Here is a 55,664-nt window from a genome sequence, read left to right as displayed (position 1 = left end):
AGTTCCGTGCCCTGGCCGAGCAAGCGCCGGCCGGCAAGCAGGTGATCGACCTGGTCGGCTTCATGAGCAAGCCCAGCTGCTCCACCAGCCGTACCGAAGGCATTTGCTGGTAATGCCTGATCGGGCAGCGGTGGCCTCCCCACCACCGCTGCCCACCTTTCCCGAATTTTCCACGGATGCTGAACATGCAAAGGCTCCAGACAGTGCTGTTGCAGTGCGCCGGGTGGCTGCTCTACATGAGCCTGCTCATGCTGATCGCCCTGGCCCTGCCAGCCGAAATCTTCGACTCGCAGTCCAAGCACTTCATCTTCCTGGTCGGCGCAGTCGGCATCTGGCGCTATTCCATGGGCGCCACTCACTTCATCCGCGGCATGATCTTCCTGTACGGCGTGTACCCCTACCTGCGCCGCAAGGTGCAGAAGATGGGCGATGCCGCTGCGCCATCGCACGTCTACCTGATGGTCACCAGCTTTCGTATCGAGGCACTGACCACCGCTCAGGTGTACAGCTCGGTGATTCGCGAAGCCATCGAATGCGGCTACCCCACCACCGTGGTGTGCTCGCTGGTGGAGATGTCCGATGAGCTTTTGGTCAAGAGCCTGTGGGCCAAATACAACCCCCCTTCCCATGTCACCCTGGATATCGTGCGCATCGCTGGCACCGGCAAGCGCGATGGCCTGGCTTATGGTTTTCGGGCGATTTCGCGGATGTTGCCCGACGAGAACGCCGTAGTGGCAGTCATCGACGGTGACACCGTGCTCGGCGAAGGCGTAGTTCGCAAGACCGTGCCGTGGTTCAAGCTGTACCCCAACGTCGGCGGCCTGACCACCAACGAGTTCTGCGAGGTGCGCGGCGGCTACATCATGAGCGAATGGCACAAGCTGCGCTTTGCCCAACGCCACATCAACATGTGCTCCATGGCCCTGTCCAAGCGCGTGCTGACCATGACCGGGCGCATGTCGATGTTCCGCGCCAGCGTGGTGACCAACCCCGAGTTCATCGCCGACGTCGAAAGCGACTCGCTGATGCACTGGCGCCTGGGCCGCTTCAAGTTCCTCACCGGTGACGACAAGTCCAGCTGGTTCAGCCTGATGCGCCTTGGCTACGACACCTTCTACGTGCCAGATGCGGCGATCAACACGGTCGAGCACCCGCCGGAAAAGAGCTTCCTCAAGGCCAGCCGCAAGCTGATGTACCGCTGGTATGGCAACAACCTGCGGCAGAACTCCCGGGCGCTGGGCCTTGGTCTGCGCCGCCTGGGGCTGTTCACCAGCATCGTGCTGTTCGACCAGCGGGTGTCGATGTGGACCAGCCTGCTCGGCCTGACCGTGGCGGTGATCGCCAGCCTCAAATTCGGCATGGCGTACCTGCTGGTCTACCTGCTGTGGATCGGCATCACTCGTCTGATCCTCACCATCATGTTGCTGTGCTCTGGGCACAACGTGGGCCCGGCCTACCCGCTGATTCTCTATTACAACCAGATCGTCGGCGCGTTGATGAAAATCTACGTGTTCTTCCGCCTCGACAAGCAGTCCTGGACCCGCCAACCGACTGCCCTCAAGCGTGACCTCGCCAGTTTTCAACAATGGTTCAACACCTGGTCCTCGCGGACCATGACCTTCTCGGCTGCCAGCATTTTCGTTGCTGTGCTGTTCATGGTCGTGTGAGCCCAACCCGGATCGGAATTAACAGGAACAAACCAAGATGAATACCGCCGTGAACGTCAACGTCGTGCATGAGTCCGAAGCCCAGCGCCAACACGCCCGGGTGCGCATCCCGGCCAAGTTGCGCTTTCTGGACAAAGACCGCCAGGCTCAGGATGTGAAGGTCGATGACCTGTCTGCCGGCGGCCTGAGTTTCCACAGCAAGCAGCCGCTGTCGGTCGGTGAAGTGCTGCGCGGTCGCCTGCAGTTCACGGTAGACAACCTGGGCCTGTCGATGGACATCGAGTTCCAGGTGCGCGCTTATGACAACGCCACCGGCCGCACCGGCGCGCAGTTCCAGAACCTCGAACCTCGCGATATCGCGACGCTGCGCCATATCATCACCAGTCACCTTTCCGGTGAGCTGATCACCGCAGGCGATGTGCTGAGCACCCTGCAGCGCGACAACTTCACCAAGGCACGCAAGCAAAAAGACAGTGGCTCAGGCCTGTCGGCCTTCGGCCGCCTCAAGGCCGTGACCGTGACCCTGGGGGTGTTCGTGGTAGGCGTGGCCGCTTTCGGCTTCGTCGCCAAATCGCTTTACGGCATGTACTTCGTCAGCCATGCCGAAGCCGGGGTGGTCGCCGTCCCAACTTCTACCGTAACCATGCCGCGTGACGGTACCGTCAACAGCCTGGCCGAAATCGGCGGGCAAATCGCCAAGGGTGCGCCGCTGGCCAGCTTCACCACCAGCATGTTGGACATGCTCAAAGGGAGCCTGGACGACTCGCAGCTGGAGCCTGCAAAAATCGAGGAACTGTTTGGCAAGCAGCTCTCCGGCACGCTCACCAGCCCATGCGATTGCGTCGTCGCCCGCCAACTGGTGGACGACGGCCAGTACGCCGCCAAGGGCCAGCCGATCTTCCAACTGATACCGCGCACCACCCAGCCGATGGTCGAAGCGCGCTTCAGCTATCGCCAGTTCGACGAGGTCAAGCCAGGCACCCGAGTCAACTTCCAGGTCGCCGGCGAAGACGAAGTGCGCACCGGCCAGATCGTCAGCAGCGCCAGCCTCAACAGCGACGACCTGGCCTCCGACATCCGTGTACAGATCAAACCCGACAGCGCCATGCCGGCTGAACTGGCCGGCCGCCCGGCCTCGGTCAACGCTGACCGCGGTCCATCGCTGAACGGGCTGATCGACAAAGCCTCGGCCCACGGCCTCTAAGAGGGAACGCCGATGACCAGCAGACTCCTCGAGCACCGTGGCCCCTGGCTTGGGCTTTGCGCCCTGGCCGCCGCGGTCAGTTTGGCCGGCTGTGCCGGCCTGCCCGACCAGCGCCTGGCCAACGAAGCCCTCAAGCGCGGTGACACGGCGCTTGCCGAACGCAATTACAAGGCCCTGGCAGACCTTGGCTACAGCGACGCGCAGGTGGGCCTTGCCGATATCAAGGTCGCCACGCGCGACCCGGCCAAGATTCAGGAAGCCGAGGCGACGTACCGTGCTGCCGCTGCCACTTCGCCGCGAGCTCAAGCACGCCTGGGCCGCCTGCTGGTGGCCAAGCCAAACAGCACCCAAAGCGAACGTGAAGAAGCAGAAACGCAGCTCATGCTCGCCGCCGAGCAAGGTCAGGGTAATACCCTGATCCCGCTGGCAATGTTGTACCTGAGTTACCCGCAAAGCTTCCCGAAGGTCAACGCCCAACAGCAGATCGACCAGTGGCGCGCCGCCGGCAACCCGGAAGCGGGCCTTGCCCAAGTACTGCTGTACCGTACCCAGGGCACCTACGAGCAGCACCTGACCGAAGTCGAGCGCATCTGCAAGGCAGCGCTCAGCGCCACCGACATCTGCTATGTGGAATTGGCCACGGTCTATCAGAAGCGTGCCCAGGCCGATCAGCAGGCTGCGTTGATCAGCCAGCTCAAGTCTGCGTACGCCCGTGGCGCCGTACCGGCCAGCCGGGTCGACAGTGTCGCCCGCGTGCTGGCTGACCGCAGCCTTGGCCAGACCGACGAGAAAACCGCCAAAGACCTGCTCGAACAGGTCGCCCCAGCCAACCCAGCGTCCTGGGTCAGCCTGGCGCAGCTGCTGTACGACTTCCCCGAACTGGGCGATACCGACCAGCTGGTGGCTTACATCGACAAAGGCCGAGAAGCCGAGCAGCCCCGCGCCGAACTGCTGCTGGGCCGCCTGTACTACGAAGGCAAAAGCCTGCCTGCGGACGCGCCAAAAGCCGAGCAGCACCTCAAAGCTGCCGCCGACGCAGGGGAAATCAGCGCCCATTACTACCTTGGCCAACTGTACCGCCGCGGCTATCTGGGCAGCGTCGAGCCGCAAAAGGCCGTCGATAACCTGCTCGCCGCGGCCCGTGGCGGCCAGAACAGCGCCGACTATGCGCTCGCCCAACTGTTCAGCGAAGGCCATGGCATTCGCCCGCAACCAGACAACGCTTGGGTATTCGCGCAATTGGCCCAGGCCAACCCGACGCCGCAGTCCAGCGAACTGCTGCAACAGCTCGACCAACAGCTCACGCCCGAGCAGCGCAGCCAGGCCCAGCGCGTGCTGGCCCAGGAACAGCAAGCCCGCGGCAGCATGGCGCAGGGTGCCAACAGCACCCTGGCACTCGAAGCCCTGCAGGACGACGACAAAGAAGTAGACGGTGAGGACTCGCTATGACGCTCAACCCTTTCGTGAAAGCCGGCATCGGCCTGAGCTTCGCTTTGCTGTGGTCCTGCCCGACCCTGGCGGAAATGACCGCTGACAAGAACTTCGGCCTGGACGTGAAAATCACCGGCCAATCCGAAGACGACCGTGACCTTGGCACTCGCTCAGGTGGCGACGTCAACGGCCTGGGCCTGGACTTGCGCCCTTGGGTGTACGGCGAGCGCGGTAACTGGAGCGCCTTCGCCATGGGCCAGGCGGTCACCGCCACCGACACCATCGAAACCGACACGTTGCGCCAGAACGACGACGGTACCACCACCGACACCGCCGCCGACGGGCGCAAGCAGGACAAGAGCTACCTGGCCATGCGCGAGTTCTGGGTTGGCTACAGCGGGCTTACGGCCTACCCAGGGGAGCAACTGCTCCTGGGCCGCCAGCGCCTGCGCAGCGACGATGGCATGTGGCGCGACACCAACATCGAAGCGCTGAACTGGACCTTCGATACCACCCTGCTCAAGGCTGACCTGGGCGTGGCTCAGCGCTTTAGCGAGTACCGTACCGACCTTACCGAGTTGGCCCCGCAAGACAAGGACCGTACCCACCTTTACGGCAACGTCGCCGCACAGTGGACACCGGGTCACTGGGTCGGCCTGCGCGCGCATCACACCCACGACAGTGGCAGCCTGAAAAACCCCGGCGAAACCGTCGATGCGCTGGACAAGACTCGCACCGGCGACCTGACCTGGCTGGGCCTCGAGGCCAACAGCGACGCCTACAACTGGCGCAACCAGCACACCGTCAACTACTGGGGCAGCGTCACGTGGCTGACCGGCGACCGTGACACCCTCAGCAGCCAGACTGTCGCTGACCAGACCGTCGCGACCGGCAAGCAGAGCGGCAACGTCAACGCGTGGGCCACCGACTTGGGCATCCGTCTGCGCCTGGACCCGCAATGGCAGGTTGGCGCCGCCTATGCCCGTGGCAGCGGCGGCGGTGGCGACGATGGCTCGGGCAACTTCGAGCAGACCGGACTTGAAAGTAACCGCTCCAACTACACCGGCACCCGCTCGCGGGTGCACCGCTTCGGTGAAGCGTTCCGTGGCGAGCTGGGCAACCTGCAGGCCGCCACGCTGTTCGCCTCCTGGCAGCTGCGCGATGACTACGACGCCAGCCTGATCTACCACAAGTTCTGGCGGGTCGACGGCAACCAGAACATCGGCTCCAGCGGCATCAATGCAGTGGTCAACGACAACGGCGTGAATCGCCAGCTGGTCGATGGCGAAAAAGACCTCGGCCAGGAAATGGACCTGGTCGTCACCAAATACTTCAAGCAAGGCCTGCTGCCGGCTTCGATGAGCCAGGCAATCGACGAGCCCTCTGCCCTGGTGCGCCTGCGCGCTGGTGTGTTCAAGCCGGGCGACGCCTACGGCAAGGAAGCGGACTCGTACATGCACCGCGCCTTCGTCGACGTGATCTGGCGCTTCTGAAGCCGGGAGAAACCTGATGAACCTTCACCCGCACTTGCGTCACAGCCTTCTGGCCAGCGCCCTGCTGCTGACCAGTGGCCTGGCTTTCGCCGCAGAACCACAGACGCTCGCCAAGGGCCTGCAGCAGGCCAAGACTTATACCGTGGCCAGCGCACCGATCGAGCCGCTGCAGATGGACCCGCCAAAACTGCCCGACCTCAGTGGCTACACCGCCCAAGCCGTGCAGAAGAAAATCGACCGCAGCCACAAGGGCAAAGTCAGCGTGCGCCGCATGTTCCAGGAGGACACCCTCAAGGAATTCATCGGCGGCGACAACAAAGCCGCCGAGTGGGTGCAGCGCCAGCACGGGATTCCTCAAGCGATCTTCGTCGATGACGGCCATGTCGACCTGGTGGAGCTGAGCAAGCAGGTACCCAAGCAGTACCTGCGCGAGGTAGAACCTGGCGTGTACCTGGCGCGCCTGCCGATCGTGGTCGGGCATAAGGGCATCCTCGAGATCGACCGTAAGGTCAAGCAACTGCGCCTGTCCCAGGAGGGCGGCGCGTTTGTGATCAACGATGGCAAGCTGTTCGTCACCGACACCCAGGTGACCGGCTGGCGCGAGAAGGACAACGGCCCGGCGACCTTCCGCTCGCCCAAGGAATTCCGCCCGTTCCTGCTCTCGTGGGGGGGCACCGAGACCTACATCGTCAACACCCAGATGGCCAGCTTTGGCTATTCCAAATCCAAGTCGTACGGTGTGAGCATTTCGCAATACACCCCCAACATGTCCAAGCGCATGGGCCGCGCCGAGCCTACCGGCTGGATCATCGGCTCGACCTTCAGCGACATGTGGTATGGCTTCTACTGCTACGAAACCCAGGACTTCGTGGTCAAGGACAACACCTACCGCGACAACATCGTCTATGGCATCGACCCGCACGACCGTTCGCACCGCCTGATCATTGCCGGCAACACCGTGTACGGCACCAAGAAAAAGCACGGGATCATCATTTCCCGTGAGGTCAACGACAGCTGGATCATCAATAACAAGAGCTACGACAACAAGCTCTCGGGCGTGGTGATCGACCGTAACAGCATCAACAACCTGGTGGCCTACAACGAGATCTATCGCAACCACACCGATGGCATCACCCTGTACGAAAGCGGCGACAACCTGATCTGGGGCAACAAGCTGATCAATAACCGTCGCCACGGCATCCGGGTGCGCAACAGCGTGAACATTCGCCTGTACGACAACATCGCCATGGCCAACGGGCTGGTCGGCGTGTACGGGCACATCAAGGACCTGTCCGATACCGACCGCGACATCGCCCTGGACCCCTTCGACACCAAGGTGTCGCTGATCGTGGTCGGGGGCGAGCTGGCGGCCAATGGCTCCGGCCCGCTGTCGATCGACTCACCGCTGTCGGTCGAGCTGTACAAGGTGTCCATGCTCGCCCCGCGCAAGGCTAGCGGGATCAGCCTCAACGGCGTGCTTGGCGAGCGTCAGGACGAAATCCTCGACCTGCTGGTGCGCCAGCAGAAGGCCGTGCTGATCGACCCGGTCGAGCGCCAGAGCGAAATGATCGATTAAGGAAGCCCAGACCATGACTCCACACCTGATGAAACTGCTGGGCCTGTCCGCTGCGCTTTTGGCCGTTAGCCAGGGCGTCCGCGCCGACCAGATAAAGGCCCCGACCTTCACCGCCGAGCCGTGCTGCCAATTGTGCCCCGAGGCACACGACGCCAGCCGCTACACCACCCGCTATCAGCAGAACTTCACCACGCTGGTGCAGGCGCAGGGCGACTGGTTGTTCCGTACCCGTGAAGACCTGCGTACCGAGTTCAACACCACGCCGGCCGGCTACAAACGCTTGCAGCAGGTGCACGACGCGTTCAAGAAGCGTGGCGTTGAGTTGGTGGTGGTCTACCAGCCGACCCGGGGCCTGGTGAACCGCAACATGCTCAACCCCAAAGAGAAAGCCGCCTTTGATTACCAGAAGGCGCTGGGCAACTACCAGGCGATGCTCAAGCGCTTCGCCAGCATGGGCTACAACGTGCCAGACCTGTCGCCACTGACCAACGAGCAGCTCGCCGCCGCCGACCAGGGCAAGGATTTCTACTTCCGCGGTGACCAGCACTGGACACCCTACGGTGCCCAGCGCGCGGCCAAGATCGTGGCCGACACGGTGCACCAGATGCCGGCCTTCGAAGGCATACCACGCAAGGAATTCGAAACTCACAAATCCGGGCGCATGGGCAAGACCGGCACCTTGCACAATGTCGCCGGCCAACTGTGCGGCACCAGCTATGCGGTGCAGTACATGGACCAGTTCGCCACCGAGCCGAAAGGCTCCAGCGGCGGCGACGACCTGTTCGGCGATGGCGGCAATGCCCAGATCACCCTCGTAGGCACTAGCCACAGCGGCAAGAACTACAACTTCGCCGGCTTCCTCGAACAATACATCGGCGCCGACGTGCTCAACGTCGCCTTCCCCGGTGGCGGTTTGGAAGGCTCGATGATCCAGTACCTGGGCAGCGAAGAGTTCCAGAAAAACCCACCAAAAATCCTTATCTGGGAATTCTCGCCGCTGTACCGCCTGGACCAGGAAACCATCTGGCGGCAGATCCTCGCCCTGCTCGACGACGGCTGCGACGACCGCCCAGCGCTGATGAGCGCCAGCACCACCCTCAAGCCCGGCAAGAATGAGCTGATGGTCAACGGCAAGGGCGGCGTGATCAAGAACCTGGTCAACCGCAACCTGCAGATGGATGTGAAGTTCGACGACCCATCGGTGAAGGTGCTGCAGGCCACCCTGTGGTATCTCAATGGCCGTCACGAGGACATCAAGCTGGAGAAGCCGGAAACCTCCGACACCGATGGCCGTTTCGTCTTCCAGATGCGCGAAGACGAGGACTGGGCCAACCAGAGCCTGCTGGCCTTCGAAGTCCAAGGGCCGCAAAGCGGCACCCAGAAAGTCCAGGCCAAACTCTGCAAACGCAACAACTTTGCCGGGCCCGCGCAGACCGCGCAGGCCGGCCAGTGAGGCGCCCATGACCCATTTAAAGCAGTTGTTCCGTCCTGCCCTGCTCGCCCTGGCCCTGTGCGGCGGCGCCGCGCATGCCGCGCTGGTACCCCCGCAGGGCTATTACGAGGGGATCGAGAAGCCCAAGACCGGCGACGGTAATTTCCGTTGTGAACCGGCACCCAAGCCGTATACCGGTGCGCTGCAGTTTCGCAGCAAATACGAGGGCTCGGACAAGGCCCGGGCAACGTTGAACCTGGCTTCGGAAAAGGCCTTTCGCAAGTCCACCGAAGACATCACCACGCTGGAAAAAGGCGTGAGCAAGATGGTTGGCCAATACATGCGCGACGGCCGCCCCGCACAGCTGGACTGCACCCTGACCTGGCTCGGCGCCTGGGCGCGCGCCGACGCGCTCATGTCCACCGATTACAACCATACCGGCAAATCCATGCGCAAATGGGCGCTGGGCAGCATGAGCGGGTCCTGGCTGCGGCTTAAGTTCTCCAACGCACGCCCGCTTGCCGCGCACCAGGCCCAGGCCGAACAGATCGAAAAGTGGTTTGCCCGCCTTGCCGAACAAACCGTTCGCGACTGGAGCAACCTGCCGCTGGAGAAAATCAACAACCACAGCTACTGGGCTGCCTGGTCGGTGATGGCCACGGCCGTGGCTACCGACCGCCGCGACCTGTTCGACTGGGCCGTGAAGGAATTCAAAATTGGCGCCAATCAGGTCGACGAGCAGGGCTTTTTGCCCAACGAAATCAAACGCCGGCAACGTGCCTTGGCCTATCACAACTACGCCTTGCCGCCGCTGGCGATGATTGCCAGCTTCGCCCAGGCCAATGGTGTGGACCTGCGCCGCGAAAACAACTTTGCCTTGCAACGCCTGGGCGAAGGCGTGCTGGCCGGTGCTCGCGATCCACGTCTGTTTGCCGCCCGTGCCGGTGAGAAGCAAGACATGAAGGACCTGGAGGTCGACAACAAATATTCCTGGCTCGAGCCCTGGTGCGCGCTTTACCACTGCGTGGGCGACACCCTCGAGCGCAAGCACGGCATGCAACCGTTCAACAGCTTCAGGCTGGGCGGTGATGTGACCCGGCTCTACGACCCGAACGCAGAATCGAAAAAGTAACGTAATCCCCTGTGTGGGCGGGTTCACCCGCTCCTCGGGTGGCTTGGTATCCCTCACCGTTTGCGTGGGGGGTTTGGGGGGCGCTGTGCCCCGGATGCTGTGAACAACTAGGAGAACCGGGATGGTCTTCTCGTCCAACGTGTTCCTGTTCCTGTTCTTGCCGGTCTTCCTCGGCCTGTACTACTTGAGCGGGCAACGCTATCGCAACCTGCTGCTGCTGGTCGCAAGCTACATCTTCTATGCCTGGTGGCGGGTCGACTTCCTTGCCCTGTTCGCTGGCGTAACCCTGTGGAACTACTGGATCGGCCTGCGCGTGGGTGCGTGCGGCGTGCGCACCAAGCCAGCCCAGCGCTGGCTGCTGCTGGGCGTGGGTGTAGACCTGGCGATCCTCGGCTACTTCAAATATGCCAACTTCGGTGTCGAGAGCCTCAACGCGATCATCACCTCGTTCGGTATGCAGCCGTTCATCCTCACCCACGTGCTGCTGCCTATCGGCATTTCGTTCTATATCTTCGAGTCGATCAGCTACATCATCGATGTGTATCGCGGTGACACCCCGGCCACACGCAACCTGATCGACTTCGCGGCGTTCGTGGCGATCTTCCCCCACCTGATCGCAGGCCCTGTGCTGCGCTTCAAGGATTTGGTAGACCAGTTCAACAACCGTACCCATACCCTGGACAAGTTCTCCGAAGGCTGCACCCGCTTCATGCAGGGCTTCATCAAGAAAGTGTTCATCGCCGATACCTTGGCCGTGGTAGCCGACCACTGTTTCGCCTTGCAGCACCCCACCACCGGTGACGCCTGGCTTGGCGCCTTGGCCTACACCGCGCAGCTGTACTTCGACTTCAGCGGCTACAGCGACATGGCCATCGGCCTGGGGCTGATGATGGGCTTTCGCTTCATGGAGAACTTCAAACAGCCCTACATCAGCCAGTCGATCACCGAGTTCTGGCGGCGCTGGCACATCAGCCTGTCCACCTGGCTGCGCGATTACCTGTACATCACCCTGGGCGGCAACCGCAAAGGCACTTTCAACACCTACCGCAACCTGTTCCTGACCATGCTGCTCGGTGGGCTTTGGCACGGTGCCAACTTCACCTACATCGTTTGGGGTGCCTGGCACGGCATGTGGCTGGCGATCGAGCGGGCGCTGGGTATCGACACCAACCCACAGCGTTTCAACCCGGTGAAATGGGCCGTCACCTTCCTGCTGGTGGTGGTCGGCTGGGTGATCTTCCGTGCCGAAAACCTCGACGTCGCCGCCCGCATGTATGGCGCCATGTTCAGCTTCGGCCAGTGGCAGCTGTCAGAGCTCAACCGCTCCCAGCTCACCGGCCTGCAGGTGGCGACCCTGGTGATCGCTTACCTCAGCCTGGCGTTCTTCGGCCTGCGTGATTTCTACCGCCACGCCACGCCAGCGGCAGCCATGCGCAGCCCGGCGCAGGTCAACGCCGATGGCTCGATCGGCCTGGACTGGGCCCGGGTGATGACGCGCGCGCTGATCCTGCTGCTGTTCGCAGCCTCGATCCTCAAGCTTTCGGCACAGAGCTACTCGCCGTTCCTGTACTTCCAGTTCTGAGGGGCATGCCATGAACCGGACATTACGCATCACTTACTCCCTGTCGTTCCTTGGCCTGCTGGTAGGCATGGGCGTGTGGTCCACAGGCGGTTTTGAAGGCTTTCACCGTACCCAGCAGATGACCCTGCTCAACGGCAAGCTGGCCAAGGCGGCGGAGACCCACTACGACGAGCAGTTCCCCATCAAGCGCCTGGGCACCAACCTTTGGGCTGCCCTGGACTTCAAACTGTTCAACGAAGGCCGCCCTGGTGTGGTCTTGGGCCGGGATCAGTGGCTGTTCACTGACGAAGAGTTCAAGCCTACTGCCAATGCCGAGCAGCAGATGCAGGAGAACCTTGCATTGATCCAAGGCGTGCGCGACACCCTGCGCAAGCACGGTAGCCACTTGGTGCTGGCGATCATCCCGGCCAAGGCGCGGGTGTATGCCGAATACATCGGCAAACAGCAACCGGCCAGCCTGCACGATCAGCTGTACAACCGCTTCCATGCCCAGGCGCGTCAGGCCAATGTGTTCGCCCCCGATCTGATGCCCGCACTGGAGCAGGCCAAAGCTCGCGGCCAAGTGTTCTTGCGTACCGACACCCATTGGACGCCGATGGGCGCGCAAGTCGCGGCCCAGACGCTGGCAGATGCGGTCAGCCGTCAGCGCCTACTCGACGGCGAGCCTCAGGCGTTCATCACCGACGCTGGCAGCACCGCTCCCTACAAGGGCGACCTGACCAACTTCCTGCCGCTGGACCCACTGTTCAGCGACCTGCTGCCGGCTCCGGACAATCTGCAACAACTCACCACTCGCCCGGCCGAAGCTGATGCTGCCGGCGGCGACGCGCTGTTCGCCGATACCCAGATCCCGGTGGCCCTGGTGGGCACCAGCTACAGCGCCAATGCGCACTGGAACTTCCTCGGCGCTTTGCAGCAGGCGCTGCACAGCGATGTCGCCAATTACGCCGAAGACGGCCACGGCCCATTGCTGCCGATGCTCAAGTACCTGCAAAGCGATGCCTTCAAAAACGCCCCGCCCCAGGTTGTGGTGTGGGAATTCCCCGAACGTTATCTGCCGATGACCAGCGACCTCAGCAGCTTCGACCCGCAGTGGGTCGCGCAGCTCAAGCACAACCGTAAATCCGAAGAAAACCTGGCCATGTCGTCCACCCGGACGCACCACTGATCGATAGAGAGGAAATGCACATGACTACCAAAACTTCCATTGCCAAAGCCCTCACCCTCGCGGCCGGCCTTTCCCTGGCGTCCATGCAGGCGTTCGCCGGAGCCGACGCCGCGCTGTATGGCCCAAGCGCGCCCAAGGGTTCGAGCTTCGTGCGTTTGTATAACGCGGCCAGCGCACCGGCTGCAGCCAGCGTGGGCAACACCCAGATCAAGCAGGTTGGCGCCCAGGCCAGCAGCGACTTCAGCTTCCTGCCCGGTGGCGACTACACCGCCCAGGTAGGCGGTAAGAGCGTGCCGGTGCAACTGGCCGCCGACAAGTACTACACCCTGGTCAACAGCAGCAGCGGCAACCCGCAGCTGATCGAAGAGCCGCCGTTCAAGAACAAGCAAAAGGCTTTGGTGCGGGTGCAGAACCTCAGCGACCAGGCCCTGACCCTGAAAACTGCCGACGGCAAGACCGAAGTGGTGCCATCGGTGGCCACCAAAGGCCGCGGCGAGCGGGAAATCAATCCGGTCAAGGTCAACCTGGCCTTGTTCGAGGGCAACAAGAAAGTCAGCGACCTCAAACCGGTCGCCCTGGAGCGTGGCGAAGCGGCCGTGCTGTACGTAACGGGTTCCGGCAGCAACTTGTCGCCGGTGTGGGTAACTCGCCCCGTGGCTAGCAACTGATCCCCCTGCCTCATAACGACTATTGGAGAAACACGATGATCCCGGTAATTCTTTCTGGTGGTAGCGGTTCGCGTCTGTGGCCTTTGTCGCGCAAGCAGTTCCCCAAACAGTTCCTGGCGCTGACCGGGGAAAACACCCTGTTCCAGCAAACCCTCGAGCGCTTGCGCTTCGAGGGCATGGACAGCCCGGTCGTGGTCTGCAACAAGGATCACAAGTTCATCGTTCAGGAGCAGCTCGCTGCCCTGAACCTGCAGACCCAAGGCATCCTGATGGAGCCGTTTGGCCGCAATACTGCGCCAGCGGTAGCTTTGGCAGCCATGAAACTGGTCAACGAGGGCCGCGACGAACTGATGCTGGTGCTGCCCGCCGACCATGTGATCGATGACCAAAAGGCCCTGCAACGCGCCTTGGCCTTGGCCACCGTGGCCGCCGAGCGCGGCGAGATGGTGCTGTTCGGGGTGCCGGCGACCAAGCCGGAAACCGGCTACGGCTACATCCGCTCCAGCCAGGATGCGCTGCTGCCTGAAGGCGTGGCCCGAGTTGCCCAGTTCGTCGAAAAACCCGATGAAAAGCGCGCTGCCGAGTTCGTCGCCGCGGGCGGCTACTTCTGGAACAGCGGCATGTTCCTGTTCCGCGCCAGCCGCTTCCTCGAAGAGCTGAAAAAACACGACCCGGACATTTATGACACCTGCGTACTGGCCCTTGAGCGCAGCAGCGAAGATGACGATGTGCTGAGCATCGACGAGGCCACCTTCGCCTGCTGCCCGGACAACTCGATCGACTACGCGGTGATGGAGAAGACCCAGCGTGCCTGCGTGGTGCCGATGTCGGCAGGCTGGAGCGATGTGGGCTGCTGGTCGTCGCTTTGGGAGGTGCACGACAAGGACGCCGACGGCAACGTCACCAAAGGCGACGTGGTGGTGCAGGACAGCCGCAACTGCATGATCCATGGCAACGGCAAGCTGGTATCGGTGATCGGCCTTGAGAACATCGTGGTGGTCGAGACCAAGGACGCGATGATGATCGCCCACAAGGACAAGGTCCAGGGCGTCAAGCAGATGGTCAAGACACTCGACGAGCAGGGCCGTAGCGAAACCCAGAACCACCTGGAAGTCTACCGCCCTTGGGGCTCGTACGACTCGGTGGACATGGGCGGGCGCTTCCAGGTCAAGCACATCACCGTCAAGCCCGGCGCCAGCTTGTCGCTGCAGATGCACCACCACCGTGCCGAGCACTGGATCGTGGTCTCCGGCACGGCCGAGGTGACCTGTGACGAGAATGTGTTCCTGCTCACCGAAAACCAGTCGACCTACATTCCGATCGCCTCGGTTCACCGCCTGCGCAACCCAGGCAAGATCCCTCTGGAGATCATTGAGGTGCAATCGGGCAGCTACCTGGGCGAGGACGACATCGAACGTTTCGAAGACGTGTATGGACGCACATCGACACCCGTCGAGCGGGGGGTGTCCGTCAAGACGATTGCCCAATAACCAACACGAGCAGGCACCGTTGCGGTGCCTGCTTGCTTTGAACGGGTCAAGGTGCGAGTTAGGACAGATCGACTTCCAACGTACCCGCCGCTTTATGTTGAACGTTAAGGAGCCAGGTCTCGAATTCGAAATCCAGTGTGAGCACGCCATTTTTCACAGCTGCTTTAACGTTCGGGCTTGTATCGATATGCGCCATAGAGCCCTTCACAATGAACGCGTTTACGGCTGTAGGTGCCTCGGCAGTACCGGTTATATAAAAAGCCACGCCCAATTCACCCTGAAAGCCCTTATCATCCGTAAAGTTCTGTACAGCTACCACGAACAGCGGGAATGTCTTTTGCGTGACGCGAATTTCATTGGTTGTGAACGTGTCTCTCGAAAGAATGGCCGGTTTAAACGTGCCCTCTGCTCGCCCCGGTAGATTAAGTTTTTTTTCAGCACTCAGTCCAAACTTGCTCATTTGCTGCTCAAGTTTAATTCCGGTCCCTTGTTCGCTGGAAGCCATCATGAGTTCCTCATCTACAAGATTAACGTTCGTAAAAAACTTTCAGGCTATGTCAGACGAAATCACACTATGACAGCCTCCCGAACGTCACAACTGGCAAAAATACCAGGCTCGCCCCCCTACTCGACGACTCTGAGCCGCTAAACTGCCGGCGCTTCCAGAACAACTCGCTTTATCGCTACCATGTGTTCAAGGCAATCAGGAGACCTCTTGGCCATGATCATCGGCGCACTGCTCGTTCTCACTTGGCTGGTGCTGCTGTTGCGCTACCCCGCCAAGGCCCTGCCGATCTCCCTGGCGGCCGTTTGTGGGCTGGGGCTGGTGGCACTGCTGGTGGCCTGGCAGGACAATCGCGAAACCGCGCAGCTGGCACGCCTTGACCTGCGCCTGAGCTACGCGCCGCAACAATGCCCTGCCGACCGAGCCCTGCTGGTACACATGAAAAACGGTAATCAGGTGCCACTGACCGAACTGCATTGGCGGGTGGCCGCGTATGCGCCGGGCGACACCGTTAACCTTGCAGAGGCTAGCTACAACGCACCGCGCTACCGCGGGCCAGGCGAGCTGCAGCCAGGCGCCGAGTGGACTGACTGCCTGCCTTTGCCACCGCTGCGCAGCGGGTATCGGCCACAAACCCTGGAATTTCGCGCAGAACACCTGCAAGGCTCATTCGCCAATTAATCGAAGGCTCTCCCTATGCCCAGCGTTTTGATCACCGGTTGTTCCAGCGGCATCGGCCGCGCCCTGGCCGATGCCTTTCGCGATGCCGGCCATGATGTGTGGGCCACGGCTCGCAAGCCTGAAGATGTCGAACAACTGTCCGCTGCCGGCTTCACCGCAAGGCAGCTGGACGTCAACGACGAACAAGCCCTCGCGCGCTTGGCCGATGAGCTGCAAACACAGCTTGGTGGCCTGGACGTCTTGATCAACAATGCCGGCTACGGCGCCATGGGCCCGCTGCTCGATGGCGGCGTCGATGCCCTGCGCCAGCAATTCGACACCAACGTGTTCGCGGTCGTCGGGGTCACCCGCGCACTGTTCCCACTGCTGCGTCGTGCGCGAGGGCTGGTGGTCAATATTGGTAGCGTCTCCGGGGTGCTGGTCACCCCATTCGCAGGCGCCTACTGTGCGTCCAAGGCTGCCGTGCATGCCCTGAGCGATGCGCTGCGCCTTGAGCTTGCGCCGTTCGGCATCCAAGTGATGCAAGTGCAGCCCGGAGCCATTGCCTCGCAATTTGCCAGCAATGCCCAGCGCCAGGCGGATCAGGTGCTGGCGGCGGACTCGGCATGGTGGCCGCTGCGCGAGCATGTGCAGGCCCGGGCACGCGCCTCGCAGGACAAACCTACGCCAGCGGCCGAATTTGCCAAGGGCGTGCTGGCAGCCGTCGGCAAAGCGCCTGTGCCGCCGTTGGTGCGCTTGGGCAACGGCAGCACGGCATTGCCGTTGATGGCCCGACTGCTGCCACGGCGGCTGCTGGACTGGGCCCTGCGCAAGCGCTTCGGCCTGCTGCGCCCGCTTTGAAATCGGCGTCGGCTTCTTCGAAGCAAATCAGGCGATGGAACGCAAGACTCCGCCATCGACTCGCAAGGCAGCTCCAGTGGTGGCACTGGCCTGCAGGGAGGCCAGATACACCACCATGTTCGCCACTTCCTCCACTGTCGCCAGCCGCTTGAGCAATGAAGTCGGCCGGTGCTCGGCCAGGAAACTGGCTTCCAGCTCATCGGTGGACACACCCTGCTCTTGCGCAAGCTTGGCAAAGAAATCGCCCACACCCTCCGAGCGGGTCGGCCCCGGCAGCACCGAATTCACCGTGACGCCCGTGCCGGCCAAGGTTTCGGCCAGCCCGCGGGACACCGCCAGCAGCGCGGTCTTGGTCATGCCGTAGTGAACCATTTCAGTGGGGATCTGCAGTGCCGACTCGCTGGACAGGAAAATCACTCGCCCCCACTTGCGCTCGGCCATACCTTGCGCGTAATGGCGCGACAAGCGCACTGCGCTGAGCACATTGACGTCGAAGAAGCGCTGCCAATCGGCATCATCGATCTCGAAGAATGGCTTGGGCTCGAAGATGCCAAGGTTGTTGACCAGAATATCGGTGTGCGGCACCTGGCCGAACAGCTGCTGTGCACCCTGCGCAGTGCCAAGGTCAGCGGCGATGCCGATGATGCGCGCGTGTGGCACCCGTTCGCGAACCGCCTTGAGGGCTGCGTCGACACGAACTTGAGTGCGTCCGTTGAGCACCACCTCTGCGCCTGCTTCGGCCAGCCCCATGGCGATGGCCAGGCCGATGCCTGCTGTGGAACCACTGACGATGGCCCGCTTACCGTTCAAGGAAATATGCATGTGTGCTGCTCCTCAACCATGAGAATGCTGGGGTTGTTCATCGAACGCCTGCCAGCCGCCGCCCAGGGCTTTGTACAAGCCGACCAGCGCCTGGGACACCGCGGCCGAACTGTCGATCCATTGCTCTTCGCTAGCCAGCAGGGCCCCCTGCACGCTCAGCACATTGAGAAAATCCACCGCCCCTTCGACGTACTGACGCTGGGCGGTTTCCAGGGCGATGCGGTTCTGTCGTACCGCCTCTGCCAAGTGATCGCGGCGTAATTGACTGGCGTTGTAAAGGCGTAGCACATCGTCGATTTCGTGCCAGGCATTGAGCACCACATTGCGATAGTTCAACGCCGCCTCCTGCTGCTGCGCCTCGCGCAGCTCCAAGGTGCCCTTGAGCCGGCCACCCTCGAAGATTGGCAGCGACAACTGGGGGCCGAAGGCGAAGCGACGCGAATCCCAGGCACCGAAATCCGCAAGTTGCATGGCCTGGAAACCGACATTGCCTGACAGCCGAATGCTCGGGTAGAAATCAGCCTTGGCCACTCCAATACTGGCGGTGGCTGCATGAAGGCGCGCCTGGGCCTTGCGGATGTCTGGGCGCCGCTCGGCCAGCTCGGACGGCAGACCAATGGCGAAGCTCTGCTGCGGTGCAGGCAACTGGGCAGCCGGCAGCAACTCGGCCTGCAAGCTGCGCGGCGGCTGGGCGGCGAGCAGGCTCAGGGCATTGATCAGGTCGTCACGCCTGGCCTCAAGGCTTGGCAGGCGTGCCTGGATGGACGCGACCTGAGCGCTGGCCTGGGCCACGTCCAAGCGCGTGGCGACGCCTTCGGCCTGGCGGTCCTGGGAGAGCTTGAGGCTATGTTCAGCAACCTTGAGGTTGTCGCGGGTGACTTCCAGGGTGTGTTGGACCGCGCGCAGCTGAATGTAGTTGCCGGCAGTTTCGGCCAGCAGCGCCAGCAGCACACTGCGCCGATCGTTCTCGGCCACCTGCACGGTAGCGTCGGCCGCTTCCACCTGGCGCCGCACCCGGCCCCACAGGTCCAGCTCCCAGCCAGCGACCAGGTCGCCCTGCCAAAGGTTGAAAGCTGAGTGACCGGCATTCCCGGAGGGATCGCTCAGGCCCTCGGCACTGTTGCGGGCGCGGCTGTAACTGGCGTTGGCAGCGACCGATGGCGTCTGATCCGCTGCCACGGTGTTACGCAGAGCGCGGCTTTGCAGCAAGCGCGCACTGGCCATCTGCAAGTCCAGGTTGTTATCGGCAACACGTTGGATCAGCGCGCTCAGGCGTGGGTCGTTAAAGGTCTCCCACCAGCGCAGTTGCAGCGGTTCGGCTTGCGGCTGGCTCGCAGCGGCTTCACCTTGCAACGCTGCCCAGTGCTGCGGCGCAGGGGTGTCGGGGCGCTGGAAGTCCGGGCCGAGGGTGCAGCCGGCCATCACCGCAGCCAGAAACAACGGGCTCAAGCGTAAGGCAGGCTTCATCGCGCCGTGACCTCTTGGCTCGCCAGGCTATCGCCTTCGGTATCGATGGTGGCCTCCACCGACATGCCCACCCGCAGGCGTTCAAACAGTGGCTGGCCATCATCGAAGACGATCTTCACCGGTATGCGTTGCACTACCTTGGTGAAGTTGCCGGTTGCGTTATCGGGTTTGACCGCAGCGAAGGTCACGCCGGTGGCCGGGGCGATACTCTGCACGCGACCCTTGAGGGTGGCACCGGAGAACGTATCCACACTGATGCTCACCGGTTGGCCGGGCTGGACGTGGGTCAACTGGGTTTCCTGGAAGTTGCCTACCACATAGGCTTGCTGCAGCGGCACCACCGACAGCAGGCGTGCGCCCGGGTTGACGAACGCCCCCACGCGCAGTGCGCGCTCCCCGACCATGCCATCGACCGGTGCAGTGATGCGGGTGTAAGACAGATCCAACTGGGCTTTCTCCAATCCGGCCTCGGCGCGCTTGAGCTGGCCATCGGCGCTGGCCACCTGGGCCGTGAGGATGTCCACCTGCTTACGGGTGGCCAGCAGCGCCGCCTGGGTGTTGGCCAGCCGGGCACGGGCCTGGTCGACCCTGCTGCGCGCCTGCTGAGCATTCTGCACGGTCCCCGCGCCCTGTTCAGCCAAGCGGCTGTAGCGGTGCACCTCGTGGTCAGCGAACGAGGCTTCGGCCTGGGCCGCCGTCACCGCCGCCTGCGCCTGGGCAATCAATGCGCCCTGGCGTTCGAGGGTGGCGCGGGCATCGGCGCTCTGCGCCTTGGCTACCAACAACTGAGCCTGAGCGGCATCCAGCGCAGCTTCATAGTCACGGGCATCGATGGTCGCCAGCAACTGACCGGCCTTGACCTGCTGGTTGTCCTCCACCAGCACCTGCTTGATAAAGCCCGACACCTTGGGCGCAACCACGGTGTAGTCGGCGATCACGTAGGCATCGTTGGTCCGCTGGCGGTGATCGCTGCCCAACAGCCATGGGCCGACCAGCGCGGCGAGTACGGCCACAGCGAGCACCGAGCCGATAACGAGAGTTTTGCGGTGATTGGTCATGTTCAGTGTCTCGAATTCATCCAGGGTTCAAGCCACCGCGCGCGGCGGATAGACCCGAGTAGGCACGAAAGGAATCAGGCAGATCAGGGCCACGGCCACGCCGGCCATGACCAGGTAAAGGTCGGCCGATGTGAGCACCAGGGCCTGCTCGTGCACGCGCTTGGCAAGGCCGGCTGCGTTGTCGTCGAGCAGCGGGGCATTACCCAGGCTGTCCACCAGGTGGTTGGAATGAAAGTGCCGACGCAGGGTGCCCAAGGCATCCAGCAAGCCCCCGGCAATCACGGCGGCCAAGCCTTTGACCGTGTTGAACCAACTGGAGGCGAACGGGCCCTCCTGTGGGCTCATGCCGTTGGTGGAGAGCATCAGCAAGGGCAGCACGGCCATCGGTTGGCCGAAGACCTGCAGCAGGTAGAACGGGTAGAAGTCGCCCCGTACCCATTGGCTGGTCAACAGGCTGCTGCCCATACAGGACGCCGCCAGCATGGCCAGGCCCACGGCCAGTACCCAGCGGCAGTCCACTGCGCGGATGTTGCACAGCGCTGCGGTCAACGGCAGCGCCAGCAACTGCGGCATGGCCACCAGCAGCATCAGCGGGCTGGTCTGCGCCGGCCGGTACCCCTGGATCTGCGCCAAGTACGCCGACGGGATGCTGCCCACACCGGACAATACGATCAACACCCCGGCCAGGGTCACCAGGGCAAAACTGAGGTTGCGCCGCTGCAGCATGCGCAGTTGGAAGAATGGCAACGGCTCCGACCATTCATTGAACAGAAACAGCGCCAGCAACAGCACGCCACCGCCCAGCAACCAGCAGATCAGAGTGGATTCTAACCAGCCCCAGCGGTCACCCAACGACAGGCCGAGCACGACGCAATTGATCGCCGGCAAGCCCAGCAGCACCCCACGCCAGTCGAACTGCCTGAAGCGCTCAAGGCGCAGAGGGTCCTGCGGTAAGCCCCAGCCGACGCAGAACATGGCCAAGGCCGAGGGTAGAATGATCTGCCAGAACGCCCACTGCCAACCGACGTACTCGGTCCACAGGCCCGCCAGCGGTGTGCCCAGGTTAGGCCCGAAGGTCGCGGTCAAGGCATAACACGCCAGGCCATAAACCTTGATGCCTGGCGGCAGAAAGCGCAGGGCCACACTCATCAGCATCGGCGGCAACGCGCCAGAAGCCAACCCCTGCAGCACGCGCAACAGCATCAGGCTGTGCAGGTTGGGCGCAAACGGCTGCAGCAAGCCCAGCACGGCGAACAGCCCAATGGCGCTCAGGGTAAAGCGGCGCAGGGAGAAGGTGGTGGCCAGCCACGGTGCGAAGGCCATGGCGCTAACCGATGCAGCGCTGTACACCGCTAGCAGCCACGCACCTTCGTCTGCACCGATACCCATGCCCCCCCGGATATCGGCAAGCGAAATCTTGGTCACCGACTCGTTAAGCCCAGCACACAAAACAGCGAGCAATACACCGAACAACCCAACCACTACCCGCAGGCCAAAAACTGCTGGCGCGGGGCCGGCAGTGGTTTGGGCAACTGGGGCGGACAAGGCATTCACGGTAGAAATCTCCAGCAACATAATTGCGACTGGAGTAAGTCTAAAAAGCTCGAATGCTGACGAAAACTGACTTCTCGGCAGTTCTACATTGCGCCAGACGCAATCGGGCTCAAGGGTCGACGCTGCAGCAGGCTTTCAGTGTCTGCCGTAACCAGCGATGGGCGGGGTCATTGTGCATGCGCGGATGCCAGGCTTGCAGAACGGTGACCCGCTCCAACGGCACCGGGATCTCGAACGAGCGTAACGGCAGCCCAAGCTTGTGAACGCTGTTAAGGATGTTTGCCGGCATCGGCAGAATCAGGTCGGAATCTGGCAGCGAGAACAACGCTGAGTGGAAGCTTGGGGTAATCAGCGCAACCCGTCGACGCACTTTGAAATTGGCGAGCTCCACGTCGATCGGGCCGTTGGCCCGGCCACGGCGGGAGACGCTGATCTGTGGGTAACTGGCAAAGCTTTGCGCAGTGATAGGTTGGTCGAAAATTGGGTGATCGCGCCGAGCCAGGCCAACGTAATAAGTCTGGAACAGGCTCTGCACCTTGATCTCGGGGCCAAGGTCGACGGTCGAGCTGATGATCAGGTCGGTGTGCCCAACCCGCAGCACGCTGTCGTCATCGCCACCTGGGCTTTCCGGGACGAAACGCAGTACCGTGCGCGGCGCCTGCTCATGCATGCGCCGTAGCAGTTGGGCGCCATACAAGGCGATGAACAGGTCATTGGTGCGAATGTTGAAAGCCCGGTCCAGGCGACGCAGGTCGACTTCATCGGCGCTGCGGAACACTTCCCCGGCCTGCTCCACCAATGCCGCCACCTGTTCGCGCAGGGCCAACGCCCGTGGCGTTGGCACCAGGCCACGGCCGGCCCGGACCAGAATCGGATCGCCCAAAGCATCGCGAATACGCCCCAAGGTACGGCTCATTGCCGCCGGGCTGAGATTCATGCGCTGTGCGGCGCCCACTACGCTGCCTTCATCGAGCAGTGCATCGAGGGCCACGAGCAGGTTCATGTCCGGGAGTTGCATGGCCGTTTTTTCCGTTAGCACTGTGTGAAAAGCGATGGTAGCAGGTTGGTGGATTGCACCAGATGCAATGCGCTAATGCGTAAAAGAGTGTTTATTCAGTAGGTGAAATGAGCGAAGAATCGGGTATGGCCTTTTCGCGGGTAGACCGGCGAGAGGCCAGTCGTTGCATAAAACCTGTTTCCAAGAGGAGCCCGTATGCCCAGCCCCGTTCTGATCGCCATCGACGCCTCCCCTGCCTGCGCGGCCCTGCTCACCCTCGCCAGCCGCTACTGCCGCCCCGGTGACCATGAGTTGCACGTACTGCTGGCCATCGACACGACCTTCACTGTGCACGACAAACCCGCGCCCTACACAGCCCAGGAGCTTGAAGAATACCCCGCTGCGTGCGAGGAACAGCGCCAGGGCGAGCGCGCTGTGGCCGAAGCCGTTCAGCACCTGCAGCAGGCCGGTTTCAGCAGCCAGGGCTACCTGGTTGCAAGGCAGCCGGTGGAGGCAATCGTCGCCAAGGCGCAAGCGCTGAACTGCGAACTGATCATCATGGGCCATCGCCATCTTTCCAGGCTGGGGCGGCTACTGGATCCGTCGATCAGTGCGAAGGTTATTGACCGAGTCGAGGTGCCGGTGTTGGTGGGGGCGGCGCTCGATCTCACCGACAACACATTGCTCAAGGCGAACTTGGCGTCACCACTACCGTACAGGTCGTCCCCGCCGCCAACAAAAACCCATCCGGCACTTCATCGATGTGAATGCGAACCGGCACCCGCTGCGCCAGGCGCACCCAGTTGAAGGTCGGGTTCACATCGGCGATCAGCTCACGGCTCTGTGGGTTGTCGCGGTCGTAAATGCCGCGGGCGATGCTCTGCACATGCCCCTTGAGGCGCTCGCCGCTCATCATCTGCAACTCGGCCTGATCGCCGACCTGCACATGGGGCAGCTTGGTCTCCTCGAAAAAGCCATACACCCAGAACGAATGCTCATCGACCACCGCCATCACCGCTTCACCGGTGCGGGCATAGTCCCCGTTGTGGATGTTCAGGTTGGTCACGTAACCGTCCACCGTGGCGACGATATGGGTGCGTTTGAGGTTCAATTCGGCTGCCGCCAGTTCGGCCAGGGCCTGCTGGTAATCGGCCTGCGCGGCATTGGCGATGTTGCTGGCGTCGTCGCGGTTTTCCTTGGAGATCACCAGGTTGTCCAGGTCGGCGCGGCGTTTGGCGTTGACCTTGCGCATTTCCCAGGTGGCCTTGCGCGAAGCGACCAGCGCCTTGGCTTGGTCGACCGCCAACTGGTAGTGCTCCGGGTCGATCTGGATCAACAGGTCGCCCTTCTTCACCCGCTGGTTGTCCTTGACTGGCACGTCTACTACATAACCGGGCACATCGGCGGCGACGTTGATGATATCGGCCCGGACACGGCCGTCACGGGTCCATGGCGTGGTCATGTAATGCAGCCACAACTGGCGACCGATCACCACGGCAGCGGTCAGTACCAGCAAGGTGGCGATCAGGCTGAAGAACTTTTTCATCGAAGGTTTCTCACCAGTAGAGCGACAGCGCCAAGGCGCCGAACAGGCAGACGAACAGGCTCAGGCGCAACAGCGCCGGGTGCCAGAAAAAGCGATAACCATCATGGCTGGCGATGAACCGGTCCAGGCCCCAGGCCAGGCCCAGGGCGAACAGGAATATCAGGGTCATGGTGGGCATATAAACGCCATGGAAGGCGATTTCACGGGGCATGAGGTGTTCCTTTGGCAGGTGCCAATGGCGACTGTGGGTCCAACAAAGAGGACCGGATGAAGTGCAGGTAGCTTTGCGCGCGGCGCAGCACCGAGGTGTCGAAATGCCGGGCGAACGGCTCGTCGGTGGCCTGCACGCGCGCAATGGCGTGGTCCACCGCGACCAATGCCCGCTCGTGGTTGCTGGCGTTGGGCTGCAAGAACAAGCGCGCCAAGGCACGGCCCATGACACGGATCGCCTGGCGCCAAGGCTGCGACTCGGCGTAGGCCGGGTGGATCGGCGCGAGGGCCTGCTCCTTGCGCAGTTCGATGATGGCATGGCCGATCTCGAGCACCGTGAACATCCAGCCCATCAATTGGCTCTGCACCTGCGGCTTGCCGGCCGCCAGGCCATACGCCTGGTGCAGCAAGTCGCGGGTGCGACTCTCGAAGGCCGAGCCTATGCCGCGCAGGCGCCCGCTGATGGCGAACAGCACCTGCTCGCGCAACGCCTGCTCCAGGCGACTCCACAACCAGCGGCTGTTGGGCGGCAGAATGATCGCACCCGCCGCGGCGCAAACGAACATGCCGATGACCATGCCTATGTAGTCATTGATGAAGCCGTAGGGGTCGAAAGCGGTCAGGTTGTTCGGCACAGAACCGATGGAGAAGAACACCAGCAGGCCGATGCCGTAACCTGCATACGCCGGCCGCGATGAGAGAAACGCACCCAATACGAAAACCGGCGCCAGCACCATGCATAGCAGGGGGAAGCCGTCGATCCAGGGGAACACGAAAAACGTTTCGAAAAAGCCGACGAAGGCACCGACCGCCGTACCACAGGCCATCTGGAACGACATGCGCTTGGGGTTCGGCGAAGCCGCCGACAGGCACACGGTCACAGTGGCCACCAGGGTCATCATGGCGCCGCTGGGCCAGTCGCTCAGCAGCCAGTAGCTGCCCAGCAGCAACAATACCGCCGAGGCCCGCACACCGGCAGCCAGCGATACCAGCCAACTGGTCTGCGCCACATAGGGCTCGTCCCACTGCTCGCGCTCGTGCCTGTGCGCGGCCAGCGAGGCATGGGTTTGGGCGTAGCTATACATCTCGTCGACAAAGCGATAAAGCAGCTCGAACGCCGTGTGGAAATCGAGCAGGTCGGCTTCGCTGGGGCCGGTTGCCAGGTAATCGGCGCGCAGGCTACGTACCTGTGCCTGCAGGCCTTCCTTGTAGGCTGCCAGCTCCAGCGTCAGGCGTAGCGCATCGGCATCGGTCAGGGCCCGGCCCACATACGGCTGTAGCAACTGCCCCAAGGTTTCCAGGCCCGGTTCGATGGCGCCGACGATCTGCAGCGGCCCACGGGCGCGCAAGCGTTCCAACAGGCGATGTAAAGCGTTGAAGCGCGTGGTGATGGCCATGAACTCGCTGTTCATGCGCACCAACCGGCCCGAGCGCCGACGCATGTGCGGGTCTTCGAAGGCGGTGACATTGCGCAGGCTCTCCAGCCCCACCGCTTCGGCGACGAAGCGCACGTTGCTGCTTTCGAACCACTCACGCTGGCTGTCGCCGCGCAAGGCTTGCACCACCACAGCGGCGAACACGCCAAAGCGCTGGTACAACGCGTTGCGCATGGCAGCGCTGGCCGATTGCGGCAAGATCGCAGCGCTAACCAAGGTCGACACCATAATGCCCAGGGCGATTTCCAACGCTCGCCAAACCGCCGCCATGAACGCCTGGTCCGGATGCTGTAGCACAGGCAGGCCGATCATCACTGCGGTGTAGCCGGCGAGCACGAAGCCATAGGCACGAAAGGTGCGGTAGCGCATGGCGCCAGCGGAGCACAACCCGACCCACACGGCCAGGCTCGGCAAGAAAAGCTCGGTGTTCTGCGGGAACAGGGCGATCAACGCGACCATCATCACTGACCCGGCCAGAGTCCCCAGTACCCGGTAGAAGCTTTTAGCGAACACATGGCCACTCTGTGGCTGCATGACGATGAATACGGTGATCATTGCCGTGCGTGGTTGCGGCAACTCCAGGCGCATCGCCAGCCACAAGGTGATGAAAGCCGCCGCCAGCACCTTGAAGATGTAGACCCAGGTGACCCCATCGGTGCGCACCCAGGCAAAAAAGCCCCGGCGCCACTCCAGGCGCTGCAGCCAGCGCATTGGCAGACTCAACATGCTCATTCGGCGTGGTCCGCCTGCGGGTCGAAAATCGCCAGGGTGGCCGGGGTTTTCGGCGCTATTTGGCGCTCTTGCGTGGGCACATCCTGGCCCGCCTGCAAACCGCCGCCCAGGGCGGTGACCAGGTCGGCATGGGCGATCAGGCGGGCGGCCTGCACCTGCTGCTGCACCTGCTGTTGGCGCAACAGCAAGGTCTGTGCATTGAGCACATTGAGGTAGTCGGTCAGGCCCCGCTGGAAGGCCACCATGGCGATGTCGTAGGTTTTTTGCGCAGCCGCCACCGACTCGGCGGCCAAATGGGCCTGCTGCTTCATCGACTCCCGGCGGATCAGCTGGTCAGAGATGTTCTTCAGTGCGCCGATCACTGTCTGGTTGTAGCGCGCCACGGCCACGTCATACCCCGCCGAGGCAACGCCCAGTTGCGAACGCAAGCGGCCACCATCGAAGACCGGCAGGCTGATCGCAGGGCCGACGCTGTAATTGAATTTGCGCCCGGTCAGAAACGCCAGCGGGCCACCCCCTGTGGCCATGAAGCCCAGGCTGCCCACCAGGTCGACGTTGGGGAAAAAAGCAGCGTGGGCGACATCGATGCCACGTGCCTGGGCCGCGACCTGCCAGCGGCTGGCGACTACATCCGGGCGCTGACCGACCAACTCGGCCGGCAGCTTAGAAGGCAGTTTCAGCGGTGCCGCGAGGGCCAAAGTGGGCCGCTGCAACTGCGCGCCCTCCCCTGGGCCTTTCCCGGCCAATGCCGCCAACTGGTTACGGGTCAGGGCGATCTCCTCGTCCAGGCTATCGAGCTGGCGATGGGTTTCGGGCAGCGGCGCTTGGGCCTGGCTGACTTCGAAATGGGTGCCAATGCCGCCGTCCAGGCGCCGCTCGGCCAAGGCCAGAATCTGCTCCTGTTGCTGCAGTTCAGCCTTGACGATATCGCGCCGGGCAAACTGCAGGCTCAATTGTATGTAGGCCTTCACGATGTTGTTCTGCAGTTCGAGCTGGGCCTGGCGGGCCTGCGCCACGCTCATGTGGGCCTGGTCCAAGGCCTGCTCGCTGGCATTGCGCTCACGGCCCCACAGGTCCAGGGCATAGCTCAACCCAATGGCGGCGTTGTTGTCCCAGGTGTTGGCACCCGACAGCGCGCCTGGGCCGTAGAACTGATCTTCGGGCCAGTTGTGGCGCTTGAGTGTGGCCTGGCCATTGGCCTGAAGCTTTTCTGCCGCTTCCACCACCCCAGCCATGGCCTTGGCTTCACGCACACGGGCCGCCGCCATGGCCAGGCTCGGGCTACCGGCCAGGGCGAGGTCGATCCAACGATCCAGCTGCGGGTCTGCGTAAGCCTGCCACCAGCGCTGCTCAGGCCAGTGCGCATCACTGGCAGCTTGGCCAATGGCGGCGTCTGTGGTCAGGGTATTGGCTTGTAGAGGCTTGCTGTGTGGGGCGATGCCCCCGGTTCCGATACAGCCGCTCAAGGTAATGCTAAGGGCACAGGCACTGAACACGTGGAGCGTTCTGATGATGCGACGCGGCACTGCTGCGATTTCCCGAGGAAGAGGTGAAGGGGCCGGGCAATTCTAGGGGCCGGCCGCACTGGCGATAAGCGCACATTCCTGCGAATCTTTGTTACCGAAAAAGCGATAATCCGGCTTTGGTCGAAAGCACATTTACGTTACTTCGTGACACAATTTTGCCCTCTATCTTGAGAGTGACCCATGGACACCCTGCAAAACATGCGTGCTTTCAGTTGCGTAGCCCAGTTGGGCAGCTTCACGGCTGCTGCGGCGCAACTGGATACGACCACCGCGAACGTGTCGCGGGCGGTCTCCAATCTGGAAGCCCATCTGCAAACCCGGCTGCTTAACCGCACCACGCGGCGCATCGCCCTGACCGAGGCGGGCAAGCGGTACCTGATGCGCTGCGAACAGATCCTCACCTACGTCGAAGAAGCCGAAGCCGAAGCCAGTGACGCCCATGCCCGGCCTGCCGGGCAACTGAAAGTGCATTCGATGACCGGTGTCGGTCAGCACTTCGTGGTCGATGCCATCGCCCGCTACCGTGAATCGCATCCGGACGTGACGTTCGACCTGACCATGGCCAACCGCGTGCCCGATCTGCTCGACGAGGGCTATGACGTGTCGATCGTGCTGGCCACCGAACTGCCGGACTCAGGCTTCGTTTCGCAGCGCCTGGGCATCACTTACAGCATCGTCTGCGCCTCACCCGACTACGTGGCCAAGCACGGCTTTGCGCACAAGCCGGCCGACCTGCTCAAGCACGCCTGCCTGCGCATGGTCAGCCCGGTGATCCCGCTGGAGAAATGGCTGTTCGACGGCCCGGAAGGCCAGGAACTGGTGAACATCACCAGCTCGCCGTTCCAGGTCAACTCGGCGGATGCGATGAAAACCGCGATCCGCAGCGGCATGGGCATGGGCGTGCTGCCGATCTACTCGGCAATCGACGGCCTGCGCGATGGCAGCCTGGTGCGGGTGATGCCTGAGTACCGTTTGCAAGAGCTGAACCTGTATGCCATCTACCCGTCGCGTCAGTACCTGGATGCCAAGATCAAGACATGGGTCGAATACCTGCGCAACTCGCTACCGGAAATTCTCGCAGCCCATGAAGCTGACCTGAAAACCCATGAACTGCTGATCGCCAACTAAAAAGCTGCTGCGCAGTGGCGGTGGACAATGGTAGGTTGCTAACCAATCAAGCCCAATCACCGCCCTGAGATGTCGCCCGATGAAAAAGACCGTCCTGGCCTTCAGCCGCATCACGCCCGCCATGGCCGAGCACCTGCAGCAAGACTTCAATGTGATCGTGCCCAACCCCAAGCTCGGTGACATCAGCGCCCAGTTCAACGAAGCCCTGCCCGAAGCCCACGGCCTGATCGGGGCCGGACGCAAGCTTGGCCGCGCGCAGCTCGAAGGCGCGGGCAAGCTTGAGGTGGTGTCCAGTGTCTCGGTCGGCTACGACAATTATGACCTCGACTATTTCAACGAGCGCGGCATCGCCTTGACCAACACCCCCGACGTGCTCACCGAGAGCACCGCCGACCTGGGTTTCTCGTTGATCATGGGCTGCGCCCGGCGCACCGCCGAGCTCGATGCCTGGACCAAGGCGGGCAATTGGCAGGCCACGGTTGCGCCGACCCACTTTGGTAGCGATGTGCATGGCAAGACCTTGGGTATCGTCGGCCTGGGCAACATCGGCGCCGCCATCGCCCGCCGCGGCCACTTCGGCTTCAACATGCCGATCCTCTATGCCGGCAACAGCCGCAAACCTGCCTTGGAACAAGCGCTGGGTGCCCAGTACCGCAGCCTCGACCAGTTGCTGGCCGAAGCCGACTTCGTCTGCCTGGTGGTACCGCTGTCCGATGCCACACGCAAGCTGATCGGCGCCCGCGAACTGAAGCTGATGAAGCCGAGCGCATTTCTGATCAACATCGCCCGAGGGCCGGTAGTAGACGAGGCGGCGCTGATCGAGGCACTGCAGAACGGCACCTTGCGTGGCGCTGGCCTGGATGTGTACGAAAAAGAACCACTGAGCGACTCACCGCTGTTCAAGCTGCCCAATGCGCTGACCTTGCCGCATATCGGTTCGGCGACAGCCGAAACCCGACAGGCCATGGCCAACCGAGCGATGGAAAACCTGCGTGCGGCGTTGCTCGGTGAGCGGCCGCGGGATCTGGTGAACCCGCAGGTGTGGAAGGGCTGACAACATCTACTGCCTGAACCGGACTGTTGCGGATAATGCCGATACTACAAAATTATGTAGAGAAAGTTTGATCCACAACAGTCCGTTGCAGCCGACACTCGATAGTACCGGCGCTTGAACAGCGCCCCATCACTACGCCTCTTAGCATTTCACCGGCGGCACAACCTAAACGCCAGGCTGCAGACCAGCCTTAGCGTATTTAACCTCGACAACCACCGCCTTACCTAAGACTGTGCAAACCGTAGCCATACAATGGCTATCCGCGTTAGTGTCTTCTAACAACTTTCTAACGGTTTCTGGGTCATCGGGGTTACAGCTTTTCGTTAGCTCAAGATCATCTCGAAGAACGCCTTGTCGATCCATCAGGCTGAAATTGGAATCGATTAAGTCTATTACCTCATATTCCTCCCTGATAACCTGAGGCACCCAGACCTGCTGATCCGAACCTAGCTCTAACGTCTCTTTTGATCCATCGAATATATCCACCCCTAACAGGTGGATGATTGTTGCCTCTGGTCGAGCTGATAGCTTGCGGTGTTTCAGCTCAACAATTCTACAAGGCCGCTCACCGATCATCACATACTCGTACCGGCTCAGCGCACTTGCGGGCACCGCGAACTTTCCCGACGGCAACGCTTCATTATTTTTCAGTACGTCATCATCGCCTTCCATCTTTGCGCTCCCAGTTCATAGCTTAAAAGTCAGCCGATATATTCAGGCACGACGCAGACATGGGAGCACACTCGATGAAAGCCAACTACTGTCAAAAATAGCAGTCTAAAAATCAGCTTTTATATTCAGTACTTTTCATCACGCGCAGTCATTCACTACTGAGCGCCAAAGGTGAGGCGTTTTTCAGCGTTCTGCTCCCCTTGTGAGGCACCGAGCGGGCATGTGCACAGTAGCCCTGGCTTTGCGAAACACCAGCACATTCCCGGCCATCACCGCCAGCAGCCCAAACAGTGCTGGGGTTGTCCACTGATAGCCCTCGGCGAAGGCCGACACGTTCAGTGCAACCAGCGGGAACAGCACGGTGCAATAGGCTGCCCGCTCCGGTCCCATGCGCCCGACCAAGGTAAGGTAGGCGGTGAAGCCGATCACCGAGCCGGGGATGACCAGGTACAGCAGCGAGCCGACATAGCGAGCATCCCATTGCATGGCGAAGGGGATGCTATTGGCCAGGCAGTACACCGCCAGCAGCGAGGCCCCATAAACCATACCCCAGGCATTGGTGGTCATGGGCTTGAGCCCGGCCTTCTGCTGCAGGCTCGAAAGCATGTTGCCGGCCGAGAAGCACAGCGTGCCCAGCAGGGCCAGGCCCAGCCCGTAGAAGGTTTCGCGGCTGGCCTGGTGGTGGGAAAGCTCGGGCCAGAACAGCAGGCCCAACCCCAGTAAACCCAGCGCACCACCACCGATCACGTTGCTGGCGATCTTCTGGCCGAAAAATAGCCGGGCATTCAGGGCATTCCACAAGGTGGCGGTCGAGAACACCACGGCGATCAAGCCACTGGCAACCCACTGGCTGGCCGTGAGAAAGCACATGAAGTTGACGCAGAACAGGCACACGCCCTGCGCGAGGCAGATAGCGTGGCCGCGCCGGCCCATCGGTTGCAGCCGGCGGGTGAGCAGGAGGATGACGAACAGGATCACGCCGGCCAGGGCGAAGCGGTAGACGATAGACACCGGGATGGCGACCACGCCCAATTGCAGCTTCAAGGCGATCCAGGTGGTGCCCCAGATCAGCACGGTCAGCAGGTAGAGGGACAGGTTCATGGTGGCGGCTCCTTGGTCCTTTGGAAATCGATGCCCAGCGTTTCGCGGGTAACCCCGCTCTCACCAGGAGCCTCAGTATTCTTGCGACCGATGTTTGCCCGCTTGCACAAACTTGCGCTTTTGCGCCTGAGACAGCAGCCACCGCAGCGCAGGCGCAGTAGCATGAGCGCAAGAGGACAGACCATGACACCACTGAGCCAACTGCAAGTGTTCAACGCCATGCACGCCTCGCCCAACGCCCGGCTGGAGCTGAGCGCGCACCTGGGCGATGGGCTGGCGGCGGCGTTGTGGAGCAACCGCGACGACGCACGCGACTATCAGGCACCGAGCCATCACACCCTGTCGTGCTACATCGCCGATGGCACCGGCACCTTCCGTCGCCAGCGCCCTGCCGACAAGGGTGCGCCGGACAAACTGTGCATCATGCCGGCCGGGCACGAGTCCAACTGGGTCGTCAACGGCGCCATCCGCCTGGCGCACCTGTATATCAGCGAGGCGCAGTTCGCCTTGGGCTGCGTGCGCCTGCTCGACCGCGAACCACGGGAACTGCAACTGCAGGAGGCGACCTTTCTCGATGACCCCCAGCAATCGCTGCGTTTTCGCCATTTGATCACCCTGGCTTGGGATGAGCCGGCCGAGCGTCTGCTGGCCAGCAGCCTGGCCCATGACATCGTCGATCATGCCGTGCTCAGCCAGGTTGGCCTGCGCCGCGGGTTGCGGCTCAAAGGCGGGTTGGCACCTAGCCTGCGTCGGCAACTGGTGGACTATATCGAGGCGCACCTGGAGCAACCGATCACCCTGGGCGAACTGGCCCTGCGCAGTAACTTGTCCGAATACCACTTTGCGCGAATGTTCCGCACAAGTTTTGGCCTGCCGCCGCATCAGTACCTGCTGGCGCGGCGACTGCATCGCGCTTGCCAGCTACTGCGCCTGGGCGACTTGCCATTGGGTCAGGTGGCGCTGTTGTGCGGGTTCGCCAGCGCCAGCCATTTCAGCAACCGCTTCCGCCAGGCCATGGGCGCCTCCCCTGGCGAGTACCGCTGCGCCGTCCGTGGCTGAGTGCGAGCATCGGCTCCAGCTGGCTGCCCAGCCTTCAGAATTCGAAGGTGCTGGACACGCTCACCTGTCGCGCATCGCCGAGGGCGACGAAGTACTGGTTCACCGCTGAGCTGTAATACACCTTGTCGAAAAGGTTCTTCACGTTCAGCTGCAGGCGAACGTTGTGTTCGTCCAGCTTGGTCTCGTAAGTGGCGAACGCATCGGCCACGGTATAGCTGGGCAGGTCGAAGGTGTTGGTCGAGTTGCCTGGCCGCTCACCGACATACCGCGCCCCGGCCCCAAGACGCAGGCGATCGCCACCAAACAGGCTGCCAAAGTCATATACCGCCGACAACGAACCGCTGTGGCGGGCCACGTTCTGCAGGCGGTTCCCTTCGATGTCCGGGTCCTTGGTGACCTTGGCGTCGGTGTACGCGTAGCTGCCGATCAGGCTCCAGCGCTCGCTGAGCTGGCCGGTGAGGTCGAGTTCGACACCCCGCGAGTTGACTTCGCCAGCGTTGCTGTAAAGCGTCTCGCCGCTGGCACTGTCGAAGTTGGAAACCAGCACGTTGCGCTTGGTGATATCGAACAGTGCCAATGTGCCGGTCAGGCTGCCGGGCATGTCGAGCTTGGCACCCAGCTCCCAGGACTTGCCCTCTTCCGGTGCCACCGACGAATCCAGTACCACGCCGCCAGTCAACGGGGCGATGCTGGAGTTGGGCTTGAACGACTCGCTGTAGCTGCCATAGAACGACAGCTGGTCGTCAACCTTGTAGACGATGCCGGCATGGGGTACCCAAGCCTGGCCATTGGTGTCGGTGTTGGCCTTGAACGGGCGGCCGCGGCCGGCGTACTGGTCGTATTGCTGATAGCGCGCCCCGGCGACCAGAATCCAGTGCTCGTCCAAGTGCAGCGCGTCCTGCACGAACAAGGCGTCGGTGCGCAGCTTGTCGGTCTGGTCGCTATCGCTGGCACGCACCGTGGTGCCCTCCACTTCCTGGCCATATACCGGGTTCAGGTAGCTGAACGTGGACCTGGCGCTCTGGCGGATCAGGTCGCCGCGAAAGATCTTGCGGTCCTCGTGGTCGATGCCGAACATCAGGTCGTTCTGCAGGCCCGCCAAGGTGGCCGCGCCATTGAGGCTCAGGGTGGCGAACTGGTCGCGGCTCATGGCGTTGTGCGTGCCATCGATACTGCGGGTCAGGGTGCCCTTGGCTTCGTTGATGCCAGTAATGCGAACCTGGCTGGCATCGTAGGTCTCGCGGTTGAAGCTGTAACCGAAATGCAGCTTCCAGTCATCGGCCAGCTGATGGTCGACTTCCAAGCGATAGAGGTCGGACCTTCCTTGCATGTCGTTGAATGGCTCGTCCAGCCGCCGGGTAGCGGGTATGTTCAAGGGGTGGCCGTTGCTGCCGAATGCCGTGCCGCGGTCGAACGGGGAGGTGAACTCGCGGTGCTCGTAAGCCAGCACCACTTGGGTATCTTCACCGAGCCAGGCCAGCGACGGCGCCACCAGCGACTCGCGGTGCACGCCATAGTTACGCCAGTAGTCCTCGTCCTCGTGATCGACGATCAGCCGATAGGCGAAGTTGCTGTCGCCTAGCGCACCGGTGCTGTCCAGGCCACCGCCGCTGCCGTTCTTGCCGCTGCCGTAGGTCGAGCCACGCACGCTCAACGCGTTGTATTGCTGCAGTTGCGGGCGTTTGCTGACCACGTTGATGACCCCGCCAGGGTCTTGTATGCCGTACAGCAAGGAAGCTGGGCCCTTGAGCACTTCTACCCGCTCGGTGCTGGCATTGAGGCTGCGGCCCTGCACCACCGGCATGCCGTCGCGCATGATCGAGCCATCACGGTTGTCGCCGAAACCGCGCTTCATCACGGTGTCGGCAGTGCCCCCGAAGTTGTTGCCCTGGGTGATACCGCTGACGTTGGCCAGCGCATCGTCCAAATTGCGCGGTGCCTGGTCGCGAATGACCTGCGCGGGCACTACGTTGATCGCCTGGGGGATATCCTGGGACGGCCCTTGGCCGCGCATGATCGATGGGCTGGCCGGCGGCTGATAGCTGTAGCTGTCCATCTGCGAAGTCACCGTGGTGGCTTGCAAGTTGAGGGCGGCAGCGCTGGCCACAGGTTCGAGCGTCAAGGTGCGGGCGTCGAGGCGGCGCCAGGTCAGCCCGCTGCCGCCCAATAGCTGTTGCAAGGCCTGCTCGGCGCTGAACGAGCCGTTGAGCGCCGGAGCCTGAACATTGGGCAGCTCAAGGGTGTAGACCACGCTTTGCCCGGTGGCACGGCTGAAGGCATTCAAGGCTTGAGCCAGGGGTTGGCTAGGCTGGGCGAAGCCATGCAACTGGAGTTGTTCGGCAGCTGCCAGGCCAGGGGCAGCAAGGGTGGCCGAGCACGCTGCAAGGCCAAGCCAGAGGGGAACGCAACGAGGGGTGAAGTTCATGGACGCTGACCTGTGAGAGGGCTATTACTGCGAATCAATCGCACTTTCACTCATTACACGGATGCCGACTCTGATTACCTCACCGGTATTTGAAAATTTTTCTCAGCGGATCACGGTTAGCCGACCAAGCAACGTCCTGCGCTCGAAGCCCAGCAGTTTGGCCAGCGAGTCGAGAGCGGCCAGTGGTTGATCGGCAGGGAAGCTGCCGCTGACCCTGCGCTGCCCCAACTCAGCGTTCAGCACAACGATGCGCCCAGGGTAATAGCGGCCCAGGTCAGCCACCACCTGGGCCAGCGGCACCTGGTAGTAGCTCAACCAGCCCTGGCGCCAGGCCAGGCGGCTATCACTGTCAACGCGCGCGATATCACCGCTTAGCCCGTTGCTGTAAGCCAACTGTTGATTGGCCGTGAGCACCTTGCTCGCCTCGCCTGGCTTGGCAACCACCGCCACCCGCCCGTTGCGCACCGTAACCTGGGCGCCCTGCCCTTGCTCGCGCACCTCGAACTGCGTACCCAACACCCGCACCTCACCGCCTGCGGCCTGCACCACGAAGGGTTGCCCGGTATGGGTCACCTGGAAGAACGCTGCGCCCTGCAGCAGGCGCACACGGCGTTCGCCTTGTTCAAAGTCGACGGCGATGGCGCTATGGGCGTCCAAGGTCACCTGTGACTGGTCCGCCAGGGTTACCTGGGCCAGCGCATCATCGCTGCTGTAGTCCGCCTGCAGGTTCAGCCACCATTCAGTCGGCCGCCAGCCGCCGGCCACACTAATGGCCAGCACCAGGCAAGCGGCGGCCAGCGCTGCACCGGCACGGCGCCAACGGCCTTTGTCGCGGGGCTTGGCCATGGCCTGCAAATAGTGCTGCAAATCTGCCTGCTCCAACGCGGCCAAGCGGGCCGCCGGTGCCTCGCACAGTTGCCACAACGTTTGGGCTTGTGCATAGGCCTGCCGGTGGCTGGGTTTGGCCAGCAACCAGCGCTTGAAAGGCGCACTGCTAGCTATTGCGGGCTGCTCGTTGATGCGGATCAGCCACTGCAAGGCCGCCTCGGACGCGGTGGCGGTGGTCTGCTGCGGGTCGCTCATCGGCGGGCGCTCCCTGGCCTGCGGATAAAGGTCGCGGGCTCGGCAATACTAGCCTTGCACGCCTCTAGGGCGCGCATCATATGCTTTTCCACGGCGCTCTGGGAAAGCTGCATGGCCTTGGCGATTTCGCCGTAGGTGCAGCCGTGTATGCGGTTGAGCAGAAATATTTGCCGAGTACGCTCAGGCAGGGCTCGCAACGCGGTTTCGATGCGCTGCAGATCATGATCGACTTCCAGGGCGTGTTCCGGGGCCTGAGCCTGCGCAGCTTCATCCCCCGCTAGCGAGGCTTCGGCGACACGCTCGCGGCTACCTTCACTGCGCAAATGATCGATGGCCAGGTTGCCGGCACAACGCAACAAGTAGGTATCGAGCGCCTGGGCTTTGACCTCGGGCCGTCGCCACAAGCGCAGGAACAGTTCCTGAACCAGGTCGGACGCCGTGGCACGGCAACCGACCCGGCGGTTGACCATGGCTTCCATGCGCGCACGCTGGGCCAGAAACACCTGAAGCAAACGTGCACGGGCGCCGTCGTTGTCAGAATCGGTCAAGGCATCACCCGTTCAACAGCGCCAGCAGCGGCCCGAGCACCAGGCTGACAGCTGCCAGGCCGAGCAGCAGCCGCGGTCGATAGGGTAGACCGAACACCCACACGGTGACTCCCGCCATCAGGCAAGCGACCCATTCCACCAGACCATGGGCCCAGCCTCGCCCATGAACGGCAAGCGCCAACGATACTGTCAGCAACGACCACCCGACGATTCGCAACACGCGCAGCTTGAATGCCGAGGGTTTACGCACCAGCAGCGCGCTGAAGTGTTTTTCCATCGCCAGGCACAGGGCAGCGAAGCCGGCGAAACCGATCAGGGCAAAACTGACCATCACTTGACCTCGACCATCGCGGGCGAAACTTTGGCCGCCTTCGCCGCGCGTTGGCTAGCAGGCTTGGCAGGGCGCAGCATTCTGCTCGCAGCCCAGGCAAGGAATACCCCGCAGGCCAGGGCGGTGAGGTCGAACCCGGCCATGGCCCAGTCACCGGCCGGGACCGAGGCGTTGAGGCCTTGGCCAGTACTCAGGGCATTGAGCGCCGGCAACAGCGCAAAGGCTGCTGCGCCCACTGCCAACTGCTCGCCCCAGGCCTTGCGGCCCGGCCGCAGCACGGCATGCGCCAACGCCGCCAGCCAGATCATGAAGAAGGTGTTGATCTCCCAGTCTGCCCGCCCTGGCAGCGTCACCGGCAGCAGCCGATTGGCCCAGAAGTATCCCGCCACCGCCACGACCAGCCCACTCATGCTGGCGATGTTGAGCACCTCGACCAGGCGCAGCTCACCCGGCAGGCGTTGAGCCTTGGCATGCTTGAGCTGGCGCTTGCCCAGCCACATCACCAGGCCCGTGCCAATCACCGCTGTGCCGGCAAGCCCGAAAGCAAAGTACAGCCAGCGTAGCCACGGCCCAGCGTAGTTCCCCATGTGCAGACCGGCGAAGCTGAATGCGGTCATCATCGCACCGCTTTCAGGCGCACCCTGGCTCAGCAGCTCGCCGGTGGCACCGTCGAAGGTCCAGTTGGCGCTGCGTCTGTAGGGAACGCTGTCAGCCGAGGACTGGGTGAACGTTACCCTGGCATTGCGATCCCCGGCGTTCTGCACCTGGATGAACCCCATGTGTGCACCGGGCGCCTGCGTCTGCACCTTGGCATACAGGCTTGCCAGCGGCACCAGCGGTGTGGCGACGTTGACTACCTGGGGAGGGTCGTCGCGGCCGAATAGGTCATTGAAGTAGCCGCTGCTACTGCCATAACTGGCCATGATGCTTGCGGGCATGACCAGGTACATGAACAGCACCAGGCTGCTGTAGCTGATCATCAGGTGAAACGGCAGCACCAGCACGCCGATGGCGTTGTGCCCGTCCAGCCACGTGCGCTGCCCTTTGCCAGGGCGGAACGTGAAAAACTCTTTGAAGATCTTCTTGTGGGTGATGATCCCGGTCACCAGCCCCAGCAGCATGATGAAGGCGCACAACGTCGACAGCCAGCGGCCCCAGGGATAGGGCATCTGCAGCTCGAAATGGAAACGATAGAAGAACTCGCCGCCACGGCTGTCGCGCGCCTCTACTGGCTGCCCGGTCTGGGCGTCGAGGGTTTTCCTGACAAACCCTCGGCGCCCGCCCTCGGGGTCACGCCAACCCACGGTCAAACCCGCATCTCGCTCGCTGGGCAGGCGGATCATCCAAGTGCTCGAGTGCGCGCCATTGTGCTCCAGGTACTGCTGGGCCAGACGCAGGCTGGCCTGCGGGTCGAGGGCATGGCGGCGTACTTCCGGCTGCATCCAGTGACTGACTTCTTCCTTGAAGTACGACAAGGTGCCAGTGAGGAATATGGCAAACAGCAGCCAGCCAAATATCAGCCCGGTCCAGGTGTGAAGCCAGGCCATTGCCTGGCGCAAGCCTTCCTTCATGGCTGTTGCATCCAATAGGCAAAGCCGCCGAGCAGGCCCAGCAGCACGCTCGGCAGCAGTACACCGAGCCAGGCACGCCAGGCACTGCGGCAGGCGAAACAGCCGATGAAGGCCAATACATAGATGACGAACGAGAGCATCAAACCGGTCAGCGTGGCATCGACCTGAGGCAACGGCAGCAGCAGCGCAAGGCAGACACTGAACAACGATGCCAGCACGTAGCCACCCAGCAACGCGGCCAGGCTGCGTGAGACCACAGCCAGGCGATAGCTCAGAGGAAGTCCGGCAGAGCGCTTCATGGAAAGTGTCCGGAAAGTGGGACTGCAATAATAATGATTTCAATTCTCATAAGCAAAGAATCGAAACGACTTCTCGTCTGAGGGGCAATTTGCAACAGAAAATTTATTTTCCATTAGGGGTTGTAATCGCCGCGCGGTTGCCTGACCTTAGAGTCAAGAGGCGCAGAATTTCCAGGCCCCTCAAGGGCCTAGGCACGCCTCCCTGCGAGCAAGCTGAATAAGGATTGGAATCATGCAAATCCAGGTCAACAGCAGCAACCATATCGAAGGCAACATCCGTCTGAACGAGTGGGTCCGCAGTACGCTGGAAGCCAGCCTTGAACGCTTTGATGACGACCTCACCCGGATTGAGGTGCACTTGCGCGACGAGAACGGCGCCAAGCCCGGCCCGCATGACAAACGCTGCCAATTGGAGGCTCGCCCAAAAGGCCATCAGCCCATCTGCGTGACCCACACCGCTAACTCGCTGGACCAGGCGGTTGACGGTGCCGCCAGCAAGCTCACCCATGCGCTGGAACACTTCTACGGCAAACTGCGCAGCAAACGTGGCGTACTGGAGCTGAACGATCCCGACGCCTGATAAGCATCCGTAACGAAAAACGCCCGGCCTGAGCCGTAATGCTGTTCACTTAAGTATTTGAGTTCAGGCTTGGGGGCGATAAATCCGATACCAGCGATCTGGTGTCGGATTTTTTTTGGGTTCAATCTGAGGCTTTTAGCGCCTGTGAGATCGAGCGCCGCCTTCGCCCCGGAGTACCGGGTCAACCTGAGTATCGAGCGGTTGGACGGCAGCATCATGCTGACCCTTTCCGACGACGCTGGCGTGGTTGCCAAGCGCCTGATCAGCCAAGCTCAGCGCAATGACCCGGTGCGCCTGCAACGGGTCATCGACAGCATTCGCCTTGGGCTGGCGATCGAGCTGGGGCAGAACCCGTTACAGGTGCTTGCAGCCCTGACCCGTGATCCCAACCCGCAGGCGCGTCCGTTCACCGGAATCGGCGTGGCGAACTGACGATCACCCCTGCTGCAGCAACTGACCGATCTGCTTCTCCAGATCACGCAGGCGCAAGGTCCCGACACGGTGAGCGCTGTCGAAGGTATCGGGCTGATGGAACAGGCCGAACAACCCTTGATCATAGGTCGGCTCTTCCCCTCGCTTGAGCCAGTACAACGACTCCTCGACCAGCGAGCGGCTGTTGACCACTTTCAGGTCTATGACATCCGCCACTTCGGTGACATGCACCGCATAGGGGTCGAGCCCGAAGGCTTGCTTGAGGTGAGCATGCACAGCTTCGATATCCAGTTTCATGACAATCCCCGCTCGGCGTGATTGGTTCGCGACCCCGTGTCACGAATCCCGCAAAAACGCCGAGGAAGATTCAAGCGTGCCAGCGACCAGCGCTGGCCACAGATAACTAGCCCCTACTTGCTTTCCTCCACATCCTTGCCGTTGGCGTCCAGTGCCTTGGTCGAGGGATAGCGGTACGACGCATAGCGCACTACCAGGATCGAAAACGCCAACAGCAGGATGCCACCGCAGACATACAGCAACCCCACATCAGGCGCCTTGTGGTGTGATACATCGCCAATCAGCAGCCGCGTCAGGGCGGTAATCGCTACGTAAAGCAAAAAGCGGATCGGCATGTGGTTGGTCTTGAAGTAGATCCCAACCATCGCTCCAAGCTCCAGGTAGATGAACAGCAGCAGAATGTCATCGACGCTGATCCCACCCTTGCCGAGCATGTCGAGAAAGGTCACCACCGCAGCATAGGCGGTGATGGCGCCGATGCCGAACAGTGCGAGGTAGTGGAACGCCTCCACACACAGGTTGCCCAGCGAGTCAGCCGAGCCATGCAGGCCCTTGCGTAGTTTCTCTGCCCATTTGATGTCCACGATGTCCAATTCCCCGATACGACTTTAAGGATGATGCGTCAGCTCTGTGACGCTTGTGCCATGCAGTTAAAGGGCCAGGCCCCAGGCTTGGAAGGCGACCGATTGCCGCAAGGCACGGGCGGCGCACGATTTTGGCAGCGCTACAATTTCCGGTTGCGAAATGATTGCTTTGCCATTACTGTATATCGATACAGTATTCAGTAACGGCAGCCTGCCTACTGCGCTGGATAGCCACTGAACCGCAAAGCCACGGGGCACATGCCCGCCCCTTTGGCGATCACTGACCGAGAGGCCTCGTATGGCTGTAGAGATTCTTTACCGCAGCACGCGCGATTTGGAGACCACGTTCTTGGACCGCAAACTCGCAGACGCCCATGACCAGATGCTGGAACTGGCCGAAGTGTTGACTCAAGTACTGGTCAAGCACGTGCCAGGCCTGGACGAAAACATGGCCGAAGAGGCAAGCATCTTCATGGCCAAGAACAGGGCAGTATTCGCTGCTGCGTTCAAGAACAATGCCTCGGCATTGGCTGAACTTGATGGGTCGGACAAAACCGACGAGTAAGTAGGCCTACGGATAAAGCAGGCGCTCAGCGAGCATCTGCGCAACCCGTGCGGGCGAGCGCTTTTGCGCCTGGGCATGGCCAAATATCTCGGTAAGGCGCGCAGGTATGCCCGCCAAATGTGCAGTGATGGTGCTCAGGGCTTCGCCCTGATGCTTGAGGGCAACATAAATCAGGCCTCCGGCATTTATCACGTAGTCGGGGGCATACAGGATGCCTCGTGATTCCAGCTGATCAGCTACTTGCAACGTGGTCAGCTGGTTGTTCGCCGCACCTGCCACTGCAGCGCAGCGCAACTGCATCACCGTTTGCCCGTTGAGGACCGGCCCCACACCGCAAGGCGCAAAAATATCGCAGGGCGTACTGATCAAGGCGTCGTGGGTTACCGGGTGCGCGTCGAACTGCTCCACCGCAAGGCGCACCCGGCCTGGGTCCAGGTCGCTGACCAGCAATTCCGCCCCCGCCGCATGCAGTTGCTCGGCCAGGGCATAACCGACGTTGCCCAACCCCTGAACCGCCACTCGCAGTCCTTCGAGGTTACTGCTGCCAAGGCGTGCCTGAGACGTGGCGCGTATACCGGCGAACACTCCGAGCGCCGCCTGCGCAGAAGGGTCCCCGCAAGCTGTGGTGCTGGTGACGTGTGGGGTGCTCTGGGCGATGCAGTCCATGTCTTGTGTGGAAGTGCCACTGTCCACGGCCACGATGAAACGCCCTTGCAAGGTGTCGACGAAGCGGCCGAAGGCCTCGAACAGCGCCGCGCGGTTTTCCACATGAGGGTTGCGCAAGACCACCGCCTTGCCGCCACCCAACGACAACCCGGCCAGGGCCGCCTTGTAGCTCATGCCCTGGGCCAGGCGAACGGCGTCGGCCATGGCGCTTTCGTCATCGGCATAGGGTAGATAGCGGCAGCCACCCAGCGCAGGGCCCAATTTCTCGCTGTGAATCGCCACGACGGCCTTGAGGCCGGTGGGCGGGTCGATGAACAGGTGCAGCGACTGGGTGCGGGTGCTTTGCATCAGGGCGAACATCTACGGCTCCCCAACGAGGTGCTCATAGCAGTATAGGCACGTGTCAGAATTGGGCACTGTGAGCGGACCACTGGACGAATGCACGCGCCACGGCTAATACTCAAGCGTGAGTGGAGAACCCCCATGAACCCACGTCAAGCCTGCCTGGCCTGCCTGGAACGCGAGCCGGTCGCCCTGCTGGAAGCTGCCCTATGGATTGCTGCCGAGCATGATCGGCAGGTCGAACCTGCCGCATGCCTGGCTGCATTGCGCAATGTCCAAGGGCAGATCAGCGCCAGTCTGCCCATGCTGCCACTATCGGAGCTCGCTCAACCGCTGCTGCGCCAGCTCAACGCGCTAGGCTTTCAACAAGACGAATACCACCCGATCCGCCCCCATGCGGCGTTGCTGGACAAAGTATTGCAGCGCAGACGCGGCCAACCGCTGGCGCTGGCGATCATTACCCTGGAACTGGCTCAGCGCTTGTCCATCCCCCTGGAGGGTGTGGCATTTCCGGGGCACTTTCTGCTACGGGTGCCAGGCGCCGACCACCTGCTCGACCCCTGTGGCGGCCGTCGCCTCTACACCAACGATTGCCGTGAGCTACTGGCCCGCCAGTTCGGCCCACAGATGCCATTGACTGCAGAGCACCTGCGCAGTGCCAGTGCGAAGCAGATGCTGCAGCGACTGTCACGCAACCTTCGCCAGTTGCATATCAGCAACGACAACCACCTGGCTGCGCTGGTGGATGCTGAGCGGGTGATGCAACTGGGCCCGGTGCAGGTCAGCGATTACATGACCCGTGCCACGCTCTATCAGCGGCTGGATTGCCCCCACGCCGAACGCTTCGACCTGGAGCATGCCCTGCTGCTGACCGAAGACCCCGTCCAGCGGCTGAAGCTGTCTGAACGGATCGCCAAGCTTCCGAGCGCCAAGCGCTCTATTCACTGAGCCGGGGTGTCCACCTGGCAGGCCGGATGCGCCTTGGCGAATGCCGGATGCGCTTTAGCAAGGCCCGCCACCCGTGCTATGCGCGGGTACCGGCTCAGGTCGATATTGAAGCGCTCGGCGGCATATAGCTGCGGTATCAAGTAGACATCCGCCAGCCCAGGCTGGCTGCCGAAGCAATAGCCATGTTCGCCAATCAACTGCTCGACGGCGGCCAGACCGTGGCTGGTCCAGTGGGCGATCCACTGATGGACCTGCGTTTCATCATGACCCAACTGCCGAAGTTGATTGAGCACGCTGACATTGTGCAGCGGGTGCACATCGCAGGCGATGAGCGCCGCCACCCCACGTACTTTGGCGCGCATGTTGGCATCGGCCGGCAACAGTGCCGGCTGTGGATACGCCTCTTCCAGATACTCGATGATCGCTGGCGATTGCACCAGCAGCTCACCCTCGTCGGTGCGCAAAGCCGGCACCCGGCCTTGGGGGTTAACGGCAAGGTAGCCTGCCACATGCTGCTCGCCCTTGAGCAAATTGACGGGCAAAGCCTGAAAATCCAGGCCCTTCAATGCCAGGGCAATGCGCACGCGGTAGGACGACGTGGAACGGTAATACGTATACAGCTCCATGGCCCACTCCCTCAGTTGGCCGCGATGATCTTGCCGCGGCATTCGCCGAAGCCGATGCTGCCTACACCATCACGCGAGCAGCGCGCACGCAGGATGATTTCGTCACCGTCTTCGAGGAAGGTGCGCTTCTCACCGCTGGCCAACTCCACCGGTTGCTTTCCACCGAGCGTGGTTTCCAGCAGGCTGCCATAAGCGTCGGGCGTGGCGCCGGACAGCGTGCCGGAGCCGAACAGGTCACCAGGCTGCAACTGGCAGCCGTTGACGCTGTGGTGGGCGATCAACTGCGCCACGGTCCAGTACATGTTCAAGGTGTTGCTCAAGGCCAGGCGGTGGGCCGGCAAGCCCTGCTCGCGCATGCGCTCGGTAAGCAGCAGCACTTCCAGCTCGATGTCGAAGGCCCCGCGCGCCTGGTCCTTGGGGTCGAGCAAATAAGGTAGTGGCTGCGGGTCGCCGTCCGGGCGGGCCGGCTGGGCGCAGCGGAAAGGCTCCAGCGCTTCGGCTGTGACTACCCACGGCGAAAGCGTGGTAATGAAGCTTTTGGACAGGAACGGGCCCAGGGGCTGGTATTCCCAAGCCTGAATGTCCCTGGCTGACCAGTCGTTGAGCAGGCACAGGCCAGCCAGGTGCTGATCGGCCTCGGCTATTGGGATGGCCTGGCCAATGTCATTGCCTTGGCCGATCCAGATGCCCAATTCCAACTCGTAGTCCAGGCGCGCGCAGGGGCCGAAGCGCGGTTCAGTCTCGCCAGCCGGCAAGGTCTGGCCTTTGGGGCGGCGTACGTCGGTGCCAGAGGGACGCAAGGTGGAGGCGCGGCCATGGTAGCCAATCGGTACGTACTTGTAGTTGGGCAGCAAGGGGTTGTCCGGACGGAACAGCTTGCCGACGTTGGTGGCGTGCTGGATACCCACATAGAAATCGGTGTAGTCGCCAACCTTGGCCGGCAAGTGAAGCTGACACTCGCTGGCCGGATACAACGCTGCTTGCAGCGATTGTTGATGCTCGCAGTGCTCGCCCAGCAGCTCCAATAGACGCTCACGCAGTGCCACCCGTGCAGCGCGCCCAAGCGCGAAAAAAGCGTTCAGCGCACCACCACGGGTCGCCTCCACCGCAACTTTGGCCTGGCCCGCAAGCAAGCCTGTGGCCAGCACGGCCTCCAGGTCGAGGATGGCATCGCCAATGGCGACGCCACAGCGCAGCGCCTCACCCGGCCGGCTGAAGATACCCAGTGGCAGGTTCTGCAATGGGAAGTCGCGGTGCCCGTTGGCGTGCTCGACCCAGCTACGGGCAATGGCGGTCTGGTTCATCGGTTATCTCCGGTTCGGGTTGAAGGTGCTGGGCAAGCTAGCCCAGCAACTGTCGTAATCGGCCTGCAGTTGCGGGCTGTCGAGTGCCTGCAGGCTGGGGCGCAGCACTTGGCTGGTTTCGAACATGAATGCCATGGTGCTGTCGATCTTGTGCGGTGCCAGTTGCGCCGCAATGGCCTTTTCGCAGGTTTCGGCGTCCGGACCATGGGCGCTCATCACCCCATGCAGCGATGCGCCACCGGGCAGGAAGCCTTCGGCCTTGGCATCGTAGGCGCCGCTGATCAAGCCCATGAACTCGTTCATCAGGTTTCGGTGGAACCATGGCGGGCGGAACGTGTTTTCGGCCACCATCCAGCGGGGCGGGAATATCACGAAATCCATATTGGCCATGCCGTGTACGCTGGTCGGCGATGTAAGTACGGTGAAGATCGACGGGTCCGGGTGATCGAAACTCACCGTGCCAATGGTATTGAAACGGCGCAGGTCGTATTTATACGGCACGTTGCTGCCGTGCCAGGCGACCACGTCCAGCGGCGAATGCTGCAGCTCGCAGCCCCAATGCTCACCAAGAAACTTCTGCACCAGCTGCACTGGCCCTGGGGCCTCTTCGTAGCGCGCCACCGGGGTGAGAAAGTCCCTGGGGTTGGCCAGGCCGTTGCTGCCAATCGGCCCCAGATCCGGCAGGCGCAGCGGTGCGCCATGGTTCTCGGCGACGTAACCGCGGGCCTGGCCATCGAGCAACTCGACACGGAATTTCATCCCGCGAGGCATCACGGCGATTTCCTGCGGCTCGATGTCCATCACCCCCAGTTCGGTAACAAGGCGCAGGCGACCTTGCTCTGGTACCAACAGCAACTCGCCGTCCGCGTTGAAGAACACCCGTTGCATGGAGCGGTTGGCGCGGTAGAGGTAGATGCTGACCCCCGCCGGCTTTTCGGCCACCGAATTGGCGGCCATTGGCAACCAGCCTTCGATGAAATCGGTAGGCTCGGTGGGTATCGGCTGAGGGTTCCAACGCAGACGGTTGGGCGTGATCGCCCCCAGCGGCCCCGACAGAGGCTGGCGCTCAAGGCGTTCGAAACGAGGGTGCAGCGCCGACGGGCGGATACGGTATAGCCAGGTGCGGCGCAGCTCGCTGCGGGGCATGGTGAACGCCGTGCCCGACAGCAGCTCGGCATACAAACCATAGGGGGCCTTTTGCGGGGAGTTCTGCCCGATCGGCAGTGCGCCGGGCAGTGCTTCGCTGGCAAATTCGTTGCCGAAACCGCTCAGGTACTGAAGGTCGGCGGACGTGTCGCGGTTCATCGATGCCTCCGGATTTTGTTTTTATCGTAATTTAATTACGAATAACGTAATTTGCTCCCTGCCAGGCGTCAAGCTATAAAGGCGCGACGCGAAACATCCGGAAGCTTCATACCCATGGCCAAAGCCAGCTCCAGCGCCGACAACGGCAAGCAGAAAGTCCGCTCGGCGGAAGTCGGCACCGATATCCTCAAGGCCCTTGCCGAACTCTCGCCGTCCACCTCGCTGTCACGCCTGGCAGAGCACGTGCAGATGCCGGCGAGCAAGGTACACCGCTACCTGCAAGCACTGATCGCCAGCGGCTTCGCCGAGCAGGATGGCGCAACCAACCACTACGGTCTGGGGCGTGAAGCCTTGCGTGTGGGGCTGGCAGCGTTGGGCAGCATCGATGTGTTGAAGGTAGCGGCGTTGCCGCTGTCGCAATTGCGCGACGCGCTCAACGAAAGTTGCTTTCTTGCGGTATGGGGCAACCAAGGCGCCACTGTGGTCAGTATCGAACCCGCCGTACGAGCGGTTACGGTGGTGACTCAAATCGGCTCGGTACTGCCGCTGCTCAGTTCTTCCACTGGCCTGGTGTTCACCGCCCACCTTCCCGAGCGTGAGACCGTGGAGTTGCGCGACCGCGAACTGGCGGCACTGCAGCAAAGCGCCTGCGCGTATGAGCCCTTGCTGGCAGGCATCCGCGAACGCGGCTTGCACCATGTGCACGGTCTGCTGATGCCCGGTGTGGATGCGTTGTCTGCGCCAGTGTTCAACGCCATGGGGCAGATCGCTGCGGTGATGACCGTGGTCGGGCCGACTTCAATTTTCCATGCTGATGAGAACGGCCCGGCAGCGCAGCGGCTACTGGCTGCCGCACGGGACACCAGCTGGCGCATGGGCTACGCGCCAGCGCCTTGAAACGACCGCCAGGCACTATTGCCCGAAACGTAAAGGTGAATGTCACGAGCGGCTATTTTTCCCGTCGGATCAAGCGCTTATTCTTGGTCGCACTGGCTGGCCTGAAGGGTTTTATCCCCCCCGCTTTTCAGGCCCGCGAGGTTGTACGACGTAGATTTTGAAGCTCCTTGATCTAACGTCTCGATTGGCCGCTGCATGTGCAGCGGCTTTTTTTATTTTTGCAGGTTGGCCATCATCTGCTGCAACGACTGCAAGTTGTCTTGCGGGTGCACGGCGCCGGTGAAATCACCAATCTGCGCCCACTGCTGCGCGACCTGCTCTGGGGTGAAACCCTGCTCAGGGTCAAAGCCGACGCCCAGGCTACGCTCCCAGCGCACTTTACCTACCCAGCCGCCGCCCACTTCGAACAATTGCCCGCTGTCCTGGCACTGCTCGCTGCCCAGGTACACCACCAAAGGGCTGATCAACTCAGGCCTGAGGCGCTCGAACAGCTCAGGGGGTATCAACCCCTCGGTCATGCGAGTGCCGCCAGTCGGCGCAATGGCATTGACCCGTATTGCATGCTTGTGCCCCTCGATGGCCAGGGTGCGTGTCAGCCCATAAAGCCCCAGCTTGGCCATGGCGTAATTGGCCTGGCCGAAGTTGCCGTAGATCCCCGAAGTCGATGCGGTAAAGATCACCCGCCCCCAGTTTTGCTCGCGCAGGTACGGCCAGGCAGCCCGGGTGATCTTGTAGGCACCTTCGACGTGGACCTTGTACACCTGCTCCCAATCACTGTCGTCCATCTTGTGAAAGGCTTTGTCCCGCAGGATGCCTGCGTTGTTCACCAGCACATCGACCCGGCCGAAACAGTCCAGCGCCTGCTCGACGATACGCGCTCCCTCGGTTACCGAATCATGATTGGCCACCGCCGTGCCGCCGGCTGCGCGGATTTGCGCCACCACCTGGTCGGCGGCAGAAGCGTTGGCGCCCTCCCCCTGGGCAGAACCGCCCAGGTCGTTCACCACCACCCGGGCGCCACGCGCGGCAAACAGTAAGGCGTGGGCACGGCCCAGGCCACCGCCGGCGCCGGTCACGATCACTACACGCTCTTGCAGGCTCACCGGCTCATTCATGCTCATGGCTCCAAGTCAGGTTGAATGCATCGAGTCTCCGCCAGCACTTGGAGGCGGACAATCAAGCTCAACCTGGCTGAATGCCGGGCGATAAGGCGCGCCGATGATAGCCGGCTCAGGACCAGGCAACTTTCTGTGGTACGAAGCTCAAGGGCTGTTCGCGAAACGACAGATAATGGCGCAGTACCTGCACTGGTGCCTCGGTGTGCGGGTAATGGCCAATACCCTGCAACTCCACGGTGTCGGGGTTCGGCACCATTTGCTGATAGCGCTCGAGCATGTGGCCCCCCGAAACCGGGTCAACCACGCCGTTTATGAAACGCAGCGGCACGGCCCCATGCTGCAACGCGCCAACCCAGCGCTCACGGTGCAGCCTGCGCTCGGGCACGTAGGCGATGAGCCTGTGCAGGATACGCGTGCCGGCGTTGGCTGTGATCAGGCTCCAGTAGTCATCCAGCGCACTTTCGCTGGGATGGGTGCGTGGGCCGTAGATCTGGCTGAGCGTGCGCACCAGGCCATCGCGGCCGAACGATCGCCCGACTAGCCAACCGAGCCGGCTGAGCAGTAGCTTTTGAACACGCAGAATCTGGCAACTCTCCGGAAACAGCCCGCTGTTGAGAAACACACAGCTGGCAATTTCCGCTCGCCGTTCGTGATGCCGGGCAAGCAATTCTTGGGCGACGCTGCCACCATAATCGTGGGCCAACAGGTGCACCGGTTGATCGACGTGCAGATGCGCCAACAGCGCCTGTTGCAGGTCCGCTTGTTCCATCAGGCTGTAGCGGTGGTTGTGCGGCTTTGCAGAATCGCCAAAACCGAGCATGTCGCAGGCAATTACCCGAAAGCGTTGCGCCAACGGCGCCCACAGGTAATGCCAGTCCCAACTCGCGGTGGGAAAACCATGTAACAACAGCAGGGGTTCTCCTTGCCCTGCGCTCCAGTAACGAATGCTGTGGCCACGGAATGAAAAGCTCTGACCGCGGGTACGCCATACGCGCAGAGGAATCTCGGCGATAGGCATCACAGCGGTCCAGGTGCAATGGAATTGATGGTATCGAGCAAGGCTGCGGTCATTGCATGTCACCTCGGCACTTACATGTGCTCTCTATTTCGAGGTTGAGTGTATCAGCGGCCCGTCAGGTGAAACTTGCGTTACCAGCCAGCTTGATGACCGAGCGAGTCAGTGGCACGAATGGTCATAGCAGCATCACCAGCAATGGCGCGGCAAATAGATTGAGCAACCCGGTCAGCACCATCACCAGCCCGGCCACAGAACCTTCTTCGCCGCCCACCTCCCTGGCGCGGCTGACCCCGGCGCCGTGCGCCCCCACCCCGAATAGCGCACCGCGCGCCAAAGGAGTACGCAGCGGCAGCCAACGCAGCAGAACGCCACCGAACATGGCCCCCAGTACGCCGGTGAACATCACGAACACTGCCGTCAGTTCCGGCACGCCACCCAGGTCATGGGCCAGGGGCATGGCGAAAGGAGTAGTGATCGAGCGCGGCACCAGCGACAGACTGATGGCGTCATCCAATGCCAATACGTGTGCCAGCCCCCAGGAGCTTGCGATCGATGCCGCACTTCCCGCCACCATCCCTACCAGCAATGCAGGCCAATGCCGTGCCAGCATCGCCCGTTGCTGCCAGATCGGTACCGCGAAGGCGACCGTCACCGGGCCCAGCACGCTCATCAGCCAATGGGTGTTGCGCGAATACTCGGCGTAGGCCGTGTGCAGCGGCACGGCAACGGCCAGCAACAACGCCGGGACCAGAATCAGCGGCGACATCAGGTAGCGCCCGGTACGCCGGTACAGCCATCGGCTGAGCAGATACGCCGCCAAGGTCAAGGCCAGCCAGAACAGCGGCATCGGTTCAAGGCTCATGGCGCAGCCTCCAGCGGCAGACCAGCTCCACGGTCAAAGCGGTCACCACCATGACCATCAAAGTACTCACGGCAATGACCAGCAGGATGCGCCAGCCCTCACTGCGCACCAGGCTGCCATAATCGAGCAGGCTCATCAGCGCCGGGATAAAGAACAGCAGCATTTCGGCCATCAGCCAACCAGCGCCAAGCTGCAAGGTGGCGGGCTTGAGCACACCGCAAGCGAACAATAGCAGCAGCAGGCCCAGCCCCATCACGCCACCCGGAATCGGCCAGCCCAGCCAGGCGGCCAATTGGCCACCGAATAGAAACAAGCCCAGCAGCACCGCAACTTCGGCAAGCAGGCGCACGGGCTTTTTGAACAGTGTGGGTTTCATGGGCAGGTTCCTCGACAGGCCTTAATTTTAAATTTCGACTGCCTAGGCCAAAAGCGAATTGTTAGACTTGCATCCATTCCACAATGGAATCGCAACAATGGAATTCAAACAGCTGCGCAGCTTCATCGAAGTGGTTCATTGCGGGGGTTTTACCCAAGCCGCGAAAACCTTGCATATCAGCCAGTCAGCCGTAAGCAAGCAGGTCGCTCAGCTGGAGCAAGATGTGGGCCAGCCGCTGCTTGAGCGTCAGGCTTCTCAACTGCATCTGACGGCTGCCGGGCGTATCGTGCTGGAGCGTGGCGAAGCGCTGCTGCGCCAGCGCCAGGCACTGCTCAACGAGTTGGACGATCTAGGTCAGATGGGGCGTGGCGAGCTTCGCCTGGGTTTGCCGATGCTAGGCAGCGATACATTGTTCGCCGGATTGTTCGCCGAATACCGCAGGCGTTACCCCAACATCACCATTCAACTGCTCGAAGGTGGCAGCCGAAACATAGAACAGGCGGTGGCAAACGGCGAACTGGAGCTGGGCGGCAGCCTGACGCCAAGCGACCCGGCCTTCGAGTACCAACCGTTCTGCAATGAACCGCTGGACGCGATGCTTGCGGCGGGTCATGAGTTGGCCGGGCTGCAACAGGTCAGCCTGAAACAGCTGGCACAGACCCCTTTCCTGCTGTACCAACGCAGTTTCGTGCTCAATGACCGGTTGCTCAAGGCATGCCAGCAGCAGGGCTTCACCCCGATAGAAGGTGGCCGCAGCGGCCAGGCGGACTTCCTGGTAGCGCTGGTAGCGGCTGGCCAGGGCGTGGTGCTGCTGCCCAGAGTAGTGGCAAAAACGCTGGAACGCCCCGGCGTGGTGCGCCTGGCGCTGATGGCTCCAGCGCAGCTGCGCTGGGACATCGCCTTCATCTGGCGGCGTGGCGCCTACCTCTCACGTGCCGCGCAGGCCTGGCTGGCCTTGTTGCGCGAGCAGCCGCCTCAGGCCTTCAACGCTTGAGCGAACTGCACCAACCACGGTTCAGCATCCGCCTCGGGCGTCACGGTTTCGCTGGCATCGAGGGTGAGCATCGGCAGCACTTCACGCACACCCAGCTCGGCGAACAGTTCACGTACCTGCTCGCCGCCGCCGCAGTAGGTATCGCCATAGCTCGAGTCCCCCAAGCCAATGACCGCGCCTGGCAAACCGCGCAAGGCCGCTGGCAGGGTATCGCGAAGGCTGCTGTAAAGGGGCATCAGGTTATCGGGCAGCTCGCCCATGCCGGTGGTGGACGTAACCGCGAGCAATGCGGCAGGGGCAAAACCTTCAAGGTCCTGAGCAGTGGCGCGGGCGGCGTGCCAGGCTTCGAAGCCTTGAGCCTTGAGCAAGCCCTCGGCATGTCGGGCGACTTCTTCGGCGGTGCCATACACCGAACCTGAGATAATGGCGACTTTCATCGGGATGTGGATTCCGAAACTGACTGAAAACGTAGGATACTAGCATCCGTAGGTGGCAAAAGGCCGGCTCTGAACCGTCTTAAATCCCGACCAATGCACTTGAACCAATCACATTGAACGCGGTCAATTCCCGTTGAAGAAATCGCTACCACCGAGTTCGATCATGCAACCCGACGCGCTCCTGACTCAGGACGAACTGGATTTCATCCAGGACATGCAGCATTCCCCGCAGTTGAACCTGGCCGACCCCATGTCGAGCCTGCAGGTCAATGGTGACCGCCGCGTTCAGTCGTTGCTGGCCCGTCTGGTTGCCAACGAGCAGGTGACCCTTCAGGCCCAGTTCAACAACCAGCAAATCAGCTTCCCGCTCCAGCTGGTCGAAGATGAGTTCAATGCGCTGCACCTGCAAATCGGCTCCCCGGAAATCTATGAAGACGATGGCCCGATGCTGCGCCCTTGGCGCCTGTCGATGGAACAGCCATGCCCGCTGCTTGACGCCCAGGGCAAGCCTTCCGGGCTGCTGGTCAGGGATATCTCGTTCAAAGGCGTCTTGCTCGAAGTGCGCGGCATGGCAAAAGCACCTACACGGTTCGATCTGCATTTCGCACCCACTGGTGTCAGCCCAATTGGCCTGCATGGGCGGCTACGCCGTCGTATCGGCCCGGACCTTGCCGCCTATGACCTGAGCCGCAGCAGCGCTGGGGAAATCGACCGGCTACGCGAATACATTCTCCAGGCCCACCGCCTCGCACACCCCGAGCTGCACGATCAGGTAGCGGTCTAACTGCAAGCCTTGCGTCGATTCACGTGTTTCTCCCCTCACCTGCACCCCTGTAAAATGCCTCGCTGCGCCCGTTTCTTGCATGCCTGCTGACGTCGCCCAACACCCCGGGCCACGCAGACAGGGGCCGGCTACCCGCCAGCTCCATCGCCAGGAGATACACGATGTCTACCCCACCCGTCACGCTGATGGTTTCACGCCGCGCCGCCCATGGCCGTTACCAGGACCTGCTGGCCTGGCTGCATGAAGGCGAGCAACTTGCCACGGACTTCCCCGGCTACCTCGGCTCAGGCATCCTCGCCCCGCCCCGCGACAGCGATGAATTCCAGATTATTTTCCGTTTCAGTGACGAGCCTACACTGTGCGCCTGGGAGCATTCGGCTTCGCGCAAAGCATGGCTGGTGCGGGGCAATGGCTTGTTCGAACGCCCCAGGGAGAGGCGCGTGACGGGCCTGGACGACTGGTTTGGCACCAGCTCGGTGCAAAAGCCGCCGCGCTGGAAGCAGGCGGTGGCCATCTGGTTGGCGTTCTTCCCCGTCTCGTTGCTGTTCAATGCGCTGTTCGGGCAATGGCTGGCGGCGTTCGATCTGCTGCCCAGAATCATGCTCAGCACCCTGGCCCTGACGCCGGTGATGGTCTATTGCTTCATACCCTTGTCCACCCGCCTGTTGGCCAACTGGCTGCATGCCACGCCAGCAACCGGCTCGGCATTGCGCAGCCGCTGAGGCGGGTCATACAACCCGTATCAGTTGGGGTATGCTGGGCAGTAACGACAGGACAGACAAGTTGACCGCCCGCACATGAATAGCCCCATTCTCGTTACCGGAGCCAGCCAGCGCGTCGGGCTGGCCCTGGCCCTCGAACTGGCCCAGGCCGGCCATACGGTAGTCAGTGCCAGCCGCAGCGTACAGCCCCAGCCTGCGCACCCGAACATCGTGCAATTCCAGGCAGACCTGTGCCTGAAGGCCGACCGCGATGCCTTGATCGATCACCTGCAGCGCAACTACGACGGCCTGCGTGCCATCATCCACAATGCCTCGCTCTGGCTCGACGATGACCTGGACAACCTGCAGACCATGTACCGCCTGCATGTCGAGGCGCCCTATCACCTGAACCTGGCCTTGGGCGAGTTGCTGAACAAGGTCGAAAAGGCCGATATCATTCACATCTGCGACGAAACCTCTTCGCGTGGCAGCAAGGGCCATATCGGCTACGCCGCCACCAAGGCTGCACTGCAGAACATGGTGCTGTCATTCGCTGAAAAGTACGCGCCCAAGGTCCATGTCAACGGTATCCTGCCGGGCCTTTTGATCCTGAAGGAAGGTGGTGACGAGGCCTATCGGCAGCAGACCCTGAAAAAGGCCCTGCTGGAATTCGAGCCCGGCGCCGGGCCGTTGATCGAGACGGTCAAATACCTGCTCGCCAGCCAGTACAGCACGGGCAGCCAAGTGGTCATCAACGGTGGCCGCCACCTGAAGAACCGCATGATCTGAGAGACTCACATGACTGAACAACAGCAACTCGAACTCGAAGCCGCCGCATTCCGGCGCCTGGTCGAACACCTGCAAAAACGCACTGATGTGCAGAATATCGACCTGATGAACCTCTCTGGTTTCTGCCGCAACTGCCTGTCCAAGTGGTACAAGGCCGCCGCCGACGAGCGCCAGGTCGACATCACCCTGGATGACGCCCGCGAAGCGGTGTACGGCATGCCTTACGCCGAGTGGAAAGCCCAATACCAGAAAGAAGCCAGCGCCGAGCAGCAAGCGGCGTTCGAACAAGGAAAAACCTCGTGACTGATCTGAACACCCTGCGCAGCAGCCTGGCCAGCGGCCAACACCTTTTCGCAGATACCCTGGCGTTCATCGCCAGCAACTATAGCTACCAGCCCCAGGCATTCAACAACGGTGGCGTGGAAAATGCCGCAGGGCAGAACGAAGGGTCGTGCAAGACCTTGGGCCTGGCTCTGCTGGAAGGGCTGAGCGACCAGCAGGCACTGCTGGCCTTCGGCGAACATTATCGCGATGTGCTGGCCACCCCTGAA

The 55,664-nt window shown here is 62.1% G+C and carries 57 protein-coding genes and 1 pseudogene (2 of these 58 cut by a window edge); 29 read left to right on the top strand and 29 right to left on the bottom strand.

Going from position 1 to position 55,664, the window contains the following annotated elements; all coding sequences use genetic code 11:
* From ACK59H_RS04780 to ACK59H_RS04725, 12 genes are all read left to right on the top strand, one after another.
* On the top strand, positions 1-113 hold the 3' end of the coding sequence (locus ACK59H_RS04780; RefSeq protein WP_060478984.1) for a nucleotide sugar dehydrogenase. It extends 1,204 nt beyond the left edge of the window; 113 of the gene's 1,317 nt are visible here — the last part of the coding sequence; its start codon lies beyond the left edge, outside the window; its stop codon occupies positions 111-113.
* A gap of 72 nt (positions 114-185) precedes the next feature.
* The gene (locus ACK59H_RS04775) at positions 186-1,667 is read left to right on the top strand and encodes a glycosyltransferase family 2 protein (RefSeq protein ID WP_081016667.1); all 1,482 of its coding nucleotides are present in this window, start codon (positions 186-188) and stop codon (positions 1,665-1,667) included.
* A gap of 37 nt (positions 1,668-1,704) precedes the next feature.
* Positions 1,705-2,871, top strand: coding sequence for an alginate biosynthesis protein Alg44 (locus ACK59H_RS04770; protein WP_060478982.1), 1,167 nt, complete (start codon positions 1,705-1,707; stop codon positions 2,869-2,871).
* 12 nt (positions 2,872-2,883) lie between these two features.
* Positions 2,884-4,320, top strand: a complete 1,437-nt coding sequence (gene algK, locus ACK59H_RS04765) for an alginate biosynthesis TPR repeat lipoprotein AlgK (protein WP_060478981.1) — start codon at positions 2,884-2,886, stop codon at positions 4,318-4,320.
* Positions 4,317-5,795 carry an alginate export family protein gene (locus ACK59H_RS04760; RefSeq protein ID WP_409264277.1) on the top strand — a complete coding sequence of 493 codons (1,479 nt, stop codon included), beginning with the start codon at positions 4,317-4,319 and terminating at the stop codon, positions 5,793-5,795. Before algK ends, ACK59H_RS04760 begins: the two co-directional genes overlap by 4 nt.
* Before the next feature lie 16 nt (positions 5,796-5,811).
* Entirely contained in the window at positions 5,812-7,371 is a 1,560-nt protein-coding gene (gene algG / locus ACK59H_RS04755) for a mannuronan 5-epimerase AlgG (RefSeq protein ID WP_060478979.1), read from the top strand.
* Positions 7,372-7,384: 13 nt separating this feature from the next.
* Entirely contained in the window at positions 7,385-8,824 is a 1,440-nt protein-coding gene (locus ACK59H_RS04750) for an alginate O-acetyltransferase (protein WP_060478978.1), read from the top strand.
* 7 nt (positions 8,825-8,831) lie between these two features.
* On the top strand, positions 8,832-9,935 hold the full coding sequence (locus ACK59H_RS04745) for a mannuronate-specific alginate lyase (RefSeq protein ID WP_060478977.1): 1,104 nt from the start codon (positions 8,832-8,834) through the stop codon (positions 9,933-9,935).
* A 121-nt stretch (positions 9,936-10,056) separates the two neighbouring features.
* Positions 10,057-11,517: an MBOAT family protein gene (locus ACK59H_RS04740; protein WP_060478976.1), complete on the top strand. Its 1,461-nt coding sequence runs from the start codon at positions 10,057-10,059 to the stop codon at positions 11,515-11,517.
* 10 nt (positions 11,518-11,527) lie between these two features.
* Complete coding sequence (locus ACK59H_RS04735; protein WP_060478975.1) at positions 11,528-12,685, top strand: alginate O-acetyltransferase; 1,158 nt, start codon at positions 11,528-11,530, stop codon at positions 12,683-12,685.
* 20 nt (positions 12,686-12,705) lie between these two features.
* Positions 12,706-13,353: an alginate O-acetyltransferase AlgF gene (locus tag ACK59H_RS04730; protein WP_060478974.1), complete on the top strand. Its 648-nt coding sequence runs from the start codon at positions 12,706-12,708 to the stop codon at positions 13,351-13,353.
* Between the two features lie 35 nt (positions 13,354-13,388).
* Positions 13,389-14,843, top strand: a complete 1,455-nt coding sequence (locus ACK59H_RS04725; protein ID WP_060478973.1) for a mannose-1-phosphate guanylyltransferase/mannose-6-phosphate isomerase — start codon at positions 13,389-13,391, stop codon at positions 14,841-14,843.
* 58 nt (positions 14,844-14,901) lie between these two features.
* Here ACK59H_RS04725 and ACK59H_RS04720 read toward each other — a convergent pair whose 3' ends face one another.
* The gene (locus tag ACK59H_RS04720; RefSeq protein ID WP_060478972.1) at positions 14,902-15,351 is read right to left on the bottom strand and encodes a hypothetical protein; all 450 of its coding nucleotides are present in this window, start codon (positions 15,349-15,351) and stop codon (positions 14,902-14,904) included.
* 213 nt (positions 15,352-15,564) lie between these two features.
* On the opposite strand from ACK59H_RS04720, the gene ACK59H_RS04715 reads away from it, so the two are divergent.
* Positions 15,565-16,029, top strand: a complete 465-nt coding sequence (locus ACK59H_RS04715) for a hypothetical protein (protein ID WP_060478971.1) — start codon at positions 15,565-15,567, stop codon at positions 16,027-16,029.
* Positions 16,030-16,044: 15 nt separating this feature from the next.
* The gene (locus tag ACK59H_RS04710) at positions 16,045-16,869 is read left to right on the top strand and encodes an SDR family oxidoreductase (RefSeq protein WP_288440525.1); all 825 of its coding nucleotides are present in this window, start codon (positions 16,045-16,047) and stop codon (positions 16,867-16,869) included.
* A 27-nt stretch (positions 16,870-16,896) separates the two neighbouring features.
* Here the strand turns inward: ACK59H_RS04710 and ACK59H_RS04705 are convergent, their stop codons facing one another.
* From ACK59H_RS04705 to ACK59H_RS04685, 5 genes are all read right to left on the bottom strand, one after another.
* Positions 16,897-17,691, bottom strand: a complete 795-nt coding sequence (locus ACK59H_RS04705; protein WP_060478969.1) for an SDR family NAD(P)-dependent oxidoreductase — start codon at positions 17,689-17,691, stop codon at positions 16,897-16,899.
* A 12-nt stretch (positions 17,692-17,703) separates the two neighbouring features.
* Positions 17,704-19,158, bottom strand: a complete 1,455-nt coding sequence (locus tag ACK59H_RS04700; RefSeq protein ID WP_409264276.1) for an efflux transporter outer membrane subunit — start codon at positions 19,156-19,158, stop codon at positions 17,704-17,706.
* A complete protein-coding gene (locus tag ACK59H_RS04695) occupies positions 19,155-20,216 on the bottom strand; it encodes an HlyD family secretion protein (protein ID WP_060478967.1) in 1,062 nt (353 codons plus the stop codon). Before ACK59H_RS04695 ends, ACK59H_RS04700 begins: the two co-directional genes overlap by 4 nt.
* Positions 20,217-20,243: 27 nt before the next feature.
* Entirely contained in the window at positions 20,244-21,770 is a 1,527-nt protein-coding gene (locus tag ACK59H_RS04690) for an MFS transporter (protein ID WP_060478966.1), read from the bottom strand.
* Positions 21,771-21,879: 109 nt separating this feature from the next.
* Positions 21,880-22,788 (bottom strand): LysR family transcriptional regulator, encoded by a 909-nt coding sequence (locus ACK59H_RS04685; protein WP_060478965.1) that lies wholly within the window; start codon positions 22,786-22,788, stop codon positions 21,880-21,882.
* Between the two features lie 195 nt (positions 22,789-22,983).
* On the opposite strand from ACK59H_RS04685, the pseudogene ACK59H_RS04680 reads away from it, so the two are divergent.
* Positions 22,984-23,427 (top strand): annotated as a pseudogene (locus tag ACK59H_RS04680) (universal stress protein); the annotation flags it as partial.
* A 25-nt stretch (positions 23,428-23,452) separates the two neighbouring features.
* Here ACK59H_RS04680 and ACK59H_RS04675 read toward each other — a convergent pair.
* Genes ACK59H_RS04675 through ACK59H_RS04660 form a run of 4 tightly spaced genes read right to left on the bottom strand, consistent with a single transcriptional unit; the run spans position 23,453 to position 28,217 of the window.
* A complete protein-coding gene (locus ACK59H_RS04675; protein ID WP_060478963.1) occupies positions 23,453-24,313 on the bottom strand; it encodes an HlyD family secretion protein in 861 nt (286 codons plus the stop codon).
* Between the two features lie 10 nt (positions 24,314-24,323).
* On the bottom strand, positions 24,324-24,524 hold the full coding sequence (locus ACK59H_RS04670; RefSeq protein ID WP_060478962.1) for a DUF1656 domain-containing protein: 201 nt from the start codon (positions 24,522-24,524) through the stop codon (positions 24,324-24,326).
* A complete protein-coding gene (locus ACK59H_RS04665; protein ID WP_207937062.1) occupies positions 24,514-26,691 on the bottom strand; it encodes an FUSC family protein in 2,178 nt (725 codons plus the stop codon). The genes ACK59H_RS04670 and ACK59H_RS04665 overlap by 11 nt, the downstream gene beginning before the upstream one ends.
* Positions 26,688-28,217, bottom strand: a complete 1,530-nt coding sequence (locus tag ACK59H_RS04660; protein WP_060478960.1) for an efflux transporter outer membrane subunit — start codon at positions 28,215-28,217, stop codon at positions 26,688-26,690. The genes ACK59H_RS04665 and ACK59H_RS04660 overlap by 4 nt, the downstream gene beginning before the upstream one ends.
* Before the next feature lie 180 nt (positions 28,218-28,397).
* On the opposite strand from ACK59H_RS04660, the gene ACK59H_RS04655 reads away from it, so the two are divergent.
* Positions 28,398-29,345 carry a LysR family transcriptional regulator gene (locus ACK59H_RS04655; RefSeq protein ID WP_060478959.1) on the top strand — a complete coding sequence of 316 codons (948 nt, stop codon included), beginning with the start codon at positions 28,398-28,400 and terminating at the stop codon, positions 29,343-29,345.
* Between the two features lie 79 nt (positions 29,346-29,424).
* Positions 29,425-30,399, top strand: a complete 975-nt coding sequence (locus tag ACK59H_RS04650; protein ID WP_060478958.1) for a D-glycerate dehydrogenase — start codon at positions 29,425-29,427, stop codon at positions 30,397-30,399.
* A gap of 165 nt (positions 30,400-30,564) precedes the next feature.
* On the opposite strand, the gene ACK59H_RS04645 is transcribed toward ACK59H_RS04650, so the two are convergent.
* Both ACK59H_RS04645 and ACK59H_RS04640 read right to left on the bottom strand, forming a co-directional pair.
* Positions 30,565-31,071 carry a hypothetical protein gene (locus tag ACK59H_RS04645; protein WP_409264275.1) on the bottom strand — a complete coding sequence of 169 codons (507 nt, stop codon included), beginning with the start codon at positions 31,069-31,071 and terminating at the stop codon, positions 30,565-30,567.
* 183 nt (positions 31,072-31,254) lie between these two features.
* Positions 31,255-32,172 (bottom strand): DMT family transporter, encoded by a 918-nt coding sequence (locus ACK59H_RS04640; protein ID WP_060478956.1) that lies wholly within the window; start codon positions 32,170-32,172, stop codon positions 31,255-31,257.
* Between the two features lie 183 nt (positions 32,173-32,355).
* Between ACK59H_RS04640 and ACK59H_RS04635 the strand changes: the two genes are divergently transcribed.
* Positions 32,356-33,231, top strand: a complete 876-nt coding sequence (locus ACK59H_RS04635) for a helix-turn-helix domain-containing protein (RefSeq protein WP_060478955.1) — start codon at positions 32,356-32,358, stop codon at positions 33,229-33,231.
* A 34-nt stretch (positions 33,232-33,265) separates the two neighbouring features.
* Here the strand turns inward: ACK59H_RS04635 and ACK59H_RS04630 are convergent, their stop codons facing one another.
* The 6 genes from ACK59H_RS04630 to ACK59H_RS04605 all read right to left on the bottom strand — a co-directional run bounded on the left by ACK59H_RS04630 (position 33,266) and on the right by ACK59H_RS04605 (position 39,488).
* A complete protein-coding gene (locus ACK59H_RS04630) occupies positions 33,266-35,656 on the bottom strand; it encodes a TonB-dependent receptor (RefSeq protein ID WP_060478954.1) in 2,391 nt (796 codons plus the stop codon).
* 102 nt (positions 35,657-35,758) lie between these two features.
* The gene (locus tag ACK59H_RS04625) at positions 35,759-36,739 is read right to left on the bottom strand and encodes a FecR domain-containing protein (RefSeq protein ID WP_060478953.1); all 981 of its coding nucleotides are present in this window, start codon (positions 36,737-36,739) and stop codon (positions 35,759-35,761) included.
* Positions 36,736-37,287 carry an RNA polymerase sigma factor gene (locus ACK59H_RS04620; RefSeq protein WP_060478952.1) on the bottom strand — a complete coding sequence of 184 codons (552 nt, stop codon included), beginning with the start codon at positions 37,285-37,287 and terminating at the stop codon, positions 36,736-36,738. Before ACK59H_RS04620 ends, ACK59H_RS04625 begins: the two co-directional genes overlap by 4 nt.
* A gap of 4 nt (positions 37,288-37,291) precedes the next feature.
* The gene (locus ACK59H_RS04615; protein WP_060478951.1) at positions 37,292-37,618 is read right to left on the bottom strand and encodes a DUF3325 domain-containing protein; all 327 of its coding nucleotides are present in this window, start codon (positions 37,616-37,618) and stop codon (positions 37,292-37,294) included.
* Positions 37,618-39,189 (bottom strand): PepSY-associated TM helix domain-containing protein, encoded by a 1,572-nt coding sequence (locus ACK59H_RS04610; protein WP_060478950.1) that lies wholly within the window; start codon positions 39,187-39,189, stop codon positions 37,618-37,620. The genes ACK59H_RS04615 and ACK59H_RS04610 overlap by 1 nt, the downstream gene beginning before the upstream one ends.
* Complete coding sequence (locus tag ACK59H_RS04605) at positions 39,186-39,488, bottom strand: DUF3649 domain-containing protein (RefSeq protein ID WP_060478949.1); 303 nt, start codon at positions 39,486-39,488, stop codon at positions 39,186-39,188. The genes ACK59H_RS04610 and ACK59H_RS04605 overlap by 4 nt, the downstream gene beginning before the upstream one ends.
* A 232-nt stretch (positions 39,489-39,720) precedes the next feature.
* On the opposite strand from ACK59H_RS04605, the gene ACK59H_RS04600 reads away from it, so the two are divergent.
* Positions 39,721-40,068, top strand: coding sequence for an HPF/RaiA family ribosome-associated protein (locus ACK59H_RS04600; RefSeq protein WP_060478948.1), 348 nt, complete (start codon positions 39,721-39,723; stop codon positions 40,066-40,068).
* A gap of 144 nt (positions 40,069-40,212) precedes the next feature.
* Entirely contained in the window at positions 40,213-40,500 is a 288-nt protein-coding gene (locus tag ACK59H_RS04595) for a DUF3509 domain-containing protein (RefSeq protein WP_409264274.1), read from the top strand.
* Between the two features lie 3 nt (positions 40,501-40,503).
* Here ACK59H_RS04595 and ACK59H_RS04590 read toward each other — a convergent pair whose 3' ends face one another.
* Both ACK59H_RS04590 and ACK59H_RS04585 read right to left on the bottom strand, forming a co-directional pair.
* Positions 40,504-40,797: a hypothetical protein gene (locus ACK59H_RS04590; RefSeq protein ID WP_060478543.1), complete on the bottom strand. Its 294-nt coding sequence runs from the start codon at positions 40,795-40,797 to the stop codon at positions 40,504-40,506.
* A 113-nt stretch (positions 40,798-40,910) separates the two neighbouring features.
* The gene (locus ACK59H_RS04585; protein WP_060478549.1) at positions 40,911-41,381 is read right to left on the bottom strand and encodes a phosphate-starvation-inducible protein PsiE; all 471 of its coding nucleotides are present in this window, start codon (positions 41,379-41,381) and stop codon (positions 40,911-40,913) included.
* A 298-nt stretch (positions 41,382-41,679) separates the two neighbouring features.
* Here ACK59H_RS04585 and ACK59H_RS04580 point away from each other — a divergent pair, with 298 nt between their 5' ends.
* Complete coding sequence (locus tag ACK59H_RS04580; protein ID WP_060478542.1) at positions 41,680-41,946, top strand: YebG family protein; 267 nt, start codon at positions 41,680-41,682, stop codon at positions 41,944-41,946.
* A gap of 6 nt (positions 41,947-41,952) precedes the next feature.
* Here the strand turns inward: ACK59H_RS04580 and ACK59H_RS04575 are convergent, their stop codons facing one another.
* Positions 41,953-42,972 carry an amino acid dehydrogenase gene (locus tag ACK59H_RS04575; RefSeq protein WP_060478541.1) on the bottom strand — a complete coding sequence of 340 codons (1,020 nt, stop codon included), beginning with the start codon at positions 42,970-42,972 and terminating at the stop codon, positions 41,953-41,955.
* A gap of 123 nt (positions 42,973-43,095) precedes the next feature.
* Here ACK59H_RS04575 and ACK59H_RS04570 point away from each other — a divergent pair, with 123 nt between their 5' ends.
* The gene (locus ACK59H_RS04570) at positions 43,096-43,902 is read left to right on the top strand and encodes a SirB1 family protein (protein WP_060478540.1); all 807 of its coding nucleotides are present in this window, start codon (positions 43,096-43,098) and stop codon (positions 43,900-43,902) included.
* Here the strand turns inward: ACK59H_RS04570 and maiA are convergent.
* Genes maiA through hmgA form a run of 3 tightly spaced genes read right to left on the bottom strand, consistent with a single transcriptional unit; the run spans position 43,896 to position 47,137 of the window.
* The gene (maiA, locus tag ACK59H_RS04565) at positions 43,896-44,528 is read right to left on the bottom strand and encodes a maleylacetoacetate isomerase (RefSeq protein ID WP_060478539.1); all 633 of its coding nucleotides are present in this window, start codon (positions 44,526-44,528) and stop codon (positions 43,896-43,898) included. The two genes, ACK59H_RS04570 and maiA, sit on opposite strands and share 7 nt — an antisense overlap.
* A gap of 11 nt (positions 44,529-44,539) precedes the next feature.
* Positions 44,540-45,832 (bottom strand): fumarylacetoacetase, encoded by a 1,293-nt coding sequence (gene fahA, locus ACK59H_RS04560; protein WP_060478538.1) that lies wholly within the window; start codon positions 45,830-45,832, stop codon positions 44,540-44,542.
* A gap of 3 nt (positions 45,833-45,835) precedes the next feature.
* A complete protein-coding gene (hmgA, locus tag ACK59H_RS04555; protein ID WP_060478537.1) occupies positions 45,836-47,137 on the bottom strand; it encodes a homogentisate 1,2-dioxygenase in 1,302 nt (433 codons plus the stop codon).
* A gap of 114 nt (positions 47,138-47,251) precedes the next feature.
* Between hmgA and ACK59H_RS04550 the strand changes: the two genes are divergently transcribed.
* A complete protein-coding gene (locus tag ACK59H_RS04550) occupies positions 47,252-48,034 on the top strand; it encodes an IclR family transcriptional regulator (RefSeq protein ID WP_060478536.1) in 783 nt (260 codons plus the stop codon).
* A 212-nt stretch (positions 48,035-48,246) separates the two neighbouring features.
* On the opposite strand, the gene ACK59H_RS04545 is transcribed toward ACK59H_RS04550, so the two are convergent.
* The 4 genes from ACK59H_RS04545 to ACK59H_RS04530 form a co-directional block, all read right to left on the bottom strand.
* Positions 48,247-49,149: an SDR family oxidoreductase gene (locus ACK59H_RS04545; protein WP_060478535.1), complete on the bottom strand. Its 903-nt coding sequence runs from the start codon at positions 49,147-49,149 to the stop codon at positions 48,247-48,249.
* 115 nt (positions 49,150-49,264) lie between these two features.
* A complete protein-coding gene (locus ACK59H_RS04540; protein ID WP_060478534.1) occupies positions 49,265-50,170 on the bottom strand; it encodes an alpha/beta fold hydrolase in 906 nt (301 codons plus the stop codon).
* Positions 50,171-50,345: 175 nt separating this feature from the next.
* The gene (locus tag ACK59H_RS04535; RefSeq protein ID WP_060478533.1) at positions 50,346-51,032 is read right to left on the bottom strand and encodes an LrgB family protein; all 687 of its coding nucleotides are present in this window, start codon (positions 51,030-51,032) and stop codon (positions 50,346-50,348) included.
* Positions 51,022-51,408 (bottom strand): CidA/LrgA family protein, encoded by a 387-nt coding sequence (locus ACK59H_RS04530; RefSeq protein WP_060478532.1) that lies wholly within the window; start codon positions 51,406-51,408, stop codon positions 51,022-51,024. The genes ACK59H_RS04535 and ACK59H_RS04530 overlap by 11 nt, the downstream gene beginning before the upstream one ends.
* Before the next feature lie 97 nt (positions 51,409-51,505).
* Between ACK59H_RS04530 and ACK59H_RS04525 the strand changes: the two genes are divergently transcribed.
* Positions 51,506-52,402 carry a LysR family transcriptional regulator gene (locus ACK59H_RS04525; RefSeq protein WP_060478531.1) on the top strand — a complete coding sequence of 299 codons (897 nt, stop codon included), beginning with the start codon at positions 51,506-51,508 and terminating at the stop codon, positions 52,400-52,402.
* On the opposite strand, the gene ACK59H_RS04520 is transcribed toward ACK59H_RS04525, so the two are convergent.
* The gene (locus ACK59H_RS04520) at positions 52,384-52,839 is read right to left on the bottom strand and encodes a flavodoxin (protein WP_060478530.1); all 456 of its coding nucleotides are present in this window, start codon (positions 52,837-52,839) and stop codon (positions 52,384-52,386) included. The genes ACK59H_RS04525 and ACK59H_RS04520 overlap by 19 nt on opposite strands.
* Before the next feature lie 163 nt (positions 52,840-53,002).
* Here ACK59H_RS04520 and ACK59H_RS04515 point away from each other — a divergent pair, with 163 nt between their 5' ends.
* The 5 genes from ACK59H_RS04515 to ACK59H_RS04495 form a co-directional block, all read left to right on the top strand.
* Positions 53,003-53,623, top strand: coding sequence for a hypothetical protein (locus tag ACK59H_RS04515; RefSeq protein WP_060478529.1), 621 nt, complete (start codon positions 53,003-53,005; stop codon positions 53,621-53,623).
* Between the two features lie 161 nt (positions 53,624-53,784).
* Positions 53,785-54,345: a hypothetical protein gene (locus ACK59H_RS04510; protein WP_060478528.1), complete on the top strand. Its 561-nt coding sequence runs from the start codon at positions 53,785-53,787 to the stop codon at positions 54,343-54,345.
* A 75-nt stretch (positions 54,346-54,420) separates the two neighbouring features.
* A complete protein-coding gene (folM, locus tag ACK59H_RS04505; protein ID WP_060478527.1) occupies positions 54,421-55,113 on the top strand; it encodes a dihydromonapterin reductase in 693 nt (230 codons plus the stop codon).
* 9 nt (positions 55,114-55,122) lie between these two features.
* Entirely contained in the window at positions 55,123-55,416 is a 294-nt protein-coding gene (locus ACK59H_RS04500; protein WP_060478526.1) for a DUF1244 domain-containing protein, read from the top strand.
* Positions 55,413-55,664, top strand: the 5' portion of a protein-coding gene (locus ACK59H_RS04495) for a HopJ type III effector protein (protein WP_060478525.1). 90 nt of this gene lie beyond the right edge of the window; 252 of the gene's 342 nt are visible here — the first part of the coding sequence; the start codon lies at positions 55,413-55,415; the stop codon falls past the right edge of the window. The genes ACK59H_RS04500 and ACK59H_RS04495 overlap by 4 nt, the downstream gene beginning before the upstream one ends.

Origin of the sequence: Pseudomonas sp. KCJK9000 (assembly GCF_046230725.1) — a bacterium.
Lineage (GTDB): Bacteria > Pseudomonadota > Gammaproteobacteria > Pseudomonadales > Pseudomonadaceae > Aquipseudomonas > Aquipseudomonas promysalinigenes.
This window is presented reverse-complemented; position numbering and strand designations above follow the sequence as displayed.

Coding starts and splice junctions, on each gene's coding strand:
- ACK59H_RS04545 (WP_060478535.1), bottom strand. CDS start 49,149: ATGAATGAGCCGGTGAGCCTGCAAGAGCGTGTAGTGATCGTGACCGGC.
- ACK59H_RS04705 (WP_060478969.1), bottom strand. CDS start 17,691: ATGCATATTTCCTTGAACGGTAAGCGGGCCATCGTCAGTGGTTCCACA.
- ACK59H_RS04730 (WP_060478974.1), top strand. CDS start 12,706: ATGACTACCAAAACTTCCATTGCCAAAGCCCTCACCCTCGCGGCCGGC.
- ACK59H_RS04550 (WP_060478536.1), top strand. CDS start 47,252: ATGGCCAAAGCCAGCTCCAGCGCCGACAACGGCAAGCAGAAAGTCCGC.
- ACK59H_RS04720 (WP_060478972.1), bottom strand. CDS start 15,351: ATGATGGCTTCCAGCGAACAAGGGACCGGAATTAAACTTGAGCAGCAA.
- ACK59H_RS04715 (WP_060478971.1), top strand. CDS start 15,565: ATGATCATCGGCGCACTGCTCGTTCTCACTTGGCTGGTGCTGCTGTTG.
- ACK59H_RS04600 (WP_060478948.1), top strand. CDS start 39,721: ATGCAAATCCAGGTCAACAGCAGCAACCATATCGAAGGCAACATCCGT.
- ACK59H_RS04580 (WP_060478542.1), top strand. CDS start 41,680: ATGGCTGTAGAGATTCTTTACCGCAGCACGCGCGATTTGGAGACCACG.
- ACK59H_RS04770 (WP_060478982.1), top strand. CDS start 1,705: ATGAATACCGCCGTGAACGTCAACGTCGTGCATGAGTCCGAAGCCCAG.
- ACK59H_RS04615 (WP_060478951.1), bottom strand. CDS start 37,618: ATGGTCAGTTTTGCCCTGATCGGTTTCGCCGGCTTCGCTGCCCTGTGC.
- ACK59H_RS04530 (WP_060478532.1), bottom strand. CDS start 51,408: ATGAAACCCACACTGTTCAAAAAGCCCGTGCGCCTGCTTGCCGAAGTT.
- ACK59H_RS04745 (WP_060478977.1), top strand. CDS start 8,832: ATGACCCATTTAAAGCAGTTGTTCCGTCCTGCCCTGCTCGCCCTGGCC.
- ACK59H_RS04740 (WP_060478976.1), top strand. CDS start 10,057: ATGGTCTTCTCGTCCAACGTGTTCCTGTTCCTGTTCTTGCCGGTCTTC.
- ACK59H_RS04575 (WP_060478541.1), bottom strand. CDS start 42,972: ATGTTCGCCCTGATGCAAAGCACCCGCACCCAGTCGCTGCACCTGTTC.
- ACK59H_RS04675 (WP_060478963.1), bottom strand. CDS start 24,313: ATGAAAAAGTTCTTCAGCCTGATCGCCACCTTGCTGGTACTGACCGCT.
- ACK59H_RS04635 (WP_060478955.1), top strand. CDS start 32,356: ATGACACCACTGAGCCAACTGCAAGTGTTCAACGCCATGCACGCCTCG.
- ACK59H_RS04605 (WP_060478949.1), bottom strand. CDS start 39,488: ATGAAGCGCTCTGCCGGACTTCCTCTGAGCTATCGCCTGGCTGTGGTC.
- ACK59H_RS04775 (WP_081016667.1), top strand. CDS start 186: ATGCAAAGGCTCCAGACAGTGCTGTTGCAGTGCGCCGGGTGGCTGCTC.
- ACK59H_RS04630 (WP_060478954.1), bottom strand. CDS start 35,656: ATGAACTTCACCCCTCGTTGCGTTCCCCTCTGGCTTGGCCTTGCAGCG.
- ACK59H_RS04515 (WP_060478529.1), top strand. CDS start 53,003: ATGCAACCCGACGCGCTCCTGACTCAGGACGAACTGGATTTCATCCAG.
- ACK59H_RS04500 (WP_060478526.1), top strand. CDS start 55,123: ATGACTGAACAACAGCAACTCGAACTCGAAGCCGCCGCATTCCGGCGC.
- ACK59H_RS04655 (WP_060478959.1), top strand. CDS start 28,398: ATGGACACCCTGCAAAACATGCGTGCTTTCAGTTGCGTAGCCCAGTTG.
- ACK59H_RS04540 (WP_060478534.1), bottom strand. CDS start 50,170: ATGCCTATCGCCGAGATTCCTCTGCGCGTATGGCGTACCCGCGGTCAG.
- fahA (WP_060478538.1), bottom strand. CDS start 45,832: ATGAACCAGACCGCCATTGCCCGTAGCTGGGTCGAGCACGCCAACGGG.
- ACK59H_RS04700 (WP_409264276.1), bottom strand. CDS start 19,158: ATGAAGCCTGCCTTACGCTTGAGCCCGTTGTTTCTGGCTGCGGTGATG.
- ACK59H_RS04625 (WP_060478953.1), bottom strand. CDS start 36,739: ATGAGCGACCCGCAGCAGACCACCGCCACCGCGTCCGAGGCGGCCTTG.
- folM (WP_060478527.1), top strand. CDS start 54,421: ATGAATAGCCCCATTCTCGTTACCGGAGCCAGCCAGCGCGTCGGGCTG.
- ACK59H_RS04570 (WP_060478540.1), top strand. CDS start 43,096: ATGAACCCACGTCAAGCCTGCCTGGCCTGCCTGGAACGCGAGCCGGTC.
- ACK59H_RS04645 (WP_409264275.1), bottom strand. CDS start 31,071: ATGGAAGGCGATGATGACGTACTGAAAAATAATGAAGCGTTGCCGTCG.
- ACK59H_RS04665 (WP_207937062.1), bottom strand. CDS start 26,691: ATGAGCATGTTGAGTCTGCCAATGCGCTGGCTGCAGCGCCTGGAGTGG.
- ACK59H_RS04760 (WP_409264277.1), top strand. CDS start 4,317: ATGACGCTCAACCCTTTCGTGAAAGCCGGCATCGGCCTGAGCTTCGCT.
- ACK59H_RS04685 (WP_060478965.1), bottom strand. CDS start 22,788: ATGCAACTCCCGGACATGAACCTGCTCGTGGCCCTCGATGCACTGCTC.
- ACK59H_RS04725 (WP_060478973.1), top strand. CDS start 13,389: ATGATCCCGGTAATTCTTTCTGGTGGTAGCGGTTCGCGTCTGTGGCCT.
- ACK59H_RS04535 (WP_060478533.1), bottom strand. CDS start 51,032: ATGAGCCTTGAACCGATGCCGCTGTTCTGGCTGGCCTTGACCTTGGCG.
- ACK59H_RS04750 (WP_060478978.1), top strand. CDS start 7,385: ATGACTCCACACCTGATGAAACTGCTGGGCCTGTCCGCTGCGCTTTTG.
- ACK59H_RS04670 (WP_060478962.1), bottom strand. CDS start 24,524: ATGCCCCGTGAAATCGCCTTCCATGGCGTTTATATGCCCACCATGACC.
- maiA (WP_060478539.1), bottom strand. CDS start 44,528: ATGGAGCTGTATACGTATTACCGTTCCACGTCGTCCTACCGCGTGCGC.
- ACK59H_RS04735 (WP_060478975.1), top strand. CDS start 11,528: ATGAACCGGACATTACGCATCACTTACTCCCTGTCGTTCCTTGGCCTG.
- ACK59H_RS04590 (WP_060478543.1), bottom strand. CDS start 40,797: ATGAAACTGGATATCGAAGCTGTGCATGCTCACCTCAAGCAAGCCTTC.
- algK (WP_060478981.1), top strand. CDS start 2,884: ATGACCAGCAGACTCCTCGAGCACCGTGGCCCCTGGCTTGGGCTTTGC.
- ACK59H_RS04695 (WP_060478967.1), bottom strand. CDS start 20,216: ATGACCAATCACCGCAAAACTCTCGTTATCGGCTCGGTGCTCGCTGTG.
- algG (WP_060478979.1), top strand. CDS start 5,812: ATGAACCTTCACCCGCACTTGCGTCACAGCCTTCTGGCCAGCGCCCTG.
- ACK59H_RS04520 (WP_060478530.1), bottom strand. CDS start 52,839: ATGAAAGTCGCCATTATCTCAGGTTCGGTGTATGGCACCGCCGAAGAA.
- ACK59H_RS04510 (WP_060478528.1), top strand. CDS start 53,785: ATGTCTACCCCACCCGTCACGCTGATGGTTTCACGCCGCGCCGCCCAT.
- ACK59H_RS04710 (WP_288440525.1), top strand. CDS start 16,045: ATGCCCAGCGTTTTGATCACCGGTTGTTCCAGCGGCATCGGCCGCGCC.
- ACK59H_RS04650 (WP_060478958.1), top strand. CDS start 29,425: ATGAAAAAGACCGTCCTGGCCTTCAGCCGCATCACGCCCGCCATGGCC.
- ACK59H_RS04525 (WP_060478531.1), top strand. CDS start 51,506: ATGGAATTCAAACAGCTGCGCAGCTTCATCGAAGTGGTTCATTGCGGG.
- ACK59H_RS04610 (WP_060478950.1), bottom strand. CDS start 39,189: ATGAAGGAAGGCTTGCGCCAGGCAATGGCCTGGCTTCACACCTGGACC.
- hmgA (WP_060478537.1), bottom strand. CDS start 47,137: ATGAACCGCGACACGTCCGCCGACCTTCAGTACCTGAGCGGTTTCGGC.
- ACK59H_RS04640 (WP_060478956.1), bottom strand. CDS start 32,172: ATGAACCTGTCCCTCTACCTGCTGACCGTGCTGATCTGGGGCACCACC.